At 70.2% G+C, this 54,860-nt stretch carries 61 protein-coding genes and 1 pseudogene (1 of these 62 running past the window's edge); 26 read left to right on the forward strand and 36 right to left on the reverse strand.

The features are described from left to right. Positions 1–647: 647 nt before the first annotated feature. Entirely contained in the window at positions 648–1,289 is a 642-nt protein-coding gene (locus tag BT364_RS00010) for a DNA-3-methyladenine glycosylase (RefSeq protein ID WP_072482948.1), read from the reverse strand. Positions 1,290–1,362: 73 nt separating this feature from the next. Here BT364_RS00010 and BT364_RS00015 point away from each other — a divergent pair, with 73 nt between their 5' ends. From BT364_RS00015 to BT364_RS00025, 3 genes are all read left to right on the forward strand, one after another. Then, the gene (locus BT364_RS00015; protein ID WP_072482949.1) at positions 1,363–2,145 is read left to right on the forward strand and encodes a sporulation protein; all 783 of its coding nucleotides are present in this window, start codon (positions 1,363–1,365) and stop codon (positions 2,143–2,145) included. Positions 2,146–2,197: 52 nt separating this feature from the next. Beyond that, positions 2,198–2,728: a YbhB/YbcL family Raf kinase inhibitor-like protein gene (locus BT364_RS00020; RefSeq protein WP_072482950.1), complete on the forward strand. Its 531-nt coding sequence runs from the start codon at positions 2,198–2,200 to the stop codon at positions 2,726–2,728. Between the two features lie 166 nt (positions 2,729–2,894). After that, positions 2,895–3,401 (forward strand): HNH endonuclease, encoded by a 507-nt coding sequence (locus tag BT364_RS00025; protein ID WP_072482951.1) that lies wholly within the window; start codon positions 2,895–2,897, stop codon positions 3,399–3,401. Positions 3,402–3,461: 60 nt separating this feature from the next. On the opposite strand, the gene BT364_RS00030 is transcribed toward BT364_RS00025, so the two are convergent. From BT364_RS00030 to BT364_RS00045, 4 genes are all read right to left on the reverse strand, one after another. After that, complete coding sequence (locus tag BT364_RS00030; protein ID WP_072483649.1) at positions 3,462–4,229, reverse strand: sulfite exporter TauE/SafE family protein; 768 nt, start codon at positions 4,227–4,229, stop codon at positions 3,462–3,464. Between the two features lie 61 nt (positions 4,230–4,290). Continuing rightward, entirely contained in the window at positions 4,291–5,220 is a 930-nt protein-coding gene (locus BT364_RS00035; RefSeq protein ID WP_072482952.1) for an SPFH domain-containing protein, read from the reverse strand. Positions 5,221–5,366: 146 nt separating this feature from the next. Then, on the reverse strand, positions 5,367–5,795 hold the full coding sequence (locus BT364_RS00040; protein ID WP_072482953.1) for an NfeD family protein: 429 nt from the start codon (positions 5,793–5,795) through the stop codon (positions 5,367–5,369). A gap of 98 nt (positions 5,796–5,893) precedes the next feature. Then, complete coding sequence (locus BT364_RS00045; protein ID WP_072482954.1) at positions 5,894–6,691, reverse strand: ABC transporter ATP-binding protein; 798 nt, start codon at positions 6,689–6,691, stop codon at positions 5,894–5,896. A gap of 142 nt (positions 6,692–6,833) precedes the next feature. On the opposite strand from BT364_RS00045, the gene BT364_RS00050 reads away from it, so the two are divergent. Continuing rightward, positions 6,834–7,619 (forward strand): hypothetical protein, encoded by a 786-nt coding sequence (locus tag BT364_RS00050; protein ID WP_072482955.1) that lies wholly within the window; start codon positions 6,834–6,836, stop codon positions 7,617–7,619. A gap of 76 nt (positions 7,620–7,695) precedes the next feature. On the opposite strand, the gene BT364_RS00055 is transcribed toward BT364_RS00050, so the two are convergent. Further along, complete coding sequence (locus BT364_RS00055) at positions 7,696–8,340, reverse strand: response regulator (RefSeq protein WP_072482956.1); 645 nt, start codon at positions 8,338–8,340, stop codon at positions 7,696–7,698. Then, entirely contained in the window at positions 8,333–9,478 is a 1,146-nt protein-coding gene (locus BT364_RS00060) for a GAF domain-containing sensor histidine kinase (RefSeq protein ID WP_072482957.1), read from the reverse strand. The genes BT364_RS00055 and BT364_RS00060 overlap by 8 nt, the downstream gene beginning before the upstream one ends. 442 nt (positions 9,479–9,920) lie before the next feature. Between BT364_RS00060 and BT364_RS00065 the strand changes: the two genes are divergently transcribed. Next, positions 9,921–10,697, forward strand: a complete 777-nt coding sequence (locus tag BT364_RS00065) for a transglycosylase SLT domain-containing protein (protein ID WP_072482958.1) — start codon at positions 9,921–9,923, stop codon at positions 10,695–10,697. Positions 10,698–10,794: 97 nt separating this feature from the next. Here the strand turns inward: BT364_RS00065 and BT364_RS00070 are convergent, their stop codons facing one another. Beyond that, on the reverse strand, positions 10,795–13,359 hold the full coding sequence (locus BT364_RS00070; protein ID WP_072482959.1) for an ABC transporter ATP-binding protein/permease: 2,565 nt from the start codon (positions 13,357–13,359) through the stop codon (positions 10,795–10,797). Between the two features lie 401 nt (positions 13,360–13,760). On the opposite strand from BT364_RS00070, the gene serB reads away from it, so the two are divergent. After that, positions 13,761–15,026, forward strand: coding sequence for a phosphoserine phosphatase SerB (gene serB / locus BT364_RS00075; RefSeq protein ID WP_072482960.1), 1,266 nt, complete (start codon positions 13,761–13,763; stop codon positions 15,024–15,026). Positions 15,027–15,096: 70 nt separating this feature from the next. On the opposite strand, the gene BT364_RS00080 is transcribed toward serB, so the two are convergent. The 4 genes from BT364_RS00080 to BT364_RS00090 form a co-directional block, all read right to left on the reverse strand. Continuing rightward, positions 15,097–15,615 (reverse strand): SixA phosphatase family protein, encoded by a 519-nt coding sequence (locus BT364_RS00080; RefSeq protein ID WP_072482961.1) that lies wholly within the window; start codon positions 15,613–15,615, stop codon positions 15,097–15,099. A gap of 74 nt (positions 15,616–15,689) precedes the next feature. Then, on the reverse strand, positions 15,690–15,896 hold the full coding sequence (locus tag BT364_RS00085) for a hypothetical protein (protein ID WP_072482962.1): 207 nt from the start codon (positions 15,894–15,896) through the stop codon (positions 15,690–15,692). Positions 15,897–16,041: 145 nt separating this feature from the next. After that, positions 16,042–16,152 carry an SGM_5486 family transporter-associated protein gene (locus tag BT364_RS42470; protein ID WP_256259565.1) on the reverse strand — a complete coding sequence of 37 codons (111 nt, stop codon included), beginning with the start codon at positions 16,150–16,152 and terminating at the stop codon, positions 16,042–16,044. Positions 16,153–16,178: 26 nt separating this feature from the next. After that, on the reverse strand, positions 16,179–17,492 hold the full coding sequence (locus tag BT364_RS00090) for a CynX/NimT family MFS transporter (protein ID WP_072483650.1): 1,314 nt from the start codon (positions 17,490–17,492) through the stop codon (positions 16,179–16,181). 136 nt (positions 17,493–17,628) lie between these two features. Here BT364_RS00090 and BT364_RS00095 point away from each other — a divergent pair, with 136 nt between their 5' ends. Continuing rightward, positions 17,629–18,303: a FadR/GntR family transcriptional regulator gene (locus BT364_RS00095; RefSeq protein ID WP_072482963.1), complete on the forward strand. Its 675-nt coding sequence runs from the start codon at positions 17,629–17,631 to the stop codon at positions 18,301–18,303. 25 nt (positions 18,304–18,328) lie between these two features. Here the strand turns inward: BT364_RS00095 and BT364_RS00100 are convergent, their stop codons facing one another. The 5 genes from BT364_RS00100 to BT364_RS00120 form a co-directional block, all read right to left on the reverse strand. Further along, positions 18,329–18,703 carry a hypothetical protein gene (locus tag BT364_RS00100; RefSeq protein WP_072482964.1) on the reverse strand — a complete coding sequence of 125 codons (375 nt, stop codon included), beginning with the start codon at positions 18,701–18,703 and terminating at the stop codon, positions 18,329–18,331. Positions 18,704–18,870: 167 nt separating this feature from the next. Continuing rightward, positions 18,871–19,638, reverse strand: coding sequence for an enoyl-ACP reductase FabI (gene fabI / locus BT364_RS00105; protein ID WP_072482965.1), 768 nt, complete (start codon positions 19,636–19,638; stop codon positions 18,871–18,873). A gap of 5 nt (positions 19,639–19,643) precedes the next feature. After that, positions 19,644–20,363 (reverse strand): 3-oxoacyl-[acyl-carrier-protein] reductase, encoded by a 720-nt coding sequence (gene fabG / locus BT364_RS00110; protein ID WP_072482966.1) that lies wholly within the window; start codon positions 20,361–20,363, stop codon positions 19,644–19,646. 154 nt (positions 20,364–20,517) lie between these two features. Continuing rightward, positions 20,518–20,901, reverse strand: coding sequence for a type II toxin-antitoxin system VapC family toxin (locus BT364_RS00115; RefSeq protein WP_256259566.1), 384 nt, complete (start codon positions 20,899–20,901; stop codon positions 20,518–20,520). A gap of 5 nt (positions 20,902–20,906) precedes the next feature. Beyond that, the gene (locus BT364_RS00120) at positions 20,907–21,191 is read right to left on the reverse strand and encodes a type II toxin-antitoxin system Phd/YefM family antitoxin (protein WP_072482968.1); all 285 of its coding nucleotides are present in this window, start codon (positions 21,189–21,191) and stop codon (positions 20,907–20,909) included. A 265-nt stretch (positions 21,192–21,456) separates the two neighbouring features. Between BT364_RS00120 and BT364_RS41260 the strand changes: the two genes are divergently transcribed. The 6 genes from BT364_RS41260 to tyrS all read left to right on the forward strand — a co-directional run bounded on the left by BT364_RS41260 (position 21,457) and on the right by tyrS (position 27,389). Next, a complete protein-coding gene (locus BT364_RS41260; RefSeq protein WP_177327986.1) occupies positions 21,457–21,831 on the forward strand; it encodes a hypothetical protein in 375 nt (124 codons plus the stop codon). 119 nt (positions 21,832–21,950) lie between these two features. After that, the gene (locus BT364_RS00130) at positions 21,951–22,820 is read left to right on the forward strand and encodes a helix-turn-helix domain-containing protein (protein WP_072482969.1); all 870 of its coding nucleotides are present in this window, start codon (positions 21,951–21,953) and stop codon (positions 22,818–22,820) included. Then, a complete protein-coding gene (locus BT364_RS00135; protein ID WP_072482970.1) occupies positions 22,817–23,041 on the forward strand; it encodes a DUF397 domain-containing protein in 225 nt (74 codons plus the stop codon). Before BT364_RS00130 ends, BT364_RS00135 begins: the two co-directional genes overlap by 4 nt. Before the next feature lie 108 nt (positions 23,042–23,149). After that, positions 23,150–24,673: a TldD/PmbA family protein gene (locus BT364_RS00140; RefSeq protein WP_072482971.1), complete on the forward strand. Its 1,524-nt coding sequence runs from the start codon at positions 23,150–23,152 to the stop codon at positions 24,671–24,673. Continuing rightward, on the forward strand, positions 24,670–26,064 hold the full coding sequence (locus tag BT364_RS00145; protein WP_072482972.1) for a metallopeptidase TldD-related protein: 1,395 nt from the start codon (positions 24,670–24,672) through the stop codon (positions 26,062–26,064). The genes BT364_RS00140 and BT364_RS00145 overlap by 4 nt, the downstream gene beginning before the upstream one ends. A gap of 59 nt (positions 26,065–26,123) precedes the next feature. After that, a complete protein-coding gene (gene tyrS / locus BT364_RS00150) occupies positions 26,124–27,389 on the forward strand; it encodes a tyrosine--tRNA ligase (protein WP_072482973.1) in 1,266 nt (421 codons plus the stop codon). A 73-nt stretch (positions 27,390–27,462) separates the two neighbouring features. Here the strand turns inward: tyrS and BT364_RS00155 are convergent, their stop codons facing one another. Beyond that, on the reverse strand, positions 27,463–27,738 hold the full coding sequence (locus tag BT364_RS00155) for a GlsB/YeaQ/YmgE family stress response membrane protein (protein ID WP_072482974.1): 276 nt from the start codon (positions 27,736–27,738) through the stop codon (positions 27,463–27,465). Positions 27,739–27,972: 234 nt separating this feature from the next. On the opposite strand from BT364_RS00155, the gene BT364_RS00160 reads away from it, so the two are divergent. Both BT364_RS00160 and BT364_RS00165 read left to right on the forward strand, forming a co-directional pair. Continuing rightward, positions 27,973–28,338, forward strand: coding sequence for a DUF3099 domain-containing protein (locus BT364_RS00160; RefSeq protein WP_072482975.1), 366 nt, complete (start codon positions 27,973–27,975; stop codon positions 28,336–28,338). Between the two features lie 239 nt (positions 28,339–28,577). Then, a complete protein-coding gene (locus BT364_RS00165) occupies positions 28,578–28,829 on the forward strand; it encodes a hypothetical protein (RefSeq protein WP_072482976.1) in 252 nt (83 codons plus the stop codon). Positions 28,830–28,833: 4 nt separating this feature from the next. On the opposite strand, the gene moaA is transcribed toward BT364_RS00165, so the two are convergent. From moaA to BT364_RS00180, 3 genes are all read right to left on the reverse strand, one after another. Beyond that, positions 28,834–29,823 (reverse strand): GTP 3',8-cyclase MoaA, encoded by a 990-nt coding sequence (gene moaA / locus BT364_RS00170; RefSeq protein ID WP_072482977.1) that lies wholly within the window; start codon positions 29,821–29,823, stop codon positions 28,834–28,836. Positions 29,824–30,011: 188 nt separating this feature from the next. After that, entirely contained in the window at positions 30,012–31,652 is a 1,641-nt protein-coding gene (locus tag BT364_RS00175) for a solute symporter family protein (protein ID WP_072482978.1), read from the reverse strand. After that, on the reverse strand, positions 31,649–32,017 hold the full coding sequence (locus tag BT364_RS00180) for a DUF485 domain-containing protein (RefSeq protein WP_072482979.1): 369 nt from the start codon (positions 32,015–32,017) through the stop codon (positions 31,649–31,651). The genes BT364_RS00175 and BT364_RS00180 overlap by 4 nt, the downstream gene beginning before the upstream one ends. A 290-nt stretch (positions 32,018–32,307) precedes the next feature. Here BT364_RS00180 and BT364_RS00185 point away from each other — a divergent pair, with 290 nt between their 5' ends. Both BT364_RS00185 and BT364_RS00190 read left to right on the forward strand, forming a co-directional pair. Then, on the forward strand, positions 32,308–33,843 hold the full coding sequence (locus BT364_RS00185; RefSeq protein ID WP_072482980.1) for a S8 family peptidase: 1,536 nt from the start codon (positions 32,308–32,310) through the stop codon (positions 33,841–33,843). Positions 33,844–33,925: 82 nt separating this feature from the next. Then, positions 33,926–35,368 carry a CoA transferase gene (locus BT364_RS00190; RefSeq protein ID WP_072482981.1) on the forward strand — a complete coding sequence of 481 codons (1,443 nt, stop codon included), beginning with the start codon at positions 33,926–33,928 and terminating at the stop codon, positions 35,366–35,368. Between the two features lie 9 nt (positions 35,369–35,377). On the opposite strand, the gene BT364_RS00195 is transcribed toward BT364_RS00190, so the two are convergent. The 7 genes from BT364_RS00195 to BT364_RS00225 all read right to left on the reverse strand — a co-directional run bounded on the left by BT364_RS00195 (position 35,378) and on the right by BT364_RS00225 (position 41,975). Continuing rightward, positions 35,378–36,058 (reverse strand): lysoplasmalogenase, encoded by a 681-nt coding sequence (locus BT364_RS00195; RefSeq protein WP_072482982.1) that lies wholly within the window; start codon positions 36,056–36,058, stop codon positions 35,378–35,380. Then, positions 36,055–36,927: a sterol desaturase family protein gene (locus BT364_RS00200; protein WP_072482983.1), complete on the reverse strand. Its 873-nt coding sequence runs from the start codon at positions 36,925–36,927 to the stop codon at positions 36,055–36,057. Before BT364_RS00200 ends, BT364_RS00195 begins: the two co-directional genes overlap by 4 nt. Positions 36,928–37,043: 116 nt before the next feature. After that, entirely contained in the window at positions 37,044–37,757 is a 714-nt protein-coding gene (locus BT364_RS00205) for a VIT1/CCC1 transporter family protein (RefSeq protein WP_072482984.1), read from the reverse strand. 25 nt (positions 37,758–37,782) lie between these two features. Then, on the reverse strand, positions 37,783–39,006 hold the full coding sequence (locus BT364_RS00210; RefSeq protein WP_072482985.1) for an amidohydrolase family protein: 1,224 nt from the start codon (positions 39,004–39,006) through the stop codon (positions 37,783–37,785). Then, positions 39,006–40,283, reverse strand: coding sequence for an amidohydrolase family protein (locus BT364_RS00215; protein WP_072482986.1), 1,278 nt, complete (start codon positions 40,281–40,283; stop codon positions 39,006–39,008). The genes BT364_RS00210 and BT364_RS00215 overlap by 1 nt, the downstream gene beginning before the upstream one ends. Before the next feature lie 10 nt (positions 40,284–40,293). After that, positions 40,294–41,178, reverse strand: coding sequence for an SDR family NAD(P)-dependent oxidoreductase (locus tag BT364_RS00220; RefSeq protein WP_072482987.1), 885 nt, complete (start codon positions 41,176–41,178; stop codon positions 40,294–40,296). Then, positions 41,175–41,975 carry an acetoacetate decarboxylase family protein gene (locus BT364_RS00225; protein WP_072482988.1) on the reverse strand — a complete coding sequence of 267 codons (801 nt, stop codon included), beginning with the start codon at positions 41,973–41,975 and terminating at the stop codon, positions 41,175–41,177. Before BT364_RS00225 ends, BT364_RS00220 begins: the two co-directional genes overlap by 4 nt. A gap of 127 nt (positions 41,976–42,102) precedes the next feature. Between BT364_RS00225 and BT364_RS00230 the strand changes: the two genes are divergently transcribed. The 6 genes from BT364_RS00230 (at position 42,103) to BT364_RS00255 (ending at position 47,653) form a co-directional block, all read left to right on the forward strand. Further along, positions 42,103–42,774 (forward strand): TetR/AcrR family transcriptional regulator, encoded by a 672-nt coding sequence (locus BT364_RS00230; RefSeq protein WP_072482989.1) that lies wholly within the window; start codon positions 42,103–42,105, stop codon positions 42,772–42,774. A gap of 29 nt (positions 42,775–42,803) precedes the next feature. After that, positions 42,804–43,802, forward strand: a complete 999-nt coding sequence (locus BT364_RS00235; protein ID WP_072482990.1) for a DEDDh family exonuclease — start codon at positions 42,804–42,806, stop codon at positions 43,800–43,802. A 63-nt stretch (positions 43,803–43,865) separates the two neighbouring features. Next, positions 43,866–44,099, forward strand: coding sequence for a hypothetical protein (locus BT364_RS00240; protein WP_072482991.1), 234 nt, complete (start codon positions 43,866–43,868; stop codon positions 44,097–44,099). Positions 44,100–44,169: 70 nt separating this feature from the next. Beyond that, positions 44,170–44,994: an SURF1 family cytochrome oxidase biogenesis protein gene (locus BT364_RS00245; RefSeq protein WP_072482992.1), complete on the forward strand. Its 825-nt coding sequence runs from the start codon at positions 44,170–44,172 to the stop codon at positions 44,992–44,994. 98 nt (positions 44,995–45,092) lie between these two features. Continuing rightward, complete coding sequence (locus BT364_RS00250; RefSeq protein ID WP_072482993.1) at positions 45,093–46,892, forward strand: glycoside hydrolase family 15 protein; 1,800 nt, start codon at positions 45,093–45,095, stop codon at positions 46,890–46,892. 5 nt (positions 46,893–46,897) lie between these two features. Then, positions 46,898–47,653, forward strand: a complete 756-nt coding sequence (locus tag BT364_RS00255; RefSeq protein WP_072482994.1) for an SDR family oxidoreductase — start codon at positions 46,898–46,900, stop codon at positions 47,651–47,653. A gap of 48 nt (positions 47,654–47,701) precedes the next feature. Here BT364_RS00255 and amaP read toward each other — a convergent pair whose 3' ends face one another. Genes amaP through BT364_RS00280 form a run of 5 tightly spaced genes read right to left on the reverse strand, consistent with a single transcriptional unit; the run spans position 47,702 to position 50,055 of the window. Continuing rightward, entirely contained in the window at positions 47,702–48,280 is a 579-nt protein-coding gene (gene amaP / locus BT364_RS00260) for an alkaline shock response membrane anchor protein AmaP (protein WP_371267852.1), read from the reverse strand. 5 nt (positions 48,281–48,285) lie between these two features. After that, the gene (locus tag BT364_RS00265) at positions 48,286–49,002 is read right to left on the reverse strand and encodes a DUF6286 domain-containing protein (RefSeq protein ID WP_072482996.1); all 717 of its coding nucleotides are present in this window, start codon (positions 49,000–49,002) and stop codon (positions 48,286–48,288) included. Next, positions 48,999–49,361, reverse strand: coding sequence for an Asp23/Gls24 family envelope stress response protein (locus tag BT364_RS00270; RefSeq protein WP_072482997.1), 363 nt, complete (start codon positions 49,359–49,361; stop codon positions 48,999–49,001). The genes BT364_RS00265 and BT364_RS00270 overlap by 4 nt, the downstream gene beginning before the upstream one ends. Beyond that, entirely contained in the window at positions 49,358–49,549 is a 192-nt protein-coding gene (locus BT364_RS00275; RefSeq protein ID WP_072482998.1) for a hypothetical protein, read from the reverse strand. Before BT364_RS00275 ends, BT364_RS00270 begins: the two co-directional genes overlap by 4 nt. A gap of 32 nt (positions 49,550–49,581) precedes the next feature. Further along, on the reverse strand, positions 49,582–50,055 hold the full coding sequence (locus BT364_RS00280) for an Asp23/Gls24 family envelope stress response protein (RefSeq protein WP_072483651.1): 474 nt from the start codon (positions 50,053–50,055) through the stop codon (positions 49,582–49,584). A gap of 92 nt (positions 50,056–50,147) precedes the next feature. Here BT364_RS00280 and BT364_RS00285 point away from each other — a divergent pair, with 92 nt between their 5' ends. Then, complete coding sequence (locus BT364_RS00285; protein WP_072482999.1) at positions 50,148–50,843, forward strand: hypothetical protein; 696 nt, start codon at positions 50,148–50,150, stop codon at positions 50,841–50,843. Positions 50,844–50,892: 49 nt separating this feature from the next. Here BT364_RS00285 and BT364_RS00290 read toward each other — a convergent pair whose 3' ends face one another. The 3 genes from BT364_RS00290 to BT364_RS00300 all read right to left on the reverse strand — a co-directional run bounded on the left by BT364_RS00290 (position 50,893) and on the right by BT364_RS00300 (position 53,996). Then, a complete protein-coding gene (locus BT364_RS00290) occupies positions 50,893–51,684 on the reverse strand; it encodes an enoyl-CoA hydratase/isomerase family protein (protein WP_072483000.1) in 792 nt (263 codons plus the stop codon). A 149-nt stretch (positions 51,685–51,833) separates the two neighbouring features. After that, a complete protein-coding gene (locus BT364_RS00295) occupies positions 51,834–52,055 on the reverse strand; it encodes a helix-turn-helix domain-containing protein (protein ID WP_018518904.1) in 222 nt (73 codons plus the stop codon). Positions 52,056–52,397: 342 nt separating this feature from the next. Beyond that, positions 52,398–53,996, reverse strand: a complete 1,599-nt coding sequence (locus BT364_RS00300) for an ABC-F family ATP-binding cassette domain-containing protein (RefSeq protein WP_072483001.1) — start codon at positions 53,994–53,996, stop codon at positions 52,398–52,400. A gap of 276 nt (positions 53,997–54,272) precedes the next feature. On the opposite strand from BT364_RS00300, the pseudogene BT364_RS00305 reads away from it, so the two are divergent. Beyond that, positions 54,273–54,673 (forward strand): annotated as a pseudogene (locus tag BT364_RS00305) (neutral zinc metallopeptidase). A gap of 102 nt (positions 54,674–54,775) precedes the next feature. Further along, positions 54,776–54,860 carry the start of a VOC family protein gene (locus BT364_RS00310; RefSeq protein ID WP_072483003.1) on the forward strand. 329 nt of this gene lie beyond the right edge of the window, so the window shows 85 of its 414 coding nt (coding positions 1–85); the start codon lies at positions 54,776–54,778; its stop codon lies beyond the right edge, outside the window.

Below are 54,860 nucleotides of genomic sequence, written 5' to 3' on the forward strand. Positions count from 1 at the left end.
TCGGGACAACACAACACGAGAGCGGAACGACCGGACGGAATAAGACCGGTCGTTCACAGCGTCCTCGCTGTGTAATTGCCCACCGGGTCAGTGACCCCGTGGGACTTTCAAAGGAACCTCCAACCTGCCGAAGCAGGCCGGGGTATCAACATATCTGGCGTTGACTTTTGGCACGCTGTTGAGTTCTCAAGGAACGGAGGCTTCCTTTGTACTCACCCTCTCGGGCTTTCCTCCGGGCTTTTTCCTTCGGTCTTGCGTTTCCGACTCTATCAGACTCTTTCGTGTCCGATTCCCGGTCGAAGCGGGTCCTGCTCCGCTTTCCAGTTCTTCGCTTTCGCGTTTCCCTTTCCGGCGGCTCCAACCTTACCAGACTCTTTTTCGTTCCGTTTCCGGTCCGAATTTGAATTCCGGTGACCTATGGATTGGCCTTGCCTTTCGGCGTGTCCACTACATTAGCCGATTTCCTTGGCGACTCATAATCGAGTCGAGGAGATTGAATTACGGCACGCCGAATTTGCACCCGCCAGGGTGATTCGTAGGTAGTGGTTGGTCGCTCCGGGATGCTCGGATGTGGTCCGATGGACCGTACCGACAGCAGTGCCCGTCTCAAGCGGCTCGGACTACATTAGGCGGCCCTCAAGGGCGAGTCAAGTTGCGCGACGGCGTGACACATGGGCCCTGTAGGGACTCACCGTGGGGTCGCCGTCGATCCAGAAGCGCCAGGGGTGCGTGGCTCCGTCACCGCCCACTCCGGTGCGTGGGCCGTTGCGTACCTGGTCACGCGGTGGTGGGGTGCCGTGCAGCACGGACAGCGGGGCGCCGGGGTGGGCGATGGCGTCGGTGCCGTTCAGCGCTCGGTCGACATCGAGGGCGGTGGCCAGACGGGCCGGGCCTTTGGCCAGTTCCTTGTCACTGCGGGCCGAGTTCCGACGTTCGCGCGTGAGTTCGGCACCGACCTGGATGTCGCCGGCTCGGAGCAGGACCCCGCTGGCCCTGCCCTCGGGGCCGCACACCAGGTTGAGGCAGTGCCACATCCCGTAGGTGAAGTACACGTACGCGTGACCGGGCGGTCCGAACATGACGCTGTTGCGCGCGGTGCGGCCTCTGAAAGCGTGCGATCCGGGATCGATCTCACCGGCGTACGCCTCCACCTCGGTGAGACGGAGCTCGATGGGCCCGTCCGGTGTGGCGCGTACCAGGGTCCGGCCCAGGAGGTCGGGTGCCACGTCCAGTACGGGGCGGTCGAAGAAGTCGCGTGTCAGCGGCGTACGGTCCAAGCCCTCGATCATGGCGGTCGAGGTTACCGGGAACCGACTACGGTCGTGGCGCGTATGTAGAGGTCAGGACCAAGGAGGAGTAAACATGGGCTTCAAGCGGCTGCTCGCGAGCCTGGGTGCCGGCGGCGCCTCGGTGGAGACCGAGCTCTCCGAGCTCAACGTCGTACCGGGCGGGGTCGTCCAGGGTGAGGTACGGATCCAGGGCGGATCCGTGGATCAGCAGATCGAGGGACTCTCCGTGGGGCTGCAGGCCCGGGTCGAGGTCGAGGGCCAGGACACGGAGACCAAGCAGGACATCGAGTTCACCAAGCTGCGGCTCGGCGGCGCGTTCGAGGTGCGGGCCGGTGCCGTGCACGTCGTTCCCTTCGGGCTCGAAATTCCGTGGGAGACGCCGATAACGATGTTCGCCGGTCAGCACCTGCACGGCATGAACATCGGTGTGACCACCGAGCTGGAGATCGCGCGGGCGCTGGACTCGGGCGACCTGGACCCGATCAATGTGCACCCGCTGCCGGCGCAGCAGGCCATCCTGGACGCCTTCGGGCAGCTCGGCTTCGGCTTCCGCAGCGCGGACATGGAGCGCGGTCACATCCGCGGTACGCGTCAGCGGCTGCCGTTCTACCAGGAGATCGAGTTCTTCCCGCCGCAGCAGTACCGCGGTCTCAACCAGGTGGAGCTGACGTTCGTCGCGGACGACCGTGAGATGGATGTCGTCCTGGAGATGGACAAGAAGCCGGGGCTCTTCAGCGAGGGCAGCGACTCGTACCGCGCCTTCAAGGTCGGGCTGAACGACTTCCAGGGGACCGACTGGGCGGCGTACCTCAATCAGTGGCTGGCCCAGGTCGGCGGTCAGCGCAACTGGCTCTAGGGTCGGTGGGAGATCTGCCGACTGCAGTACAGCGATCAGGAGAGGTGCTGACGTGACCGAGCCGAAGAGGGCGCCGCTGCCGCACGACTTCCATCCGGAGGTGCCGTCGTTCACGGTGGTGAGCGACGATCTCGCTCCCGGCGCCGTGCTGGCGGACGCTCAGGTGTTCGCGGCCGGGAACACCTCGCCGCAGCTGCGGTGGGAAGGGTTTCCGGCGCAGACCAAGAGTTTCGCCGTGACCTGCTTCGACCCCGATGCCCCCACCGGCAGCGGATTCTGGCACTGGGTGGTCTTCGACATCCCCGCGCCGGTCATGGAACTGCCGGCCGGCGCGGGCAGCGGGAAGTTCGAGGGGCTGCCCCCCGGTGCCGTACAGGTCCGTAACGACTACGGATCGAAGGAGTTCGGCGGTGCCGCGCCGCCGGCCGGTGAGAACCACCGCTATGTGTTCACCGTGTACGCGGTGGACACCGAGAAGCTGGGGGTCGACAGCGATGCGTCGCCCGCGGTCGTGGGGTTCAATCTGCGGTTCCACACGCTGGGCCGTGCTCAGCTGATCGGTGAGTACACGGGCCCCGCCTAGGCCTGTCCGGGGTCCCGCCTAGCCGAGAGTTCCCCCGCTGTTTGCCCTGCCCTGGTCTTGGAGAGATCAGGGCAGGGCATTTTTATTGCGTTGTCCATCACGGCCCGCCCGGCCAGAGTTGATCCGGGCCTGCCAGGGGGCGGGCGGCACACGGGAGGTGGGCGAGATGCGGGACACGCTGGTACTGAACGCGAGCTTCGAGCCGCTGTCGACGGTGACACTGAACCGTGCGGTGGTGCTGATTCTGCAGGACAAGGCCGTCGTCGAGCAGTCGCATCCCGATCTCCGTATGCGTGGTGCCGCCGTGGACATTCCGGTGCCCCGGGTGATCAGGCTCTGCCGGTACGTACGGGTGCCGTTCCGAAGACATGCCCCGTGGTCCCGCAGGGGTGTGCTGATACGGGACCAGCACCGGTGCGCGTACTGCGGACGGCGGGCGAGCACCGTCGACCATGTCGTGCCGCGCGCCCAGGGGGGTCAGGACACCTGGCTCAACACGGTGGCGTCCTGTGCCGAGGACAATCACCGAAAGGCGGCCCGGACGCCGGAGCAGGCGGGGATGCCGCTGCTGCGTCAGCCGTTCGTGCCGTCTCCCGCGCAGGCGATGCTGCTGGCGCTGGGGGCCGGTGAGCGTTCGGAGCTGCCGGAGTGGCTGGAGAGTGCCGCGGCGTAGCCGGCCTACGCATTTCGTCGTGGCGGAAGCCCGTCTCCGGGGGAGACGGGCTTCCGTGTGTCAGCGGAGCACCAGCTGGACGATGGCGACCGTGCCGACCGCGACGATGAGGACGCGCAGGACCACGGGGCTGAGGCGGCGGCCGATCCTGGCACCTATCTGGCCGCCCAGCGCGGAGCCGACCGCGATGAGCACGACGGCCGTCCAGTCGAAGTCCGCGACGAAGAGGAAGAAGAGCGCGGCGATGCTGTTGACGACGGCGGCCAGCACGTTCTTGACGGCGTTGAGTCGCTGCATGGTGTCGTCGAGCAGCATGCCCATCAGGGAGAGGTAGATGATCCCCTGGGCGGCGGTGAAGTAGCCGCCGTAGACGCTGGCGAGCATCAGTCCGACGAACAGGAGCGGTCCGCCGTCGGAGCGGGTGGGGGTGCCGCTGTGCTCGCGTCGACGCTGGACTGCTTTGCTGATGCGTGGTTGCAGGATGACCAGGACGAGGGCCAGGGCCACCAGGACCGGCACGATGGTCTCGAAGGCCGTGGAGGGCAGGGCCAGCAGGAGGGTGGCGCCGGTGAGGCCGCCGATGAGGGCGCCGACGGAGAGCTTGAGGACACGGCGGCCCTGTCCTTCGAGTTCCTTGCGGTAGCCGATGGCGCCGCTGACCGAGCCGGGGATCAGGCCGAGGCCGTTGGAGACCGTGGCCGTGACCGGGGGCAGACCGGTGGCGAGGAGCACGGGGAAGGTGATCAGCGTCCCCGAGCCGACGATCGTGTTGATCGTGCCGGCGCTGATGCCCGCTGCGAAGACGGCGAGCATCTCCCAGATATTCATGGCGAATCCCCCGTGCATGATCGGTGCTTGGTGCACCGATCATGCACGGGGCGTGTACGCGTCATTCGACCGGGGGCTGCTCCCGGCGTTCCTTGCCCGTGTCGAAGCCCGGGGCGCCGTTGCCGAGGTTGCCGAAGGCGCCGCTGAGGCCCTTGAGGGCGTCACCGATCTCGCTGGGCACGATCCAGAGCTTGTTGGCGTCGCCCTCGGCGATCTTCGGGAGCATCTGGAGGTACTGGTACGAGAGGAGCTTCTGGTCCGGGTCTCCGGCGTGAATGGATTCGAAGACCGTACGGATCGCCTGGGCCTCGCCCTCGGCTCGCAGGGCCGATGCCTTGGCCTCGCCTTCGGCGCGCAGGATCGCGGACTGCTTCTCGCCCTCCGCGGTGAGGATCGCGGACTGGCGCGTTCCTTCGGCCTGGAGGATCGCGGCGCGCTTGTCACGGTCGGCGCGCATCTGCTTCTCCATCGAGTCCTGGATGGAGGTGGGCGGCTCGATCGCCTTGAGCTCGACGCGGTTGACGCGGATGCCCCACTTGCCGGTGGCCTCGTCGAGGACTCCGCGCAGGGCCGCGTTGATCTCCTCGCGGGAGGTCAGGGTCCGCTCCAGGTCCATGCCACCGATGATGTTGCGGAGAGTGGTGACGGTGAGCTGCTCGATCGCCTGGATGTAGCTGGCGACTTCGTAGGTGGCGGCCCTGGCGTCGGTCACCTGGTAGTAGATGACGGTGTCGATGTTGACGACCAGGTTGTCCTGGGTGATCACCGGCTGGGGCGGGAACGGCACGACCTGTTCACGGAGGTCGATGCGGTTGCGGATGGAGTCGATGAATGGAACGACGATGTTCAGGCCTGCGTTGAGCGTGCGGGTGTAGCGGCCGAAGCGCTCCACGATGGCGGCGCTGGCCTGCGGGATGACCTGGATCGTCTTGATCAGGGCGATGAAGACGAGCACCACCAGAATGATCAGGACGATGATGATCGGTTGCATCGTGTTCCTCGTTGCCCTTCGGTTGCCGACAGATCGCGATGTTCGAGGTCGAGTTCGCGGGAGGAGCCGGATGCTGTACCGGCCCCGATCTCATGATGATCGACATCGAGTGTGACAGAACGCGCTCTGCCTTGTGGGTGGTTCGGTCACATGACGACTGCCGTAGCTCCGTCGATGTCGACGACATCGACCTGTTGGCCCGGATCGAAGCTCTGGCCCTCGTCGAGTGCGCGGGCGGACCAGATCTCCCCGGCCAGCTTGATCCGGCCGCCGCTGCCGTCCACCCGCTCCAGGACGACGGCCTGACGGCCTTTCAGCGCATCGATGCCGGTGGCGAGTTGGGGACGATCGGTGCGGTGTCTGGCGGCGATGGGGCGGACCACGGCGACGAGCGCCACGGAGACCACGACGAATACCAGCACCTGGGCCACGATGCCGCCGCCGAGTGCCGCGACCACTGCCGCGGCGACCGCTCCGACGGCGAACATGCCGAACTCGGGCATCGCGGTCATGACGAGGGGGATGCCCAGTCCCACCGCGCCGATCAGCCACCACACCCACGCGTCGATGTCCACGTGGTCATGGTAGAACCGCGAACGCCCTCGCGGACAGGGCGCAAGCGCGCCACTGCGCCCGTTGGGCCCTCCGGGCCCGGAACTGTCGTCGGCCCTGCCTACGAGAGGGGCAGTCCATGGGCCGTGTAGCGGTCGCCGGCGTGCTCGACGACGAGCGGCAGACCGAAGCAGAGGGAGAGGTTGCGGGAGGTGAGTTCGGTCTCCATGGGGCCCGCGGCGAGCACCTTGCCCTGGCGGATCATCAGGACGTGGGTGAACCCGGGGGCGATCTCCTCGACATGGTGGGTGACCATGATCATGGAGGGGGCGTACGGGTCGCGGGCCAGCCGGCCGAGGCGGCGGACCAGGTCCTCGCGTCCGCCGAGGTCGAGTCCCGCCGCCGGCTCGTCGAGGAGCAGCAGTTCGGGGTCGGTCATCATGGCGCGGGCGATCAGGGTGCGCTTGCGTTCGCCCTCGGACAGGGTGCCGAACTTGCGGTCGAGGTACTCGGTCATGCCGAGCCGGTCGAGGAAGGCGCGGGCCCGCTCCTCGTCGACGGCCTCGTAGTTCTCGTGCCAGGTGGCGGTCATGCCGTACGCGGCGGTGAGCACCGTCTGCAGCACGGTCTGGCGCCTGGGCAGCTTCTCGGCCATGGCGATGCCCGCGATGCCGATGCGGGGGCGGAGCTCGAAGACGTCGGTGCCGACGCCGCCGAGCTGCTCGCCGAGGACCTTGGCGGTGCCGGTGCTCGGGAAGAGGTAGCTGGACGCGATGTTGAGGAGGGTGGTCTTGCCGGCGCCGTTCGGTCCGAGGATGACCCAGCGCTCCCCTTCCTTGACCGACCAGGAGACGTCGTCCACCAGAGCGCGTCCGTCGCGGACCACGGATACGTCCACCAGCTCCAGTACATCGCTCATGGCGCGTTGTCTCCCCATGCAGTGTCGAGATCGTCGGTGCCTGTGGGCACAGCTCCCAGGGAAATCTACGCCACCGTACGAGTGCTCCCGGCGCTGGGCCCGCGTGACGACAGGCCCCGGGCCCGTTCCCTAGGCTGTTCCCATGCTTTCGGAACCACGCTCAGGGCTGTTGGCCGCTTGGGGAAACGCGCTTCTGGCGGGACTGGTGTCGCCGGACGAGGCGGTGCTCGCCATTGTCGGGGAGGACGCGGTGCACCGTGTCGAGGGACTGCCGGGCGAGGCGGGGCCGGTCGGGCTCACGCTGGCGCTCGGACGGTTGCGGAATCTGGGGGTGACGGGTTTCCGGGTGGCGCTGCCGGCTCCCGGGCATCCGCTGGGGCTGAGCGGTCCGCCGGAGTTCAACGCGCGGGCGCTGGAGGCCGAGGAGGCGGTGGTGGCCTTCGGCGCGCCGTACGGGCTGGTTCCCGAGGTGCGTGAGGCGGGGCCGGAGGGGGATCTGCACGTCGAGGTGGTGTGGCGTTGTCTGCCGGTACGGGAGGCGCCGCCGGCCGATGTGCCGTCGCTGAGCGAGGCGGAGCGGGAGCTCGCCGAGGGCTTGCGGGACGCGACGGCGGTGCTGTCGCGGTTGGACGTGGCCGGTTCGGGGCCGGTGGCCGAGGCCGCGGTGGACGCGTACCGGGCACGGGCGGAGCGGGGGCGCGAGGTGCTGGCTCCGGGATATCCGCCGCGGGCGGTGCGGGTGCTGGAGCTGGCGCAGCGGGTGGGGCTGCTGATCTCGGTGGCGTACGAGAACGGGCACGGCGGCGCGGTGAGCGCTGCGGAGATCGCGGCCCGGGGCGAGGCGCTGCGGCCGGTGGAGCGGGTGGCCCGGCGGGCGCAGGTCGCCGCATACAACGCGTATGTGGAGGAGCGCGAGCGGGAGCGGTAGGCCCTGGCGGGCGGGCCCGGAGGTCGCCGGACGGGCGGGGTGCACCTCGTCCGGCGACGTATGACCGTGGGTCCGGTCAGCTCGCCGCCCCGTGCCGGACGGCCCAGAGGGCCGCCTGGGTCCGGTCCGAGAGATCCAGCTTCATCAGGATGTTCGAGACGTGTGTCTTGACGGTCTTCTCGGAGAGGACCAGCGCCCGCGCGATCTCGCGGTTGGAACGGCCGTCGGCGATCAGGCCCAGCACCTCCCGCTCCCGTTCGGTGAGCGTGCTCCCCCGGCCCGTACCGCTGCCCGGGTCCTCCTGGGCCAGCAGGGCTCCCGCGACCTCCGGCTGGAGCAGGACATGGCCGGCGTGCACCGAACGGATGGCACCGGCCAGGGCATCCGGGTCGACGTCCTTGTACACGTAACCGGAGGCTCCGGCGCGCAGGGCGGGGACCACGGTGCGCTGCTCGGTGAAGCTGGTGACGATGAGGACCTTGGCGGGGTTCTCCAGCTCGCGGAGCCTGCGCAGGGCCTCGATGCCGTCGGTGCCGGGCATCTTGATGTCCATCAGGACGACATCGGGGCGGAGCTCCTCCGTCCTGGCCACCCCTTCGGCACCGTCGGCCGCTTCGCCGACCACCTCTATGTCGTCCTGGACCTCCAGGAACGTACGCAGACCGCGGCGGACCACCTGGTGGTCGTCGACCAGCAGCACCCTGATGATCCTGTCAGCCACCGGGTACCTCCATCTCGATCGTGGTGCCCTTGCCGGGCGCCGATTCAACGGTGAGCCTTCCGCCGACGCCGTTCGCGCGGTCCCGCATCGAGACCAGGCCCAGATGCCGGCCCGCCTGCCGGGTCGCCGCGGGTTCGAAGCCCGCGCCGTCGTCGGTGATCCGCAGCAGTGTGCCGCCGCCGTGCCGGGCCAGCGTGACACCGACGTGCTCCGCCCCGGAGTGGCGCAGTGCGTTGTGCAGGGCTTCCTGGGAGACCCGGAGCAGTGCCTCCTCCTGGGCGGCGGGCAGGGCCCGGATGCCGAGGCTCTCGAAGGTGACCCGGGCCGTGTGGGCCCGGTCCAGGACCTGGATCTGGGTGCGGAGGGTGGCGATGAGGCCGTCCTCGTCGAGCGCCGCGGGGCGCAGCTCGACGACGGCGGCGCGCAGTTCGTCCACGGCTTCCGCGGCGAGCGCGGCGACCTGCTGGAGCTCGCCCTTGGCGCGGGCCGGATCGCGGTCCACCAGGGCGGTGGCGGCCTGGGCCGTCAGCCGCAGCGAGAAGAGCTTCTGGCTGACCGCGTCGTGCAGCTCGTGGGCGAGCCGGGAGCGCTCCTCGGCGATGGTGAGCTCCCGGCTCCGTTCGTAGAGGCGGGCGTTGGTGAGGGCGATCGCCGCGTGCTGGGCGAGGATGGCCAGCAGCTCCTCGTCCTCGGCGGTGAAGCCGCAGCTGCCCTCGGGTTTGGGGCAGCGCTTGTTGGCGAGGAAGAGCGCGCCGATGATCTCCTCGCCGTCCCTGATGGGCAGGCCCAGGAAGTCGGACATGTCGGGGTGGGCGGCGGGCCAGCCCTCGAAGCGGGGGTCCTTGCGGACATCGGCGAGCCGCTCGGGCTTGGCCTCGTGGAGCATCGCGGCGAGGATGCCGTGCTGTCTGGGCAGCGGGCCGATGGCCTTCCACTGCTCGTCGCTGACTCCGTCGACGACGAACTGGGCGAAGCCTCCGTGGTCGTCGGGGACGCCCAGGGCGGCGTACTCGGCGTCCAGCAGTTCGCGGGCCGAGGCGACGATCGTCTTCAGGACGTCGCGCACTTCGAGATGCCGGCTCATGGCGAGCAGCGCGGCGCTCACGGCTGCGAGACCCGACGGTGGGCGATGGCTCATGGCCTCACCGTACCGGCGGCGTTCGAACGCCGTATCGGCCTGTGGAAGGCTGCGGATTAGGGCGCAGGGACTAGGTCCGACTGCCGTGCACAACAGGAGCGGAGACGCGTCATGGGTCCGCACCCGGGCGGAATCTAACACTCCGAATTGCTGGAGCAACGGTTGGTGAGGTTGTTACCCGCCCGATGTGAGGCCGCGCATAGGACCCACGTCACTTACGAAGCCCACTAGTGGACGCATAAGCGCGACATCAGTGGTCATGAGCACGGTCCGACCCGTTCGAGCGGGGTCGCGATCCACTACCGGGGTTCGTACGTCACACCTTTGCCACCGGATTTTGCTGGCGCTAAGAATTGCACTCGTCCCCGACGGAGATGCGAGAACGCCGCTTCCCGTCTTCGTCCTCCGTGAGGACTCCCGCGATTCGAAGAGGTATGTCTGTATGTCCGTGTCCAGCATCCCCGGCCGTCGTCGTCGCCTGAACAAGACCCAGAAGCTCTCCGTCGCGGGTATCTCCGCCATGGCCGTCGCCGCTCTCTCGTTCTCGCTCGTCCCCGCCAACGCCGACCCCAAGCCCGAGGCCGCGACCCCCGTGTCCGCCGAGCCCGTGGTCTTCGCGTCGGTCGCCGGAACTCCGCAGGCCAAGGCCGTGCAGGCCAGCATCATCGAGCAGCACTCCACCGCCGAGAAGCTGGTGAAGGCCGCAGACCTCGCCAAGGCCAAGAAGGCCGCCGCCGCGAAGGCCAAGGCCGCCGAGGCCGCCAGGATCAAGGCCAAGGCCGAGGCGAAGGCCAAGGCGAAGGCCGAGGCCGCCGCCCGGGTGAAGGCCGAGGCCGTCGCCGCGAAGCGCACCGAGACGCAGGCCGCCAGCCGCTCCGAGGTCCGTACCCCGGTCTACGCCAACAACCTGGACGGCTGGATCAACCAGGCCCTGGACATCATGCGGGCCCACGGCATCCCCGGCTCGTACGACGGTCTGCACCGCAACATCATGCGCGAGTCGACCGGCAACCCGAACGCGGTCAACGGCTGGGACATCAACGCCCAGAACGGCACCCCGTCCTGCGGTCTGCTCCAGGTCATCCGGCCGACGTTCGACGCGTACCACGTCCCCGGCACCTCGTCGAACATCTACGACCCGGTCGCCAACATCACGGCCGCGGCCAACTACGCGGCCGACAAGTACGGCTCGATCGACAACGTCAACAGCGCGTACTGACCGGCGCCGCGGTTCGCCGGACGGCATCCGCATACGCCGAAGGGCGGCACCCGCGCGGGGTGCCGCCCTTCGGCGTCCGGTGCCGGTGTGTCCGCGCCTACTTGCGCATGACCTCCGGCTCGTGGCGGCGCAGCAGTCGCGAGACCACGACGCCGCAGACGATGCCGAGCAGCAGCAGTACCGAGATGTTGATCCCCCACTGGCCGGCCGAGTGCTCCCACAGCGGGTCCAGATCGGTCGGGTTCTTCGGGTCCCAGGGCGCCATGAGGTGCGAGAGGTCCAGCGTCGTGCCCGCGCCGGCGATGGCCCAGCGGGACGGCATCAGCCAGGCGAACTGCTCCAGGCCGGGCGAGCCGAACACCTGGAAGAGGATGCCGGTGAAGACGACCTGGACGATCGCGAACATGACCAGCAGCGGCATGGTCTTCTCGGCGGTCTTCACCAGCGAGGAGATCACCAGGCCGAACATCATCGAGGTGAAGCCGAGCGCGATGATCGTCAGGCAGATCTCGACGGCCGGCGGCATGATCAGGCCCTCGGCCGGGAGCTCGCGGGTGGCGAAGCCGATGCCGCAGATGATGACGCCCTGGATGGCGGTGATCACGCCGAGGACGATCACCTTGGACATCAGATAGGCGGAGCGGGACAGGCCGGTGGCCCGTTCCCGTTCGTAGATGACGCGTTCCTTGATCAGTTCTCGTACGGAGTTGGCCGCGCCGGAGAAGCACATGCCGACCGCGAGGATCAGCATGATCGTTCCAGCGGCGCTGTTGAACCGGGACGGCGGGTCCGGCGGGGCCAGGCCGAACTTGGCCGGGATGACCACGCTGACGATGCCGAGCACGGCGGGCAGGATCACCATCAGGCCCATGAAGCCCTTGTCGGACGCGATCACCGAGACGTATCGGCGCATCAGCGTCCACAGCTGGGCCGACCAGCTCTGCGGCTTCGGCGGGCGCATCTGCTGCGGGGGCGGCATGTGTACGGACTGCGCGGCGACGGCGTCGATGTCCGCGGCGTACATCTGGTAGTGCTGCGAACCGCGCCAGCGGCCCGCCCAGTCGTAGTCGCGGTAGTTCTCGAACGCGGAGAAGACGTCGGCCCAGGTGGTGTAGCCGAAGAAGTTGAGCGCTTCCTCCGGCGGGCCGAAGTAGGCGACGGAACCGCCCGGCGCCATGACGAGCAGCTTGTCGCAGATCGCCAGCTCTGCGACGGAGTGCGTGACGACCAGGACGGTGCGGCCGTCGTCGGCCAGTCCGCGCAGCAGCTGCATGACATCGCGGTCCATGCCCGGGTCGAGGCCGGAGGTCGGCTCGTCCAGGAAGATCAGCGACGGCTTGGTGAGCAGCTCCAGGGCGACGGAGACGCGCTTGCGCTGTCCGCCGGAGAGCGAGGTGACCTTCTTGTCCTTGTGGATGTCGAGCTTGAGCTCGGCGAGGACTTCGAGGATCCGGGCCTGGCGCTCGGCCTCGGTGGTGTCCGCGGGGAAGCGGAGCTTGGCCGCGTACTTGAGTGCCTTGGTGACGGTGAGTTCCTTGTGCAGGATGTCGTCCTGCGGGACCAGACCGATGCGCTGGCGCAGCTCGGCGAACTGCTTGTACAGGTTCCGGTTGTCGTAGAGGACGTCGCCCTGGTTGGCGGGCCGGTAGCCGGTGAGTGCCTTGAGCAGGGTGGACTTGCCGGATCCCGACGGGCCGATGACCGCGACGAGCGACTTCTCCGGGACGCCGAAGGAGACGTCCTTGAGGATCTGCTTCCCGCCGTCGACCGTCACCGTGAGGTGACGGGCGGAGAAGGAGACCTCACCGGTGTCGACGAACTCTTCCAGCCGGTCGCCGACCAGGCGGAAGGTCGAGTGACCGACGCCGACGATGTCGTTGGGGCCGATGAGCGCGGAGCCGGACTTGGCGAGCGGCTGACCGTTGACGTACGTGCCGTTGTGGGATCCGAGGTCACGGATCTCGAAGCGGCCGTCGGGGGTCGCGTGGAATTCGGCGTGGTGGCGCGAGACCTGGAGGTCGGAGACGACCAGTTCGTTCTCCAGCGCACGACCGATGCGCATGACGCGGCCGAGGGCCAGCTGGTGGAACGTGGTCGGGCTGCGGTCGCCGTGCACCGGCGGGGCCCCCGCGGCCCCGCCGGGACCGCCCGCGCCGGGCGTCCTCGCCATGCCCTGCTGCTGCGGGACCTGCGGCTGTACGGGCTGCTGCTGCGGCGGGCCCTGGGGTGCCTGCTGCTGCCATCCCTGCTGCGGTTGCTGCGGAGCAGGGTCCTGCCGGCCGGGCCAGCCCTGCTGGGGCTGTGGGGCGGGGGCCTGCTGGGCACCCGCGCCCTGCCCGCTGTACACACCGGCACCCGCCGCGGCGGTGAGACTCAGCCGCGGGCCGTCAGTGGCGTTGCCCAGGTGCACGACGGAGCCGGGGCCGATCTCCAGCCGCTGGATCCGGCTGCCCTGCGCATACGTGCCGTTGGTGCTGCCGTGGTCCTCGATGGACCAACTCCGGCCATCCCAGCTGATCGTGGCATGCCGCCACGACACCCTGGCTTCGTCGATCGTCAGGTCGCCCTGCGGATCGCGCCCGAGGGTGTACGACCTGGACGGATCGAGCGTCCAGGTCCTTCCATTCAATTCCAGTACGAGTTCCGGCACTCCGCGCCCCACTAGTTGTCCCCCGAGTCGCCCCCGTCACAGGGGGCCTAGGGATGCTGAACATCGTGAGGAACTATTCCAGGACCAGTCCCGGATACGAAAGTCGGGCGGGGCGAAGACCCTGCCGAGACCTGCATCGTTACGGTGCTGACACGAATAAAGGGAGCAGTGCGCGGTAAGCACCCCGAGTACGCACGAACCGCCAGCAAAAGGAATATCCGGGGCGTCCCCGGCCCGCCTGATATTCCGTCCCCGGCCCGCCTGCTTTCCGTCCGCGGCCACCCGACGGATCCGGACGCACGCGGTCCGTCACCGGCCATGTGCTCCGGGCGGGGGTACGGAGCCGACGCGCTGTCCGGTCCTCGGGACGGGCCTCCGGCGCCTCGCGGCGGACCGATACGGTGGGAGGCACCATGAGCGCATCTCAGCCACCTCGGTCCTCCTCGTCTTCTGAGTCCCCTGAGCCCCCCGAGTCCCGTCGGGGCACCGACACTCCCACCCTTCTCGTGAAGATCTTCGGGAAGGACCGCCCCGGCATCACCGCCGGGCTCTTCGACACCCTCGCCGCCTACTCGGTCGATGTCGTCGACATCGAGCAGGTCGTCACCCGTGGCCGCATCGTCCTGTGCGCGCTGGTCACCACCCCCACCGCGGGCGGTACCACCGAGGGCGATCTGCGGGCGACCGTGCACAGCTGGGCCGAGTCGCTGAAACTCCAGGCCGAGATCATCTCCGGCACGGGTGACAACCGGCCGCGTGGCGACGGGCGTTCCCATGTGACGGTGCTCGGGCACCCGCTGACTGCGGAGTCGACCGCCGCCATAGCGGCCACGATCACCTCCACCGGCGGCAATATCGACCGCATCTTCCGGCTCGCGAAGTACCCGGTCACGGCAGTCGAGTTCGCGGTGTCCGGCACCGGGACCGAGGAGCTGCGGACCGCACTGGCGACGGAGGCCGCCGGCATCGGTGTCGATGTGGCAGTGGTGTCGGCCGGGCTGAGCCGCCGGGCGCAGCGGCTGGTCGTCATGGACGTCGACTCGACGCTCATCCAGGACGAGGTCATCGAACTGTTCGCCGCTCACGCGGGCTGCGAGGACAAGGTCGCCGAGGTGACCGAGCAGGCGATGCGCGGCGAGCTCGACTTCGAGCAGTCGCTGCACGCACGGGTGGCGCTGCTGGCCGGGCTCGACGTGTCGGTGGTGGACAAGGTGCGTGCCGAGGTGCGGCTGACGCCGGGCGCGCGCACCCTGATCCGTACGCTGAAGCGGCTCGGCTACCAAGTGGGTGTGGTCTCGGGCGGGTTCACCCAGGTCACCGACGATCTGAAGGAGCGGCTCGGGCTCGACTTCGCCTCTGCCAACACCCTGGAAGTGGTCGACGGAAAGCTGACGGGCCGGGTCGTCGGCGACATCGTCGACCGGGCCGGCAAGGCGCGGCTGCTGCGCAGTTTCGCCGCGCAGGCCGGGGTGCCGCTGGCGCAGACCGTCGCGATCGGTGACGGTGCGAACGACCTGGACATGCTGAACACCGCCGGGCTCGGGGTGGCCTTCAACGCCAAGCCGGTGGTCCGCGAGGCCGCGCACACCGCGGTGAACGTGCCGTTCCTGGACACCGTGCTGTATCTGCTCGGCATCACCCGCGAGGAGGTCGAGGCCGCCGACGGTCTCGTCGACTGACGCGTTCGCGCATACGGAGCAGGGCCCCGGCGCGGGAAACGCCGGGGCCCTGCTCCGTACGACAGCGGGATCAGTCGTTGGGCGTCCAGTACTCGACCAGCCTGCCCACTCCGTGCTCCACGCCCTTCCAGGAGCCGGTGAACTCGACGACGGCGAACGCCGCGGTGGGGAAGCCGCCGCGGGTCATCCGGGTCAGGGCATCGCCCTCGGCCGACTCCGAGAGTGCGTCGGCGACCGCATGCATGCCGGGGTTGTGGCCGATGACCAGGAGGTCGTGCACATCGTCGGGGATCTCGTTGATCAGGGCGATGAGCTCACCGAGGGACGCCTCGTAGAGCCGCTCCTCGTACACGGTCCTGGGACGGTGCGGCATCTCGTGGACGGCCAGCTTCCACGTCTCGCGCGTCCTGGCGGCGGTGGAGCAGAGGGCCAGATCGAGGTCGATGCCGGAGTCGACGAGTTTGCGGCCTGCGACCGGGGCATCCTTGCGGCCGCGCTCCGCGAGCGGCCGCTCGTGGTCGGAGTCCTGCGACCATTCCGCCTTTGCATGCCTGAGAAGGACGATCCTGCGAGGTGTATCGACGCTCATACACCTCAGCTTCGCATGAAATGTGCCGTCCGGCGCAGGGTGTTGACGGGCCTGTGCGGGGTGCTCGGGCACGGTCAGCCGGTCACCAGGGCCGCGATTCGCGCGAGCAATCGGCCGACCGCCGGGTCGGTGGTCGCGGCGTGCGCCTCACCGGTTCCCACGATCAGCAGCAGCAGTGCGGCGAACGCGAGCGCGGGCAGCGCGATGGCCCACCACGGCAGCCGCACCTCGACACTGCCCGTGGCCGGATGGGTGGTCCGGGTGTGCGTTGGGGCCGGCATGTCCGCCTCCGTGGGTCATCGGTACTGATACCGAAAATCTACGGATCCGGGCCCGGGGTTCCCATCCGGCGACCCACCCACTTCACCCTGACCTTGGCCCCCTAGGGGACGCGGGGGTCAACCCCACCATCGGCGGCCGAGTGGCTCAGGGGGACGCGATCGAGGCGATCACTGCGACGATCACGGTGATCAGCAGCATCGCTCCGAGTACGAGGAGGAGCTTCTTCTGACCGTTCTGGGGGTTCGGGTCGAGCACAGGAGACATGGGCTCAGTCTCGCATCTCAGCACTCGTCCTCGATCGTCCGGTCCCGCCCGGCCAGGATTCCGACCGCCATCTGCGGCAGCATGAGGCCCGCCATCAGTGCGATCGGCAGCTCCCAGCCGCCACTGTGCTGGTAGAGCACACCGATCAGCAGCGGTCCCGGGATCGAGATCAGATAGCCGACGGACTGGGCGAACGCGGACAGCCGGACCACTCCCGCGCCGGTGCGCGTACGCATGCCGATCATGGTCAGGGCGAGCGGGAAGGAGCAGTTCGAGATGCCGAGGAGCACCGCCCAGGCCCAGGCCCCGCCGGCCGGGGCGAGGTAGAGGCCCGCGTAGCCGATGAGACCGCAGCTGCCGAGGAAGACGACGATCGGGCCCTGGTTCTTCATCCGGGTCGCGACCCTGGGGATGACGAAGGCGAGCGGTACGCCCATCGCCATGGTCACGGCCAGCAGCACACCCGCCGTACCGGCCGAGACCCCGGCGTCGCGGAAGATCTGCGGCATCCATCCCATGGCGATGTACGCGGCGGTGGCCTGGAGGCCGAAGAAGCAGGCGAGGGCCCAGGCGGTACGGCTGCGGGTGATCTTGAGGGCCGGGGTGCCTGTGTGCTGGGCGGCGGGCTGCCCCGGGGCGCCGGTCCGGTCCCGTACCACCGGGATCCAGGGCAGGATCGCGACGGCGGCGAGCGCGGCCCAGACGCCGAGCCCCAGCCGCCAGCTGCCGCCCATCGCGCTGGTCATCGGCACGGTCACCGCGGCGGCGAGCGAGGTGCCGAGGGCCATGGCCATCGAGTAGAGCCCGGTCATGGAGCCGACCCGGTCCGGGAACCAGCGCTTGACGATCACCGGCATCAGGACGTTGCTGACGGCGATGCCCATGAGGGCGAGGGCGCTCGCGGCGAGGAAGCCGGCCGTCCCGCCGACGAGCGGCCGGATCACCAGACCGGCGGTGATGGCCGTCATGCCGGCGCAGACGACCGCCCCCGGGCCGAAGCGGCGGGCGAGGCGCGGCGCCATGATGCCGAAGGCCGCGAAGCAGAGCGGCGGTACGGAGGTGAGGACACCGGCCACGCTGCCGCTCATGTGCAGCCCGTCCCGTACCTCTTCGAGGAGGGCGCCGAGGCTGGTGATGGCGGGGCGGAGGTTGAGCGCGGTGAGGACCAGGCCGACGACGACCAGCCGGAGCACCCAGACAGAGGGTCCGTCGGCGGCCTGTGCCGTCTGCGGGTCCTGTCGGGTCGGCGAGGCCGTGGGTTTCGTGGGCGCGTCCATCGTGGTGGCGGGGCTCGGGTTCCGGGTCTGGGGCCGGGTCTCGTCTTCGGGCATGAGGCCCATCATAGAATCATGGGATGATTGATTGTCCAATCAGCCCGGAGCCTCTCTGAGACCATTCGCCCCGGGCACGCAACCACAGCAACTCCCGTCCTTCCCCATCACCCCAGCAACCCGACCAAGGAGCACCATGGCGCTGACGTCTCCGCGGCGTTCGGCACTCGCCGACCAGGTGATTGCCCAGCTCAGGAATCAGATCACCTCGGGCGAGTGGCCCGTGGGTTCACGCATTCCCACCGAGCCCGAACTGGTGGAGCAGCTGGGGGTGGCCCGCAACACCGTCCGGGAGGCCGTGCGCGCCCTCGCGCACAACGGGCTGCTGGACATCCGGCAGGGTTCGGGCACCTATGTCGTCGCCACCAGCGAGCTGGCCGGGGTGATGCACCGCCGCTTCGCCTCCGCCGATCCGCGCCACATCGCCGAGCTGCGCTCCACCCTGGAGTCGTCGGCGGCGAGGCTGGCCGCCGCCCGGCGCACCGAGCGGGATCTGAAGCAGTTGGACGCGCTCATGGCGCGCCGGGAGGAGACCTGGGCCGCGGGTGACGCCGAGGCGTTCGTCGCGGCGGACGCGACGCTGCATCTGGCCGTGGTCGCCGCCTCGCACAACGACGTGCTGACCGGCCTCTACGCCGACCTGGGCGATCTGCTGCGCGACTATCTCAGGGGCGACATCGGTCATGAACTGCGGCCGGAGAACCACATGGACCACGGCAGGCTGGTCGAGGCGATCCGGGCGGGCGACGGGGAGACGGCGGCGTCCGAGGCCGCGAGCCATGCGCTGAGCTGTCCGGTGGATCAGGCCTGAGGTCCGTCCGGCGGCCCCAGGGCCGTCAGGTGTCCTGCACCCGGTGCGTGACCCAGACGGAGCCGACTTCCTTCCAGCAGCGGTCGTCGAGCCGCACGGTCCGCCCGGGGCCCACGTCGACCGGCGTGGCATCGGCGTCTATGTCCCACCAGCGGCGGCACTCGGTGTGCAGTTGTACGCGGTCGGTGGAGGGGTACGGGTTGTGGCAGTAGGCGACGACCCGGGAGCCCCGGACCGACGTACGGCATTCGGCTCCGGCGGGATCCGGGGTGGGGGCGTCAGGGGCGGATGCCCCGGCTCCCGCCCGTCCCGCCACGGATATCCCCACCGGGGCGGCGAGTGCGGCGACGGCTATGGAGGCCGCCAGCAGTATCCCGGTCCGGCGACGTGTGGAGCGCATGGCGACCTCCTCCCCGTAGCCCGACCCGAAGTCCGGTTCACCACATTCTGCGGTGGATCGACCATCTTTTCGACTTGAGCGGGCCGGAGCCGGGCGCGGACACGGAACAGCCGCGTTCCGCCTGCTCGGAGGCGGTACGCGGCTGTGTCAGGGCCCGTCGTAAGGGATCAGGCACCCATCATGTGCACGCCACCGTCGACGTGGATGATCTCGCCCGTGGTCTTCGGGAAGAAGTCCGAGAGCAGCGCGACGACGGCACGGCCGGCCGGCTCCGGGTCGGACATGTCCCACGCCAGCGGGGAGCGGGTGTTCCACACGTCGGCGAGCTCGCCGAAGCCCGGGATGGACTTGGCGGCCATCGAGCCGATCGGTCCGGCGGAGACCAGGTTGCAGCGCAGCCCGTCCTTGCCCAGGTCACGGGCGAGGTAGCGGGAGGTGGCCTCCAGCGCGGCCTTGGCCGGGCCCATCCAGTCGTACTGCGGCCAGGCGAACTGCGCGTCGAAGGTGAGGCCGACGATCGAGCCGCCCTCGCTCATCAGCGGCTTGCAGGCCATGGCGAGCGACTTCAGCGAGAACGCCGAGACGTGCATCGCCGTGGCGACGGACTCGAACGGGGTGTTGAGGAAGTTGCCGCCGAGCGCGTCCTGCGGCGCGAAGCCGATGGAGTGGACGACGCCGTCGAGCGAACCGAGCTCCTCCTTGACCAGGCCGGCGAGCCGGTCGAGGTGCTCGGCGTTGGTCACGTCCAGCTCGATGACCTTGGCCGGCTTGGGCAGCTTCTTGGCGATGCGCTCCGTCAGCGTGGGCCGGGGGAAGGCGGTCAGGATGATCTCGGCACCCTGCTCCTGGGCCACCTTGGCGGTGTGGAAAGCGATGGACGACTCCATCAGCACACCGGTGATGAGGATGCGCTTGCCGTCGAGAATTCCGCTCATGGTGATCAGTGACCCATGCCCAATCCGCCGTCAACGGGGATGACGGCTCCAGTGATGTACGACGCGTCGTCGGAGGCGAGGAAGCGCACCGCGGCGGCGATCTCCTCGGGCTGCGCGTAGCGGCCGAGCGGCACCTGGGACACGATGCCCTTGCGCTGCTCCTCGGTGAGCACCTGCGTCATGTCGGTGTCGACAAAACCGGGCGCGACGACGTTGAAAGTGATGTTCCGGGAACCGAGCTCACGGGCCAGCGACCGGGCGAAGCCGACCAGACCCGCCTTGGACGCGGCGTAGTTCGCCTGCCCGGCCGAGCCGAGGAGCCCGACGACGGAGGAGATGAGGACGACACGGCCCTTCTTGGCTCGCAGCATGCCGCGGTTGGCGCGCTTGACGACCCGGAAGGTGCCGGTGAGGTTGGTGTCGAGGACGGACGTGAAGTCGTCCTCGGACATCCGCATCAGCAACTGGTCCTTGGTGATACCGGCGTTGGCGACCAGCACCTCCACGGGACCGTGCTTCTCCTCGATCTCCTTGTAGGCCTGCTCCACCTGCTCGGCGTCGGTGATGTCGCAACGGACCGCGAGAACACCGGCCTCGGTGAGCACCGCGGGCGGCTCGCCGGAGCGACAGGTGATCGCGACCTTGTCGCCGTTGTCGGCGAATGCGCGGGCGATGGCGAGGCCGATGCCCCGGTTTCCTCCGGTGACGAGAACCGAGCGGCTCAACGGATCACCCTTTCCCTAGCGGTCTGGTACATCGAAAACCTATCGGTACCAGGCGCTCCACGAGCAATCGGCCCCTGACAGCGCCTTCCTCCGGGCACTGTGGGGTTCCTACAGCACCCGGTCCGGATGAACGCTTCCCGCACCGGCAAGTGCCTCAGCGAAAGCCCGGCGCTTCGACGGGGAGGCCGACGCCCTCGGCAACCTCCAGCATCCGTTTGTCGTAACTGATGAGTACGTCGAGCGACGCTCCCAGCACCTGGGCACTGGCCACGTGGATCGCGTCGAGCGTCCGGACTCTTCCCGACAGGGCGGCAGCCGCGTCCCGTACCTCATCGGTCAGGAGGATCTCGGTGAAGTCCCGGGTCAGGTCCCCCATGAGCCGAGGGAAGCTACCGACCCGGTCCAGTGTCCGAACGGTCTCCACAAAGCCGAGACTGCTGGTCGCCAGGGGTGCCACCGGCCGCCCCGCGAGATGTGCTCGCAGCTCACGAGCATGCTCGCGCCCGCTCAGCAGAGTGACGATCGCCGAGCTGTCCATGTAGATCAACGCGGATCGTCCTCACGCTCGGCGAGCAGAATGTCCAGGGGAGAGACATCTTCCGGCGGCTCACAGGCCGGCAGCCGGTCGAGATCGGCCGTCGTGGCCGGCTTCAGCCTGATCTGCCCCTGCGCGACAAGCGAGGCATAGCGCTCCGAGGCCCCGGTACCGGGAAGCAGTATCGCGATGACGTTGCCGTGTCTCGTCACCTGAATCGCCTCGCCCTTTTCCACCCGGGCGAAGACGGCACTCGGGTTGTACGAGAACTCTCGGACGGAGATGGTGCTCATCGGGGCTCCCTTCGACAACCATCAGGGAAAGTACCTACATTTTTTGAATCGTACCTACAACGAGGATGCATCGACACGGCCCGGCAGGGCAGGGCTCACCCGGCGGGGCAGGGGACCCGGCACCGGATCTGCTTGCCGATCGACGACCGGACCACGTGCCAGCCCGGCGCGAGCAGATCCAGCAGCGCGAGGCCACGGCCGGCCTCGGCCTCCGCGTCGTCCAGCGCGATGCCGCGACGGCGCGGAACGGTGCGGGGTCCGGGTCATGGACATTGACCGCGACCCCGAAAGCCGCGGCGTACACCTCCACCACGACGGGCACGTGATCCCCGCAGGCTCGGACGGCGTTCCCGACGAGCTCCGACACGACGAGCTGCGCGGCGTCGGCCACGTCCCCCTGCACGCTCAGTTCGGCCAAGGCCTTGGCGGTGAGCTCACGTACGGAGCGGAGGTTCGGTCCGGAGGCGTTGATGTGTGCCGCGAAGCCGCGGCTCCGGTAGCGCACATAGTGCCCGACGGCAGGTGGCGGGGACTGCGGGTCGTGGTCTTCCTCGTCGGCCATGCCGAACATGACGCCTCCAGCCTGCGGCGCTGGGCCGCGCTCGACTTCTCACCCTGGGCTTCAACTCATGCCCTGTAGAGCCAACTTGACCGCAGACATTGCAAACCTCGCAAGTGACTCGCAAGTTTGTCACCTAAATTGATTGCCCAGTGGCCTGCTGCGTCGACTTGCACGTGGGGCGCTGCCAGACTCCTGGCATGCCAAACGCGCGACCAGTTCCCACAGTCCGCCGACGCCGACTCGGCGAAGCTCTCCGCCGGTATCGGAACGCTGCCGGCCTCACCCTCGACTCGGCAGCCGAAGCACTTGGGTGGCTCGGTCCCAAGTTGTCCCGGATCGAGACCGCCAACGGTCATGTCCGGCCGACGGAAGTGGCCGAACTGCTCAGGGTGTACGGGGTTGATGACCAAGAGGTGGTCGCGGCCCTGGAAGGACTCGCCAAGGACGCCCGCAAGCAGGGCTGGTGGCAGACATACAGCGGCATCGTGTCGCCCACGTACGCGGACTACATCTCGCTCGAATCCGATGCCGCGAGCGTGCGCGAGTTCGCACCGCTGCTCATTCCCGGCCTTCTTCAGACCGCCGCCTACGCACGGGAGACCATCGCCGCCAACGCGATCACGCGCACGCCGGAGGAAGTCGCCGCGCTCGCAGAGGTCCGCCAGGCCCGACAGGCCGTACTCACCCGTCCGTCCGGGCCGCTGAAGCTCTGGGCGATCATCCACGAAGCCGTGCTGCACCAGAGGTTCGCCACACGGCCGACGACCATGCGCGAGCAGCTGCGCAGACTGCTGGACGTCTCGGAGATGCCGCATGTGACACTCCAGGTGATGCCACTCGACGGCACACCCCACCCGGGTAGTGTCGGCGGCTTCAGCCTCGTCGGCTTTCCCGGACCGATGCCAGACGTGGTTCTGCTGGAGAATCTCATCGGGTCGTCCTACGTTGAGGGCGTCGGTGAAGTGGGGACTTTCGCCGACGCGTTCGAGCGAATCGTTGCGGCAGCGCTGCCGACGGACGACTCACTGAAGCTGATCTCCCAGATGGAAGAGAGACACCGTAAGTGAACGAAGATCGCACAGCGGAACTGCACGCATACGACATCTCCGCGCTCGCCTGGCACAAAGCCACCGCCAGCGGCGGGGAGGGCAACTGCGTGGAAGTCGCCAGCCTCCCCGGAGGGGCAACGGCCGTACGCGACTCGAAGGACCTCGCACGCACCCCCCTGCGGTTCAGTGCCCCGGGGTGGGCCGCGTTCAGGGCGGGCGTGATCGACGGCGCCCTCTGACCGGCCGGGTGACGAGCCCGGCGTGCTCGTCCGGGAAACCTGTGGCCGGTCGCCCTCGACGCACGACATGGTTCACTGCGAACACATGCCGAAAAGACGGAGTACTACATGCCTCATGAGGTAGATCAGTCATTCCTGGCCCTGCCGCTGCGGGCCCTCGCCGACGCGGCGCTCGCCCGCGCGCGGGCGCTGGGCGCCGTGCATGCGGACTTCCGGCTGGAGCGGGTGCGCAGCGCGTCCTGGCGGCTGCGGGACGCCCGGCCCGCCGGGTCCTCGGACACCACCGATCTCGGCTACGCGGTGCGGGTGGTGCACGGCGGGGCGTGGGGCTTCGCGTCCGGGGTGGACCTGACGATGGACGCCGCGGCGAAGGTGGCCTCGCAGGCCGTCGCCATGGCGAAGCTGTCGGCGAAGGTGATCGCGGCCGCCGGCTCGGACGAGCGGGTGGAGCTGGCGGACGAGCCGGTGCACGGCGAGCGGACCTGGGTCTCGGCGTACGACATCGACCCCTTCGACGTACCGGCCGAGGAGAAGGCGGGGCTGCTCGCCGAGTGGAGCGGCCGGCTCCTGGGTGCCGAGGGCGTCGCGCATGTGGACGCCTCGCTGATGACCGTCCACGAGAACAAGTTCTACGCGGACACGGCCGGCACCGTGACCACCCAGCAACGGGTGCGGCTGCATCCGCAGCTCACCGCGGTCGCCGTGGACGGGACCACCGGTGAGTTCGACTCGATGCGGACGATCGCCCCGCCGGTGGGCCGCGGCTGGGAGTACCTGACCGGGACCGGCTGGGACTGGGACGACGAGCTGGAGCGGATTCCCGGGCTGCTGGCCGAGAAGATGCGGGCGCCGAGCGTCGAGGCGGGGACGTACGACCTGGTCGTCGACCCGTCCAACCTCTGGCTGACCATCCACGAGTCGATCGGCCACGCCACCGAGCTGGACCGGGCGTTGGGCTACGAGGCGGCGTACGCCGGGACCTCGTTCGCCACCTTCGACCAGCTGGGGAAGCTGGTGTACGGCTCCCCCGTGATGAATGTGACCGGTGACCGCACCGCCGAGCACGGGCTCGCGACCATCGGGTACGACGACGAGGGTGTCCAGGCTCAGTCCTGGGACCTGGTCAAGGACGGGACGCTGGTCGGGTACCAACTGGACCGGCGGATCGCGAAGCTGACGGGGCTGGGCCGTTCCAACGGCTGCGCGTACGCGGACTCGCCGGGCCATGTCCCTGTACAGCGGATGGCCAACGTGTCGCTGCGGCCGGATCCGGGCGGGCTGTCCACGGAGGACCTGATCGGCGGGGTGGAGCGCGGGATCTACGTGGTCGGCGACCGGTCCTGGTCCATCGACATGCAGCGCTACAACTTCCAGTTCACCGGGCAGCGGTTCTTCCGGATCGAGAACGGCAGGCTGGCCGGGCAGCTGCGCGATGTCGCGTACCAGGCGACGACGACGGACTTCTGGGGCTCGATGGAGAAGGTCGGCGGCCCGCAGACGTACGTCCTGGGCGGCGCCTTCAACTGCGGCAAGGCCCAGCCGGGCCAGATCGCGGCTGTCTCGCACGGCTGCCCCTCCGCCCTCTTCCGGGGCGTGAACATCCTCAATACGACGCAGGAGGCCGGACGATGAGCCGCGTCAGCAAGCCGCACGAGATCGTCGAGCGGGCGCTCGAACTGTCCACCGCCGACGGCTGTGTGGTCATCGCCGACGAGCAGTCGTCCGCGAATCTGCGCTGGGCCGGCAACGCGCTCACGACGAACGGGGTGACCCGGGGGCGGACCCTGACCGTCATCGCGACCGTCGACGGTGCGCAGGGCACCGCGTCCGGCGTGGTGTCGCGGTCCGCGGTGACCACCGACGACCTGGAGCCGCTGGTGCGGGCCGCCGAGGCCGCGGCGCGCGGGGCCGGTCCGGCGGAGGACGCGCAGCCGCTGGTGGCCGGGGTGCCCGTGTCGCCCGACTTCACGGACGCGCCGGCCGAGACGGACTCGGACGTCTTCGCGGAGTTCGCCCCGGCGCTCGGCGACGCCTTCGCCCGCGCCCGCTCCGGCGGCCGTGAGCTGTACGGCTTCGCCAACCACGAGCTGACCACGACCTACCTCGGTACGTCGACGGGGCTGCGGCTGCGCCACGACCAGCCGACCGGGACGCTGGAGCTCAACGCCAAGTCCCCGGACCGCACCCGTTCGTCCTGGGCGGGCCGCTCGACGCGTGACTTCAAGGACGTCGACCCGGCCGAGCTGGACGCGGAGCTGGCGCAGCGGCTGCGCTGGGCTGAGCACCGTATCGAGCTGCCCGCCGGGCGGTACGAGACGCTGCTGCCGCCGACCGCCGTCGCCGATCTGCTGATCTACCAGCTGTGGTCGTCGGCCGCGCGGGACGCCGCGGAGGGCCGGACGGTGTTCTCCAAGCCGGGCGGCGGGACCAGGATCGGTGAGCAGCTCTCCGGGCTGCCGCTGACGCTCCGCAGCGACCCGAACGCACCGGGCCTGGAGTCGGCGCCGTTCGTGATCGCCCACGCCTCCGGGGACGGCGCCTCCGTCTTCGACAACGGTCTGCCGCTGACGCCGACCGACTGGGTGCGGGACGGCCGGCTGGAGCACCTGACGACCACCCGGCACACGGCGGGGCTGACCGGGCTGCCGGTCGCGCCGGCGATCGACAACCTGGTGCTGGAGGGCGGCGGTGAGCGGTCCCTGGAGGAGATGGTGGCCGCGACGACCGGGCGCGGGCTGCTGCTGACCTGCATGTGGTACATCCGCGAGGTCGATCCGGCCACGCTGCTGCTGACCGGGCTGACCCGCGACGGGGTGTATCTCGTCGAGGACGGCGAGGTCGTCGGCGAGGTGAACAACTTCCGGTTCAACGAGTCGCCGGTGGACCTGCTGTCGCGGGCCACGGAGGCGGGCCGTACGGAGAAGACGCTGCCGCGCGAGTGGGGCGACTGGTTCACCCGGTCCGCGATGCCCGCGCTGCGGATCCCGGACTTCAACATGAGCTCGGTGAGTCCGGGCGTCTGACCCGCCTAGACTGAGCAGGAAACCCATTACCCGTACGCACCACGAGGAGCACCGGAACCGTGACGGACATCGTCGACGAGCTGAAGTGGCGTGGGCTGTTCGCCCAGTCCACTGACGAGGACGCACTGCGCAAGGCTCTCGCGGACGGTCCCGTCACCTTCTATTGCGGCTACGACCCCAGCGCGGCGAGTCTGCACGTCGGCCATCTGGTGCAGGTACTCACCATGCGCCGGCTCCAGCAGGCCGGGCTGCGGCCGCTCGCCCTGGTGGGCGGGGCCACCGGTCAGATCGGTGACCCGCGGCCGACCGCGGAGCGCACGCTGAACGATCCGGAGACGATCGCCCACTGGGTGACGCGGCTGCGGTCCCAGATCGAGCCGTTCCTGTCCTTCGAGGGCGAGAACGCGGCGGTCATGGTGAACAACCTGGACTGGACCTCGGGCATGTCCGCGATCGAGTTCCTCCGGGACATCGGCAAGCACTTCCGCGTCAACAAGATGCTGACCAAGGAATCCATCGCCCGACGGCTGGAGTCCGACGAGGGCATCAGCTACACCGAGTTCAGCTACCAGCTGCTCCAGAGCATGGACTACCTGGAGTTGTACCGGCGCTACGGCTGCACCCTCCAGCAGGGCGGCAGCGACCAGTGGGGCAATCTCACCGCCGGTCTCGACCTGATCCACCGCCTGGAGCCGGGCGCCGAGGTGCACGCGCTGGCGACGCCGCTGATGACGAAGGCGGACGGGACCAAGTTCGGCAAGTCCGAGAGCGGGGCCGTCTGGCTCGACCCGACGATGACGACGCCGTACGCGTTCTACCAGTTCTGGCTGAACGTGGACGACCGGGACATCTCCCGGTACATGCGCATCCTCAGCTTCCTCAGCCCCGCGGAGCTGGAGGAGCTGGAGAAGGTCACCGAGGAGCGCCCGCAGGCCCGGACGGCGCAGCGCGCGCTGGCCGAGGAGCTGACGACGCTGGTGCACGGCGCCGAGCAGTGCGCCGCGGTCATCGCGGCGTCGAAGGCGCTCTTCGGCCAGGGTGAGCTCGGCGAGCTGGACGAGGCGACGCTGAGCGCCGCGCTGTCCGAGGTGCCGCACGCGCAGGTCACCGAGCTGGGTCCGCTGGTGGATCTCCTGGTGGAGGTCGGCCTGGCGCCGAGCAAATCGGGCGCCCGCCGCACGGTGAAGGAGGGCGGTGCGTACGTGAACAACGTCAAGGTCACGGACGGCGAGAGCGCACCGGCCCGCGAGGAGCTGCTGCACGGGCGCTGGCTGGTGCTGCGCCGGGGCAAGAAGAACCTCGCCGCCATCGAGGTCACCGGCTGATCCCGGACCGACTGCGCACCGCGGCCGGACACGCGTGACGCGTGTCCGGCCGCGGTGCGTCGTGCCGGGTGGTTCAGGTCTTCTGTCTGGTGCCGCGGAACGAGGCCCACAGCATGTCGCCGACGCCGACGACCACCACCGCACCGATCAGCTGGAGCAGATGGCGGATCCAGTCGATGCCCTTGGTTTCGTTGACACCGATCCAGGTGGCGACGGCGTTGCCGAGGACACTGCCGATGATGCCGAAAATGATCGTCAGCCAGAGTGGGATGTTCTGTTTGCCGGGCAGGATCGCCTTCGCGATCAGACCGAGCACCAGACCCACGATGATTGCCCACAACCAGCCCATGTCGCCTCCTCGTGCGACGCGATGTCGCGCATGTGCCGCCCAGTCTCGGCCCGCGGGCCGTGCACCGCATGCCGAAGGGGCCGTACGTGCGGCCCGGACACCGATATGTACGAACAGGGCGTGCCCCGGTCTCGAAGCCGTCGGGTGCCGGGCGTACCGTGGTTTGCGGTCCGGCGGCGGGGGTGGGGTGTTCCCCGGCCCACCAGGCGCCGGAGGAAAGGTGATGGAGACGTGATGCGGAAGCAGAGCGGCGGCGGGGTCTTCCGGATCACGGGGGCCCGGCAGGGACTCGCGGACGATGTGCGCGGCAGGCAGCGGCGTTATGTGATCTCGATGTCCGTGCGGACGGTGTCGGTGATCCTGGCCGCGGTGCTGTGGAACGTCGAGCGGTATGTCGCGATCGTGGCGCTCGCGCTCGGGGTGCTGCTGCCGTACGTGGCGGTGGTCATCGCCAACGCGGGCCGGGAGAACACCCCTTCGCTTCCTTCCACCTTCGTACCGGCGCCGATGCGGCCGGTACTCGACGCCGCGCCCCTGGCGGGTGCCGCGGAATCCGGTCCGGAGGGTGACGGTGTCCGCCGCGGCGGAGAATCGGTCTGAGCCCGGTCAGGTGTGCATGGCATCCGATCCTCAAGAAAACCTCAGATCAATCATGAAGTTACGGTGCACCGCACCCCGGTCTGCGTGACATACTTCGTAAGCGCTCCGCATCCCCCGTCGGAGCGACGGACCGACGCCGGGCAGCTCCCCCCGTGGCTGCCCGGCGTCGCTTTTTCTACGGCCGGGGATGCGGTCGGGCAATGGTCTGATCCCCAAGGGGAGGATCTAGGGTTGAGTCCGTGAACTCCCCTGAATCCGCGGCCGAGAGCGCTGCCGCCGCCCCCATCTGTTCCGCCAAGGGCTGCCGGACCGAGGCCGTTTGGGTGCTCGCCTGGAACAACCCGAAGCTGCACACCCCGGAGCGCCGCAAGACCTGGCTGGCCTGCGAGGAACACCGGGAGCACCTCTCCTCGTTCCTCGATGTCCGGGGTTTCCTCAAGGATGTCGTGACGCTGGCGGAGTGGGAGTCCGGCACCGACGGCCGCCCCTAGGGTCCTAGCCGCCGATCGCCGACATCGGCCGGTCGGGCTGGAGGAAGGACGGGTCGTCCAGGCCCGATCCGGCCTTCTTGCCCCACATCGCGAGCGTCCAGATCCGGGCGATCTCCTCGTCCGGCGCGTCCGAGCGCAGGGCTCCGCGCAGATCGGTCTCCTCGCGGGCGAAGAGGCAGGTGCGCACCTGACCGTCGGCGGTGAGCCTGGTCCGGTCGCAGGCCCGGCAGAAGGGGCGGGTGACGGAGGCGATGACGCCGACCCGGTGGGGGCCGCCGTCGACGATCCAGCGCTCGGCCGGGGCGGAGCCGCGCTCCCCGGCGCCCTCCTCGGTGAGGGTGAAGCGGGTGCGCAGCGACCGGAGTATGTCGCCTGCCGTGATCATGCCGTCGCGCTTCCAGCCGTGCTGGGCATCGAGCGGCATCTGCTCGATGAATCGGAGCTCGTATCCTTGCTCGACGGCCCAGGCGAGCAGCTCGGGGGCCTCGTCCTCGTTGAGCCCCGGCATCAGGACGGTGTTGACCTTGACCGGGGTGAGCCCGGCGTCGCGGGCGGCTTCGAGGCCGGCCAGCACGTCGTGGTGGCGGTCGCGGCGGGTGAGGGTCTTGAAGACGTCGGGGCGCAGGGTGTCCAGCGAGACATTGACCCGGTCGAGACCGGCGGCCTCGAGTGCGACGGCGGTGCGCTTCAGACCGATGCCGTTGGTGGTCAGCGACATCCGGGGGCGGGGGTCGAGGGCCGCGCAGCGCTCGACGACGGAGACGAGCCCGGGGCGCAGCAGCGGCTCGCCGCCGGTGAAGCGGACCTCGGTGATGCCGAGCCGGGTGACGGCGATGCGGATCAGCCGGACGATCTCGTCGTCACTGAGCAGGTCGGGCTTGGCCAGCCATTGCAGGCCTTCTTCCGGCATGCAGTAGGTGCACCGCAGATTGCACCGGTCGGTCAGCGAGACGCGCAGGTCGGTGGCGACCCGGTCGTATGTGTCGATGAGCATGTGGGCCCCCTCCCCGATTGCTTCCCGGGTGCCGAGTCCGGGCTTCCGGCCGGTCCTTCCGGCTGACTCTTTTGAGAGTACGCGAGAGCGGTGCCATCGGCGGGGCCCGTTCGGCACGAGGAGCGGCGTGGCCGTGTCGTAGGACCCTACGACACGGCCACGGAACGGGAGCCCGGGGCGCTGCCCGGTCAGTGTGCTCCGACGCCGGTGAGGGACTTGACCTCCAGCTCGGCGTACTTGCCCTTGTCCGGCGTCTCCTTCGAGAGGAGGGAGCCGACCCAGCCGAGCAGGAAGCCCAGTGGGATGGAGATCAGGCCGGGGTTCTCCAGCGGGAACCAGGCGAAGTCGACGCCCTTGAACATCGATGTCTTCGGGTTGCCGGAGACGACCGGCGAGAACAGCACCAGGATCACCGAGCTCGCCAGACCGCCGTAGATCGACCACAGCGCGCCCTGGGTGGTGAACCGCTTCCAGAACAGGCTGTAGAGGATGGTCGGCAGGTTGGCGGAGGCGGCGACGGCGAACGCGAGCGCCACCAGTCCGGCGACGTTCATGTCACGGGCGAAGGCGCCCAGGACGATCGCGACCGCGCCGATGAGGACGGTGGCCCAGCGGGCGGCCCCCATCTCCTCCTTCTCGGTGGCCTTCCCCCTGCGGATGACATTGGCGTAGATGTCGTGCGCGAAGGAGGACGAGGAGGCGAGGGTGAGCCCCGCGACGACGGCGAGGATGGTGGCGAAGGCGACCGCCGAGATCACCGCGAGCAGTACGGCGCCGCCGGTGGAGCCGACCCCGCCGAGGTATTCGGCGAGCTGCGGGGCAGCCGCGTTGCCGGCCGGGTTCTTCGCCTTGATCTCGTCGGGGCCGATGAGGGCGGCGGCGCCGAAGCCGAGGGCGATCGTCATCAGGTAGAAGGCGCCGATGATGCCGATGGCCCAGTTGACGGACTTGCGGGCGGCCTTGGCGGTCGGCACCGTGTAGAAGCGGATCAGGATGTGCGGCAGGCCGGCGGTGCCGAGGACCAGGGCGATGCCGAGGGAGAGGAAGTCCAGCTTCGAGGTGCCGGTGGCGCCGTACTTGAGGCCGGGCTCCAGGAACGCCGCTCCGTGGCCGCTCTTCTCGGCGGCCGTGCCCAGCAGGTCGGAGATGTTGAAGTCGAACTTCAGCAGCACCAGGAAGGTCATCAGCAGGGCGCCGGCGATGAGCAGTACGGCCTTGACCATCTGCACCCAGGTGGTGCCCTTCATGCCGCCGATGGTGACGTACACGATCATGAGTACGCCGACCAGCGCGACGATGAGGATCTTGCCCGCGTCGCTGGTGATGCCGAGGAGCAGCGAGACCAGGACGCCCGCGCCCGCCATCTGGGCCAGCAGGTAGAAGATCGAGACGACGATGGTGGAGACGCCGGAGGCGGTGCGGACGGGGCGCTGGCGCATCCGGTAGGCGAGGACGTCGCCCATGGTGTAGCGGCCGGAGTTGCGCAGTGGTTCGGCGACCAGCAGCAGGGCGACGAGCCAGGCGACGAGGAAGCCGATGGAGTACAGGAAGCCGTCGTAGCCGAAGAGGGCGATGGCCCCGGCGATGCCGAGGAACGACGCGGCGGACATGTAGTCGCCGGAGACCGCGAGCCCGTTCTGGAAGGCGGTGAACTGACGGCCGCCCGCGTAGAAGTCGGAGGCGCTCCGGGTCTGCCGTCCGGCCCAGACGGTGATGCCCAGGGTCGCGGCGACGAACACGGCGAAGAGCGTGATGATCAGCGGCCGGTGCTCGGTGGTCGAGGAGGCGGCCAGTTGGAGGGCGGGGTGCGAGTGGTACGCGGCGCTCATGCGTCGGCCTCCATACGGGACTTGATGGCCTCGGCCTTCGGGTCGAGCTTCGCGGCCGCGTGCCGCGAATAGAACCAGGCGATGAGGAAGGTGGTGACGAACTGGCCGAGGCCGAACACGAAGGCCACGTTGATGTTGCTGTACACCTTGGTGCCCATGAAGCCGCCCGCGTAGTTGGACAGCAGCACGTAGAGCAGGTACCAGAGGACGAACGCGATGGTCAGCGGGAAGGCGAACGAGCGGTACGAGCGGCGCAGTTCGCCGAACTCCGCGCTCTCCTGCACCGCGGTGAACGCCTCGGTCGTGGGCTGGGCAGGGCGGGTGTCCGTACTGGCCTCGGGCGGCGGCGGTGCATCGGTAGCCACGGAATCTCCTCGCGACGCGGGTGCGGTGGTGTCGGTGACGGTGGATCTCACTGGGCAGGCTCGGTACCGGGGGTGTCGGTGCACCTCCCCCGACAACGGCACGGAGAGCGCGGCAGAGCGGTTCACCACCGCCGCGTACTTCTCCCGCGCGCCGTTTCGCGCCCGTCCGGCTCAATCCGGAGCTGCGAAATCATTGATCAGTGGGGATGATCAGCGATAACTTCACTGGTCATGTACGCGACCGGGCACGCCCGTGTCCGGTCGACCGGTACGGATGATGTGGAGACCCCATGGCTCATCTGGGATCCAGACGGACGCGCGCACTCACGTTGCCCGTCGGATTGGCCCTCACGGCCTCGCTCGGCTTCCTGCCGACGGGTGCCGCCTCTGCCGCACCCGTGGACGCGCAGCCCACGGCCGCGGTGTCGACGGACGGACCGAAGCTCTCCTACGTGGTCAACACGCGGGGCGGCCATGGGACCGTCGAGCAGGTGAAGAAGGCGATAGCCGAGGCCGGCGGCACGGTGGTGGTCGCCTACGAGCAGATCGGCGTCATCGTCGTCCACTCGCAGAACCCGGACTTCGCGAAGACGGTCCGCCGGGTCAAGGGCGTCGATTCGGCAGGGGCCACCCGCACCAACCCCATCGTTCCGCAGGCCACCACGGACACCGGGGCCGAGCAGCCGCTCACCGCCGCGCAGGCCGAGGCCGCGGCGGCCGAGGCGACGGCGGGCCAGGACCCGATGGAGCCCCTGCAGTGGGATCTGCCCGCCATCAAGGCGGACCAGGCGCACAAGAAGACGCTGGGCAGTCGCAAGGTCACGGTCGCGGTCATCGACACGGGTGTCGACGACACCCACCCCGACCTGGCGCCGAACTTCGACCGCGCGGCGTCGGCGAGCTGCGCCTCCGGAGCGCCGGACACCACGGACGGCGCCTGGCGTTCGGCGCCCACCGAGAGCAACCACGGCACGCATGTCGCGGGCACCGTCGCCGCCGCGAAGAACGGCGTCGGGGTGACGGGCGTCGCGCCGGGCGTCAAGGTCGCCGGCATCAAGGTGGCGAACCCGGACGGCTTCTTCTACACCGAGTCGATCGTCTGCGGCTTCGTCTGGGCCGCCGAGCACGGTGTCGATGTCACCAACAACAGCTATTACACCGACCCGTGGATGTTCAACTGCAAGAACGACCCGGACCAGGGCGCCCTGGTCGAGGCCGTCGCGCGCGCCACGCGGTACGCGGAGCGCAAGGGCACGGTCAACATCGCCTCGGCCGGCAACAGCAGGTTCGACCTGGCCTCCGACGCGATCGAGGACACCACCAGCCCGAACGACAGCACCGCCGCCACCCGGACGGTCAACCCGCGCGAGTGCCTCGACATCCCGGCGCAGCTGCCGGGCGTCGTGACGGTCTCCGCGACCGGCGCCAAGGGCCTGAAGGCCTCGTACTCGAACTACGGGAACGGCGTCATCGACGTGGCGGCCCCGGGCGGCGACTCCACGGCCTACCAGACGCCCGCCCCGCCGGCCACCAGCGGCCTGATCCTGTCCACGCTGCCGGACGGCAAGTACGGCTACAAGGCCGGTACGTCGATGGCCTCCCCGCATGTCGCGGGTGTCGCGGCCCTGATCAAGTCGACGCACCCGCACGCCTCGGCGGCCGCGGTGAAGGCGCTGCTGCTCGCCGAGGCCGACGCCACGGCGTGCGGTGCCCCGTACGACATCGACAATGACGGCAAGATCGACGCCGTCTGCGAGGGCGGCAAGAACCGCAACGGCTTCTACGGTGCCGGTGTGGTGAACGCGCTGAACGCGGTCCGCTGGTAGCGGGAACGCGGCTCGCGGCGGGAGGGGCCGGGGTCTTCGGGCGGCCCCTCCCACTGGTGGCACTCAGTGCCATAGTGGGCGGATGACTCATGCACCGAAGTCCGGTACCGAGCAGGCCTGGGCGGCGCTCGGCGGTGATCCCGCGCTTCTCGCGCACATCGCGACGGACGGTCCCGGCGGGCGGCTGCTCCCCGCCCGGCTGCCCGTCATGGAGCTGGCCCGTTCCGCCGTCGCGGTCTGCTCGCTGGCCGCCGCCGAGCTGGCCGCGCGCCGCACCGCGGGCCCGGTGCCCCGGGTCCGGATCGACGAGGGCGCGGTGGCCACGGCGTTCACCAGCGAGCGCCATCTGCGGATCGACGGGCGCGCGCCGACCAGCTTCGCCCCGCTGTCCCGGTTCTGGCGCACCGCGGACGGCTGGGTCCGGACGCACGCCAACTACCCGCACCACCGGGCCCGGTTGCTCGCCACGCTGGGCCTTTCCCCGGAGACCCCGGACGACATCGCCGTGGACACCGTCGCCGCCTCGTTCGCCGGGCGCCGTAGCGACGAGATCGAGCGGACGGTGTACGAGGCGGGCGGCCTGGCCGTGGCCGCCCGTACACCCGGTCAGTGGGCGGCCGACCCGCGGGGCGCCGCGGTCGCGGGCACGCCGCTGGTGGCCCGGGAACGCACCGACGACGCGCCGGGGCGCCGCACGGCACCGCTCACCGGTGAACCGCTGCTGCCCGCCGCCGGGTTGCGGGTGCTCGACCTCACCCGGGTGATCGCGGGGCCGGTCGCCACCCGTACGCTCGCGCTGCTCGGCGCGGACGTGCTGAGGATCGACGCCCCGCAGCTCCCGGAGAGCCCGGACGCGCACAGCGACACCGGTTTCGGGAAGCGGTCGGTGGACCTGGACCTCTCCGGCCGTTCGGGGGCGGCCGCGTTCGACCGGCTGCTGGCCGACGCGGACGTGGTCGTCATCGGCTACCGGCCCGGTGCGTTCGAGCGGTTCGGGCTGACCCCCGAGTCCCTGGCCGCGCGCAGGCCGGGGCTGGTGATCGCGCGGCTCTCGGCCTGGGGGCACGGCCCGTGGGCCGGGCGGCGCGGCTTCGACAGCCTGGTACAGGTGGCCACCGGCATCGCGTCGGTCGAGGCCGGCGCCGGGCCCGGGAGCGTGCCCGGTGCGCTGCCCGCCCAGGCGCTCGACCACGGCACCGGCTATCTGCTGGCCGCCGCCGTGCTGCGGGCGCTGACCGAGCAGCACGACGAGGGTGGCTCCCGGCTGGCGACACTCTCGCTGGCCCGTACCGCCTCCTGGCTGCTCGACGAGCTGCCCGCCCCTGCCCTTCCGGGGGCCGCGACCGGGGACGGGGACGGGACCGGGCGCTCGTACGACCCCGAGAAGTGGCTCACGGAGACGGACAGCCCGCTGGGCCGGCTGCGGCACGCGGTGCCACCGGTCGCCTTCGAGGGTTCGCCCGCCGGCTGGTCGCGCCCGCCCGGCCCGCTGGGGGCGGACGCGGCCGCCTGGCTCACGGCTTGATGAGCACCTTCAGCGCCGTGCGCTCGTCCATCGCCTTGCGACACCGGCCCATTTCGATCCCGGTGCGAGGACTCCGACAGTCAGCAGGAACTGCGCCGCGATGTAGGTGAGCATGACCCAGAAGTCGGGCTCGGGCAGCTGCGGCCAGTCCGCGATGCCGGTGGCGATCAGCGCGTCGGAGAGCAGGAAGAGCGCCCCGCCGGTGGCCGCGTACGGGCCGAGCGTGCCGGCGCGGTACGCCATCGCCGTGAGCAGCAGGCTGTAGCCGGCGATCGGGATCCGCATCTCGGCAGGCAGACCGGGCCAGATCAGGATGATGAAGGTGGTCAGGACGGCGGCGTAGACGAGCCCGGCGGGCACTGAGCCGCGGGCCCGCCCGAAGAACCACAGGTAGCAGACGTGACCCGCGGCGAAGGAGCCCATCCCGATGAGGAAGGCGGCATCGGCGTCGGCCAGCAGGAACGTGTCACCGCCCCAGCCGAACAGTAGCGCGGCGATGAGCAGCCGGGGCCCGCGCCGGGCGGCGGCGTACCCGGCCAGCAGCGGCATCAGCAGGGGCTTGGCGACGAGGTGGGCGACCTGGACATCGGCGAGCAGGCCGAGGAGGTCGACGGCCGAGGCCACGAGGAAGGCGATGAAGAGCGGGCGTACGAGACGCTCCCGCCGGTCCGGGGCGGTGCCGGCGCTCATCCGGTGCGCTCCGGGGCGGCCGTGCGGACGGCCCGGCCGGCCGGCTGCCAGCCGGGCCCGCGGAAGATCCGCCCGGCCCGCTCGCTCCAGCTGTCCGCCGACCGCACGTCGCGGGCGATGGCGGCGTACTCGTGGGTGGCGACACGCAGCGGGTTGAAGGTGTCGATGTTCTTGGTGAGGCCGAACACGGGCCGCTCGGTCTCGGCGGTGAAGGACCCGAAGATCCGGTCCCACAGGATCAGGATGCCGCCGAAGTTCCGGTCCAGGTAGCCGCCCTGCGAGGCGTGGTGCACCCGGTGGTGGGAGGGCGTGTTCAGTACGTACTCCAAGGGCCTGGGGAGCTTGTCGATGCGCTCCGTGTGCACCCAGAACTGGTAGACGAGGTTCGCCGACGAGCAGAAGGCGAGCGCGGCCGGATGGACCCCGCACGCGATCATCGGCAGGTAGAATGGCCAGACGGTCAGTGAGGTCCAGGGCTGGCGCAGCGCGGTGGAGAGGTTGAACTTCCGGCTGGAGTGATGGACCACGTGGCAGGCCCAGAGGATCCGGATGACGTGGTGGCCGCGGTGTGACCAGTAGTAGAAGAAGTCCTGGGCGAGCAGCATCAGCGGGACGGTCCACCACAGCACGGGGACACGGAGCGGGGTCAGTTCGTAGACCGCGGTGTAGATCGCGACGATGGGCACCTTCCACAGCAGGTCGAAGACCAGGCTGCCCAGCCCCATGCTGATGCTGGTGACGGTGTCCTTCGTCTCGTATCCGGCCGCGTCCTCGTCGGGGTGGAAGTGGTGGAGGGCCATTTCCAGGACGGTGAGCAGGGCGAAGGCCGGTATGGACCAGAGCACTACATCGGGCAGGTTCGTCGGCATGCCTGCACCGTAGAGCCGCAGGTCGGCCGGGGACTAGACGTTGTTACCAACAAGTATACGAGACGCGGTGTCAGCAGTCTTTGGTGACTTCTGCCAAACACGGCTGCGCACTGCCCCTACACCCCCACCGCCCCCAGCAACTCCCCCGCCCCATAAGTGACCGCCATCGCCAACGCTCCCCCGCCCACGTTCCGCAGCACCGCCGGCCCCACCCTCGCCTCGCCCAGCCGGGCGCTCCACCAGCCGGTGAGGGCCAGTGCCGCAAGTACCGACAGGACGGTCACCAGGAGCCGCACCGACGAGGGCGGCAGCACGATCGCCAGCAGCGGCAGCAGCGCGCCCACCGTGAAGGCCAGGAAACTCGCGCCCGCGGCGTGCCACGGGTTCGTCAGCTCGTCCGGGTCGATGCCCAGCTCGACCTCCGCGTGGGCGCGCAGCGCATCGCGTTCGGTGAGCTGGAGGGCGGCCTCCCGGGCGACGTCCCGGCTCAGCCCCTTGCCCTCCAGCAGGCCGGTCAGCTCTTCGAGCTCCGCCTCCGGGGCCTCCTTGAGCTCCCGTTTCTCCGTCGCGAGGGCGGCCCGCTCCGAATCGCGCTGGGTGGAGACCGAGACGTATTCGCCCGCGGCCATCGACATGGAGCCGGCCAGCAGCCCGGCCAGGCCCGCCGTGAGCAGGGCACCGCGGTCGCCGGTGGCGCCGGCCACGCCGACGACCAGGCCCGCGGTGGAGACCACACCGTCATTGGCGCCGAGGACCGCGGCGCGCAGCCAGTTCAGCCGTGCGCCGAGGCCGTTGCCGTGCGGTTCGTCGTGCGTCCGGATTTCCGTCACCCGGGGATGGTCTCACCCCGTCCGGTCACCAAACGCGTACCGACCCGCCCGGTGCGAAGGCAGGGCTGGTCGCGTCGGGCGGAACCTCCTTCAGCGGTTCGGCGATCTCCTCGACCGTCGGGCCGACCTCGGCCGCGATGCGGTCGAGCGCCGCCAGGTCGAACCCGTAGACACGGGCCGCGTTGCCGCCGGTCATCGCCGCGATCTCCTCGGGCGGCAGGCCCGCGTACGCGATCCGCAGGCCCTCCCGTGAGTACGGGGCGGTGCCCTCGTCGTGCGGGTAGTCGCTGCCCCACATGATCTTGTCGAGGCCGATCCGGTCGCGCAGCGGCACCTCGTGGGGCCGCATGAAGCTGGCGCCCACGTAGCAGTTGTCGCGCCAGACCTCACTGGGGCTCGCGCCCATCGAAGCGGCGAGGCCCGCACCGAACTTGGATTCGGCGGTGGTTGCCCGGGTCGCCGCCGCGACCAGGCGGCCGTGGTAGTAGTCCAGCATCTCCACTACGCCGGGGATCCAGCCGGAGCCCTGTTCGGTGAGGACCAGTTTCAGTCCGGGATGGCGGCGGAACGCTCCGCCGAAGACCAGGTGCCACAGCGCCCGGTGCGAGAACCAGGTCGTCTCCACCATGAAGACGGCGCGCGCCGCCGGTTCGTCGCCGAGCGGCGGGGATGCGGAGCCACCATGGTGGTTCACGGGTACGTCCAGCTCCTCGCAGACCGCCCACAGCGGGTCGTACACCTGCGAGTACAGCTCGGGAATGCCGGAGCCGGGCGGTGCGCCGGGCAGCAGGATGCCGCCGGTGAGGCCCGCGGCCCTGGTGCGGCGGACCTCGCGGACCGCTTCCGCCGGGTCGTTGAGGAGGATCTGTGCCACGCCCGCGCGCCGGGCCGGTGCCTGCGCGCAGAAGTCGGCGAGCCAGCGGTTGTGGGCGCGCAGGCCGGCCCAGCGCTGTTCGTACTCCGTCCGCGACGGCGCGGGCGCCATCAGGGAGGCGGAGGGGAAGAACGGCGGGATGGTGTTGGGGAAGACGACCTCCGCGACGACGCCGTCCGCCTCCAGCTCCGCGACGCGGCGTGCGGAGTTCCAGTTGCGGTCGGCGGTGTCGGCGAGGAGGTCCTCGTACGGATTGACGTAGGTCGCCGCCCACGCGTCGAAGTCGTCGTGGTACTTCGCTTCCAGGTAGGGCCGGTAGTCGAGGAGATCGGCTCCGGCATGGCAGTCCGCGGAAATGACCGTGTAGCGGTCCATCACCGAACCCCCAGGACCGGGAAGTCGTGGTCGGTCAGCCAGTGCCGGCCCACTTCGCGCGACCTGGCCCAGGACGCCTCGACCGCCGCCTGGTCGGCCACCTGGCCGAGGTCCTCGGGTGTGGGGCCGATGCGCTCGGCGACCGGGGCGAGCTTCGCCGTGTCGAAGCCGAAGACCTCGGCTGCGGCGAGGCCCAGCATGCGGCGGGTCTCGGCGACGGGGATGTCGTGGAAGGTGTCGCGCAGCCACTGGGCGGTGTTCGGCCAGGTGCCTTCGGGGTGCGGGAAGTCGCTGCCCCACAGGATGTTGTCGACGCCGATCTCGTACCGCTGGGCGAGTTCGCGGCGTTTGGTGTTGGTGGCGCAGATGAAGACCTGGCGGTCGAGGTACTCGTGCGGGGGCCGCTTCAGTTCGGCGAACGGGGAGAGCTTCTTGCCGCCGTGGGCGCCGAGGTAGAGACGGTCCATGAACCACAGGAGGTTCGGCAGCCACCAGCAGCCGGACTCGGCGACGCCGAACCTCAGCCCGGGATGGCGTTCGAAGGCGCCCGACCAGAGCAGGAACCAGAGCGGGCGGGAGGGCCACCAGGTGACCTCGGAGACGTAGATCCCGAGATGGTCGCCGTACTCGTGGCGCGGGGCCGCCCCGGAGTGCGTGACCACCGGCATCGCCGTCTCGGCGGCGGCCGCCCACACGGGGTCGTAACGACGGTCGTGGTACGGGGCCTTGTCCACCCACATGGAGGGGATCATGAGCGCACCGAGTCCGGACTCCTTGGCCCGGTGGATCTCCGCGACGACCCGGTCGACCTCGCCGGTGACGGGCAACAGGGCGACCCCGCAGTGGCGTTCGGGGTTCTGCGAGACGAAGTCGGCGAGCCAGCGGTTGTGGGCCTGCGCGCCGGCCATGCCCAGCTCCGGGTCCTGGTCGCCGGAGAGTCCGAGGCCCACGCCGAACGGGGCGGCGGTCCGGCTGTCGACGGCGTCCGCGTCCGGGAAGACGACCTCGGCCGCCACCCCGTCGCCGTCCAGTTCCTTCAGGCGCCGGGCGGCGTCCCAACCGCCCTTCAGGCCTTCCTCGTTGTCATGGAACCACTTGTCGGCGAAGGCCTCGTTGCGTACGCCGAGGCGGGTCATCTCCTCGCGGCGGCGGTCGCGCCCGGCGAGGAAGTCGTCGAAGTCCCGGTGGAAGCGGGAGTCGAGATAGGGCCGGTACTCCTCCGTGGGCAGCCCGGCGTGGCAGTCGGAGGAGATGATCAGGTACGGGTCGTCGGTCATCGCTCGCTCCTCAGTCGAGTATGAAACTCTCCAGGTACGACGGGTTGGCCCGCTCCAGCATCGACTGCGACCTGGCGCGGATCTGCCGGTCGCTGTGCTCGCTGTCGGGCAGCATCCAGAAACGGTCGGCGCGTATCCCGTCCACGACGGTCGCCGCGACGTCCTCCACCGGGGTGAACTCCACCTCGTGGCCCGCCGCCCGCATGGCGGATTCCCACTGTTCGAGGCTGTGGTACGGAGTCCTGCGCGGGCGCTCCTTGGCGTACCGTTCCGGCCGGTTGCGGTGCGACTCCCACAGTCCGGTGCGGAGCATGTGCGGGCCGGGGAAGAGCACCGAGGCACCGACCGGCGCGCCCTCCGCCCTCAGATGTGCGTACAGCGACTCGGTCATCGTGACGACCGCGGACTTGGTGACCGCGTACACGGAGGCGGTCGGCAGCGGGGCGATCCCGCCGTCCCCGGACGAGGTGTTGACGACATGGCCGGGGCCGCCGCCCGCGATCATGCGCGGCACGAACGCCTGGATGCCGTGGAAGACGCCCCAGACGTTGACCGCGAACGCCCACTTCCAGTCGTTCGGCTCGTGCTCCCACATCCGGCCCTCGGCCCCGGAGCCGACACCTGCGTTGTTGCACAGCACATGCACGGCACCGAAGGTGTCGTAAGCGGCTTCGGCCAGGGCCTGTACGGATTCCCGCTCGCCGACGTCGACGACCCGGGCCAGCACCCGCGCACCGCCCTGGCGCAATTCGCGTGCCGCCCCGTCGAGCGCGTCCTCCTCCACATCGGCGAGGACGACGCTCAGTCCCTCGGCGGCGAACCTGCGTGCCATCGCGAGACCGATGCCGCTCGCGGCGCCGGTGACGACGGCGACCTGGCCCTCCTCCAGTCTCATCGGACGCTCCCTTCCGGCGGGCCGTCGTGGATCTGCTGCGGGTCGTCGTAACGCTGGTGGATGTACGGCAGCAGGGCCTTCGCGCTCACCCGCTCCACGGCCCGGCCCTGCTGGTCGCTGGTCTTCTCGCCGATGGTGAGTTCGACCAGCCGTCGTACGGGGAGATCGGCGACCGGGTCGTACACCGACTCGCGCAGCACCACATCGCCCGAGATGCGTTCCAGTCTGCGGACCTTCTCGTGGCGGGTGCAGTGGATCAGGACGGGCTCGGAGTCGAAGCCCTCGCCGTCCACCGCGGGCAGGAACTTGAAGTAGAAGTCGAGCTTGGCCGTCGGCCGGGGCAGCGGCAGTGCGCCACCGACCGTGCCGCGCACCTCGACGAATGCGATGCCGTGCCGGACGAGCGCGGCCCGGACGACGGGGCCGTCGCGTTCGACGGTCACCTCGCCGAGCTTCTTCGGTTCGCCGAACACCTCACGGCCGCCGGTCAGCGCCCGTTCATGAGTCATCGGCATGACGAGCGGATACCAGCCCTCGTGGCCGTCGTGGACGGCGGCGACGGCGACGGAGCCCGCGCCGAGTGGGTAGCCGGGGAGTTCGACCGTACTGATGCTTGCCCGGACGAGCGGGCGCCGTGCGGGTTCGAGGGGTGGCGGGAGGACCGCCGCCACCGCGTCGGGGTCGCTCTCCCAGAGGGCCACCACACCGGTGGACCAGATGTCGGGGAGTGTGGAGCGGGCCTCGCGGGCCGCCGCGATCTCGGCCTCGGTGCGCGCGCCGTACCGTACGCGTGCCATGCCGTACCACCCTTCTCGGTCGTCCGTGAATCGGTTCTCCGTGCCGGGTTCTGTAACACAGTTACACCGGCTTCGATGAAGGGTAAATAGGCATGCACGTAACGGAGTTCGAGAATCAAGGAGCGCTGTGGCGCGATCGTCGCTGACTCGCGAAGAGGTCCTGGACACGGCCGCCGCCCTGGTGAAGCGGCACGGTCCGCAGGCCCTCACCATGCGTGCCCTGGCCGCGGAGCTGGGCACCGCGGTGACGTCGATCTACTGGCACGTCGGCAACCGTGAATCGCTGCTGGACGCCCTCGTCGAGCGCACCGTGCAGGAGATGGGCACCCTCCGCCCGGCGGGCCGGACCCCGGCGGCCCGCATCGTCTCCGTCGCCCGCGGCCTGCGCCGCCAACTGCGGGCCAGGCCGCATCTGATCGCGATGGTCCACGAACGAGGGCTCACCGAGCGGATGTTCCTGCCCGCGCAACAGGCCCTCGTCCACGAGGTGCACGCCGCGGGGCTGCGCGGGGCACGGGCGGCGGCAGCGGTGCGGGCGGTGCAGTTCCAGACCGTCGGCTTCCTGCTCGTCGAACGCAACCGGGAACGGTCCCCCGTCCAGTCACCCGGCGAGGGCGATCTGTGGACCGCGTCCGCCGCGGACGACGACCCGGCGCTGGCCCGCGCACTGGCCCGGCCCGCCGACCCGGACCGGCTGTTCGAGGATTCCGTACGGGCCCTGGTGGAAGGACTGCTGGCAGGCCTCCCGCAGCCGGGGGCGCGCAGCAGAACCGGTACGCAGCGGGAGGCGGCCGAATAGGAGACTGTCAGTCGCGGCCCGTATTCTCTGTGACCATGCTCGACGACCGCCAGACCGCAGCACCGTGGCCGACCGCCTACCCGCAGGGGTACGCGGTCGTCGACGTGGAGACCACCGGACTCGCACGGGACGACCGGATAGTGTCCGCCGCCGTCTACCGCCTGGACGCCCAGGGCAATGTCGAGGACCACTGGTACACCCTCGTCAACCCCGAGCGCGATCCCGGCCCGGTCTGGATCCACGGGCTGACCAGCGATGTCCTCGAAGGCGCCCCGCTCTTCCCGGAGGTCGCCGCCCAGCTCTCCGAGCGGCTCGCGGACCGCGTCCTCGTCGCGCACAACGCGGCCTTCGACTGGTCGATGCTGGCCCGGGAGTACGCACGGGCCTCGGTCGTCGCCCCCGTGGAACAGCGGCTGTGCACCATCGCGCTCTCCAAGGAGCTGCGGCTGCCGCTGCCCAACCACAAGCTGGAGTCGCTGGCCGCGCACTTCGGCGTCGTGCAGCAGCGCGCCCACCACGCCCTGGACGACGCCCGGGTGCTGGCCGAGGCGTTCCGGCCGAGCCTGCACGCGGCGGCGCGGGGCGGGATGCGGCTGCCGCTGCTGGAGTGCCGGCCGCTGACCGAGTGGTCGGACTCCCCCGTCACACCGCGGATCGGCTACCAGCCCTCGTACGGCCAGAACAGCTGGCGCCCCTCGCGCAAACGCCCGGCGTGCCCGTATCCGAACCCCGGGCGGTACGAGAAGGACAAACCTCTCATGCAGGGCATGCGGGTGGCGTTCTCCGGGGACACCTCCGTCGATCGCGAGCTGCTGGAGGACCGGGCCGTGGAGGCCGGGCTGCACGTGGCGACCAGCGTGTCCCGGCTGACCAGTCTGCTGGTCACCAATGACCCGGACGCGGCGACGTCGAAGACGGTCAAGGCCAAGTCGTTCGGCACCCCGATCCTGGACGAGAGCGCCTTCACCCATCTGCTGCGCGATGTGGCCCCCGCGTCGGCCCGGGTTCCCACGCCGTCATCGGAGTGAACCGGCGGCGACTCGCCCGTCCGCCGCTCGCCCGCCGCCGCCTCGCGTCCCACCCTGTGGCGCATGGCACGTTGCGAGGTTTGCGGAAACGACTACGGGATGTCCTTCGAGGTGCACGCGCAGGGCGCGGTACACGTCTTCGACTGCTTCTCCTGCGCCATTCACCGCATGGCGCCCATCTGTGAGCACTGCCGGGTCCAGATCATCGGCCAGGGCGTCGAGGTCGACGGGCACTGGTTCTGCGGCGGTCACTGCGCCCGCGCCGAGGGGAAGGTGGGCATCATCGACAAAGTCTGAGCAGCGGCCGCCGCACCCCTTCCCCCACCCCTGCGCGATGCACCCCACGACACAGTTGTACCGTCGTGGGGTGTACCGCTTCCTGTTGACCCGGCAGTGGCTGATCCTCGCCCTCCTCGCCCTCGTCCTGATTCCCACGATGGTCGAGCTGGGCTTCTGGCAGCTGCACCGGCATGAGCACAAGGTCGCGCAGAACTCCCTGATCTCCCGCAATCTCAAGGCGAAGCCGGTTCCGGTCGCCTCGCTCACCGCTCCGGGGCATACGGTCCCGCGCTCCGACTACTGGCGGACGGTGACGGCCACGGGCACGTACGACACCGCGCACCAGGTCGTCGTACGCCGCAGGACCTCCACCGACGACCGGGTCGGGGTCCATGTGCTGATCCCGCTCGACCTCAAGGGCGGCGGCACGGTCCTGGTCAACCGCGGCTGGGTGCCCTCCGCCGACAGCCAGCGCGCCTTCCCCGAGGTGCCGGCCGTACCCCGTGGCGAAGTGACCGTCACCGGACGGCTCAAGGCCGACGAGACGACGAGCACCAGCGGCATCAAGGACATCTCGGACCTGCCGGACCGCCAGGTGATGCTGATCAACAGCGCCCAGGAGGCCGAGCGGCTCTCCCGGCCGGTGCTCGGCGGCTACATCGAGCAGACCGCGCCCGAGCCCGTCGGCGGCTCCCCGGAACTGATCGAGGCCCCGGACGACAGCTCGATCGGCCCGCACATGGCGTACGCCGTGCAGTGGTGGCTCTTCGCCGCCGGTGTCCCGGTCGGGTACGTGGTGCTGGCGCGCAGGGAGAAGCGCGACCGGGTGGAGGCCGCGGCCAAGGAGGCCGCCGGGGAGCAGCAGCCCGCCGAGCCGGAGAAGCCCGAGACGCCGGAACCCGCCACGGCCTGACGCCGTGTCCGCCGGATGCGGGGCAGGTCGTCCCGGCCGGGTGACCCCCGCCGTCCGGGATTGCTTAACGGGGCCCAGGTTCGGGAACACGGCAGAACGTGAACCCACGCATCGAGGACTACGCCCTCATCGGCGATCTCCAGACGGCCGCCCTGATCGGCAGAAACGGTTCTGTCGACTGGCTCTGTCTGCCCCGCTTCGACTCGGGCGCCTGCTTCGCCGCCCTGCTCGGCGACGAGGACAACGGCCACTGGCGGATCGCCCCGAAGGGCGCGGAGACCTGCACCCGGCGCGGCTACGCGGGTGAGTCCCTCGTCCTGGAGACGTTCTGGGAGACCCGCACCGGCACGGTCAAGGTCATCGACTTCATGCCGCAGCGCGACCGGGAACCCGACGTCATGCGGATCGTCGAGGGCATCAGCGGAACCGTCGAGATGAGCTCCGTGATCCGGCTGCGCTTCGACTTCGGCTCGGTCGTGCCGTGGGTGCGCCGCTCGCAGGGGCACCGGGTGGCGGTCGCGGGACCGGACTCGGCCTGGCTGCGCAGCGAGCCGCCGGTCAAGACCTGGGGCCAGCAGTTCTCCACCTGCTCGTCGTTCACCGTCTCCGCGGGCGAGAAGGTGGCGTTCGTACTGACCTGGCACCCCTCGCACTCGCCCCGTCCCGATCTGGTCGACCCGCACGAGGCGCTGGAGAACACCCTGTCCGACTGGGCCGAATGGTCCTCGCGGTGCAGGTACCGGGGTCCCTACCGGGAAGCGGTGATCCGCTCGCTGATCACGCTGAAGGCGCTGACCTTCGCCCCGACCGGCGGCATCGTGGCGGCGCCCACCACCTCGCTGCCGGAGGAGATCGGGGGCGTACGGAACTGGGACTACCGCTTCTGCTGGCTGCGGGACTCCACGCTGGCCCTCGGCGCCCTCATCTCGGCCGGCTACCTGGAGGAGGCCGCCGCCTGGCGGGACTGGCTGCTGCGGGCGGTCGCCGGGGACCCGGCCGACCTCCAGATCATGTACGGCCTCGCGGGCGAACGCAGACTGCCCGAGGCGGAGCTGCCGTGGCTGAGCGGATACGAGAACTCCGCCCCGGTCCGGATCGGCAACGCCGCGGTCCGCCAGCGGCAGCTCGATGTGTACGGGGAGGTCATCGACTCGTTGCGCCTCGCGCGCGAGGCAGGTCTGGACGACAAGCCACACGCGTGGAGTCTGCAGCTCAGCCTGCTCGGCTTCCTGGAGTCCACCTGGCGCGAGCCGGACGAGGGGCTGTGGGAGATCCGCGGCCAGCGCCGCCACTTCGTGCACTCCAAGGTGATGGCCTGGGTCGCCGCCGACCGTGCCGTACGCACCCTGGAGAGCAACCCCTTGCTGGCCGGCGACGCCGACCGGTGGCGGACGATGCGGGACGCGGTGCACCGGGAGGTGTGCGAGAAGGGGTACGACCCCGAGCGGAACACCTTCACACAGTCCTACGGCTCGCGGAACCTGGACGCCGCGACGCTGCTGATCGCCCGGACCGGCTTCCTGCCCCCGGACGATCCCCGGCTGATCGGAACGATCGACGCGGTCCGGGCCGAGCTGGGCCGCGACTGCCTGGTCCGCCGCTACAGCACTGACGGCGCCTCGATCGACGGACTGCCCGGCAGCGAGGGGGCCTTCGTGGCCTGCTCGTTCTGGCTGGCCGACGCCCTGGTCCTGACCGGGCGCGCCGACGAGGCCAGGGATCTCTTCGAACGGCTTCTGGCGCTCCGTAACGACGTGGGGCTGCTGGCCGAGGAGTACGACACCGCCGGCGGCCGCCAGGTGGGCAACTTCCCGCAGGCGTTCAGCCACATCGGCCTCGTGAGCACCGCCATGGCACTGGCCGGGGAGGACACCATGGAACCCGACGCGGCAGGATAGGGGCCATGGATCTTGGACTGAAGGACCGGGTGTACATCGTCACCGGAGCGACCCGGGGGCTGGGCAACGCCACGGCGCGGGTGCTCGCCGACGACGGCGCGAGGGTGATCATCACGGGCCGGGACGAGAAGCGCGCCGAGGCGGCCGCCGCCGAACTGGGGGCGGCCGCCGCCGGCCTCGCCGCCGACAACGCCGACCCCGCGTCCGCACAGCGTCTGGTGGACGCGGCGCACGAGCGGTTCGGGCGGCTCGACGGCATTCTCATCAGCGTCGGCGGGCCGGCCCCCGGTTTCCTGGCCGACAACACCGACGAGCAGTGGCAGTCGGCCTTCGAATCGGTGTTCCTGGGCGCGGTACGTCTCGCCAGGGCCGCGGCGAACGTGCTCGGCGAGGGCGGTGTGATCGGCTTCGTGCTCTCCGGCTCCGTGTACGAGCCGATCCCCGGGCTGACCATCTCCAACGGGCTCCGCCCCGGCCTGGCCGGTTTCGCCAAGTCGCTGGCCGACGAGCTCGGTCCGCGCGGGATCCGGGTGGTGGGCGTGCTGCCGGCCCGGATCGACACGGACCGGGTGCGTGAGCTGGACGCCCTCTCGGGCGACGCGGAGGCCGCCCGGGCGGCGAGCGAGGCACGGATCCCACTGCGGCGCTACGGCACCCCGGAGGAGTTCGGCCGGACCGCGGCGTTCCTGCTCTCACCCGCGGCCTCGTATCTGACGGGCATCATGGTGCCGGTCGACGGCGGCTCCCGGCAGGGCTTCTGAACCGGAGCCCGTGCCCGGTCGCCGGCCGGCCCGTCCGGCGACCGGCTGTCAGCTCACCCGCTCGGCACGGTGCTTGACGGCCCTCAGCCGTACCTCGGCCGGCAGCTCGGTCAGCCCCGCCGAATCCCGCGCATGGGCCAGTGCCTCGTCGGTGAGGCGGCCGAGCGCCTCGTCCGGCGCCGCGTGCGGCTCCATCAGCAGGCGGATCCTGGCCTGCGGCGAGCTGCGCCGGCCGGTCAGCGCGACCTGGGCGCGGGCCACTCCGTACAGCGCCCCCGCCTCGTCGGCGAGCACCCCCTCCAGGGCCCGGCCCCGCAGCAGCGCCCCCTCGCCGTCGCCGCTGTCCACCAGCACCTCGGCGAGCCGGGCGCGGCGCAGCTGGGCCAGCAGCCACCACAGGGCGAGGACGACCACGACGGCGAGGACGGCGAGGACCGTCGGCCACCACCAGCCCTGGTCGCGCCAGCGGTCCCGGTCGGCCTCGCTGATGAGCACATCGCGCTTGCCGTACCAGGGCCACCACGACGGCACGGACAGGCCGAGACCGGCGGCGAGCACCGCGCCGCCGCCGCAGATCAGCACCAGCCCGGCCAGGCCGAGCAGTACCCGGTTGACGGTCCTGAGCAACGGGCTCACCTCTTCTTCGCGGGCCGGCGGACATGTACGGACAGGCTCGGCGGCCTGGCCAGCCCCAGTTCCCTGATGCCGGTCCCGAGCACGGTGTCCAGATCGGCGCGTACGTCGTCGAGCTCCCGGAAGTGCGAGACCGCGCGCACCACCGCCCTGCCCCGGCCCATCCGGACCCGCACCGACTGCACTCCGGACACCTCGACGGCCCGGTCGCGCAGGACCAGCGCGGCCGCGGACCGGTCGAGGGCGGCCCGTACGCCGGGACGGTCGCGGCGCATCGGCAGCAGGGCGCGGAGGCCGGGGGTGGCGGCGAGCACGAGCAGCCACAGGCCGATCGCCACGGCGAGCGCGGCGGCGGCGAGCAGCCAGGCGTTCTCCAGCGGGCGCCGGGCGAGCTCGTCGGCCAGCGTCCGGCGCCACTGCATCGCGGGGCGGCCGGCCCGCACCGCCGCCACGTCGTAGAGCAGCAGTCCGCTGCCGCCGAGGACCACGAGGGCGAGGAGCGTCGCGGGGACACGGCGCGCGGACCAGAAGCGGCCCGCCCGGCCGCCGCCCTCCCGGTGCGCGGGCACCGGGTCGTAGGCGGCGGACGAGGCGGACCGGTCGAGTTCGAGCACATCGCCCTTCGCCGCGGACGCCTCCCCCTCTCCGGCCGCTTCGACGGGGCCGGTGGCGGGCAGTCTTCGCGTACGGTGCTCCGGTTCGTGGGGCTCGGTCATCGGATCCTCCCCTGTGCCGCGATGCTCGCTCCCGTCGGATGCAGGCGCTCGACCTGTACGGCCACCTCGGGCACTTCCATACCCGCCAACGCCCTTACCCGCTCGGCGACATGCCGACGCACCCCGCCGCACTGGCGGCCGATGTCGGAGGGGTATCCGAGCTCCAGGCTCACCCGGACCCGGGCGGTGCCCCGGTGCACCGTGACCGTGGCGCGCGGTGTGGCGCCCTCCTGCGGCGGCTCGTCGATCGCCTCCTTCGCCGCCTGTGCGGCGATCTTCGCGACCACCCGGTCGGCGATCCGGGTCTCCCCGCGCTCACCTGCGGCGATCCGGCTGCTCGCCCCCGACAACGCCGTCACCGCCGTCGGTCGCCGCGCTCGCGACTCCGGAAGAAGTCGCCGAGTTCCAGGTCGCCCTCCAGGAGGCGGCCGGCGACGAAGCCGACCGCTCCCAGTGCGGCCACCAGCAGGAAGGCCCCGAACCCGCCGAAGTACCCGGCGAATGCGAGCGCCATGCCGGCCGCCATGCCTACCACAGCCATGCTCATCGTGCGCTCCTCAACTGCCTTGCGTCGGAGGTCTAGTGGAGACGTGGCTCGGTCTGGTCGTCGTCATCGGCCTCGTCGGGCAGCTTCACGTCGCTCACCGCGATATTGACCTCGACGACCTCCAGTTCGGTCATCCGCTCGACCGCAGCGATCACGTTCTCCCGTACGTCACGGGCGACATCGGCGATCGAGACGCCGTAGTCGACGACGATCTCCAGGTCGAGAGCGGTCTGGGACTCACCGACCTCCGCCTTCACCCCACGGGTGACGGACTTGCCACCACCGGGTACCCGGTCGCGCACCGCCCCGAAGGTGCGCGAGAAGCCGCTGCCCATCGCATGGACGCCGACCACGTCGCGCGCCGCCATCCCCGCGATCTTCTCGACCACTCCGTCGGCGATGGTCGTACGGCCACGGGTGGCGGGGGCTCCCCCGCCGCGCTTGGTGAGCGTGCTCGATTCCTTGTCGGGGCTCTCGGGCCGGTTCCGCTGCGTGGTGTCGGTCATCGCCATTCTTCCCTTCAGGGCAGGTTGGACCTCTTTGCCCACATTAGGCGTGCTTGCCCCGTCTCGCGCCGTGGATGCGGCAGGCTGGGGACATGACGACGGCTGACGGCCCACGCGGTGCGGACGGATGGACAGCGGCGGTACGGCAACGGCTCGGCCTCGGCCGGCTGCTTCCGCTGGGCGGTCCGGCGGACGGGGCCTGGATCTCGGAGCGCGCCGCGGTCGCGGTGCTGCGGGGCGCGGTGGCAGGGTCCGGCCCCGTGCTCGGGGGGCTCAGGATCTCGGTGGCCGATCCGGACGGGGCACCGGACGCGGAGGTGGAGCCGCCGCCGAGCGCGTTGCCGCCGGGGCCGCTGCGGATCGAGGCGACGATGTCGGCCGTGTCCGGCCGGCCGCTGCCCGTCGCGGCCGACGCGCTGCGCTCGGCGCTGCTGACGGCGGCCGGAGAGCGGCTCGGCCTGGTGGTCGCCGCGGTGGACGTCCGGGTGACGGAGCTGCTGGACGCGCCGCCCGAACGACCGGCTCCCGCCCCGATGGAGGTGCGCGCGGCCGCGGCGGAGGGGGCGGTGGGGACCGCGGCGGCGGGTGTTCCGGGGGTGGTGACGCTGACCCGGGTGCTGGGTCGTGCGGTGCATGCGGGCCCGGACCATGTGCGGGTCGAGCTGGCGACGGACCCGGGCCACCGGGCGCTCGACGTGGCCCGTGCGGTGCGGGGCGCCGTGGCGGACGCGGTGGAGGGGCACCCCTCGGTCACGGTGCTGGTCACCGCGGTGGTGGAGCGGGGCTGAGCGTGGGGCGGGCCCGGGCCGGGCCCGCCCGCTGTCGGGGAACGGGCGCTCAGTCGGTGATCCCCGCCAGATCGCGCAGCCGGCGGCCCTGCGCGGCGCGTTCGGCGACGCGCTGCTCCTCGTAACCACGGGAGACGGCACCGCTCAGCAGCGCCTTGGTCTCCACGACGGCGTCGCGCGGGGCAGCCAGCAGCGCGCCGGCCAGATCGCGCGCCGCGGCGTCCAGCTCACCGGCGGGCACGACTAGATTGGCCAGACCGGTGCGCTCGGCCTCCTCGGCATGCACGAAGCGGCCCGTGGCGCAGATTTCGAGGGCGCGGGCGTACCCCACCAGGTTCACCAGGGGGTGCGTGCCGGTGAGGTCGGGCACCAGACCGAGGCTGGTCTCGCGCATGGCGAACTGCACGTCCTCGGCGACGATCCGCAGATCGCAGGCGAGGGCGAGCTGGAAGCCGGCACCGATCGCATGCCCCTGGACGGCCGCGATCGACATGATGTCGTTGCGGCGCCACCAGGTGAACGCCTCCTGGTACTCGGCGATGGTCGCGTCGAGCTCGGCCTCCGAGCCACGCGCCATGTCGAGGAAGGACGGCTCGCCGTCGAACCCCTCGGGGGTGAACGCCTGCCGGTCGAGACCCGCGGAGAAGGACTTGCCCTCGCCGTGGAGCACGACGACCCGCACGCTTCCGGGCAGTGCCCGTCCGGCCTCCGTCAACGCCCGCCAGAGAGCGGGGGACTGGGCGTTGCGCTTGGCCGGATTGGTGAGGGTCACCGTGGCGACCGCGTCGTCGACGGTGAGTCGTACGCCGTCCTTGTCGAGCACAGAGTCGAGCGAGGTCATGGGGCGCCTCCGGATCGGTTCAGTCAGCAAGCAGAGCTAAGTGACTGAACAGTAACCACCCGGTCGACATCACTGCCGACCGGGTGGCCACCGCCGAAACCGGTGAGCCCCGGGACGGGCCGGACGGCCTGCCCCGACCGCCTGGGGCGTCAGGCCGTGGCGGCCTTCTTGCCCCGTGTCGCTCCGCCGCGTCCCCGCAGCGTGACTCCGGACTCACTGAGCATCCGGTGGACGAATCCGTAGGAGCGGCCGGTCTCTTCGGCCAACGCCCGGATGCTCGCACCGGAGTCGTACTTCTTCTTCAGGTCTGCCGCGAGCTTGTCGCGCGCGGCGCCGGTAACCCGGCTGCCCTTCTTCAGAGTCTCGGCCACCCGTGCCTCCTCATGGGAAGTGCGCTCTGGACTCTCATGATCACCCCTCGAAGGCTTCCTGGCCACCCATTCGGCAAGGTCCGTGCAACCCGATTCCCGGCCGGAGAAGGGGGTCACACGACCGGAATTCCGCATTCCGCAGGGCCTTGACGGCAGGTGGGACAGGGCCCGGGAAGAACCGGCAGGTCAGGGCCGCACGGGGATCGCGACCCCCAAATGGGTGCGCCCGGCAGGTATCTGCCGGGCGCCGCGCCGGGGTACGAGACGTACTCACGCAGATGATGGATCACGCGTAGGCCGAATGATCCAGACGGAGTGGATCAGCCGGACAGCGGGGCGGGATCAGGCCAGCGCGACCAGATCCTGGTAGTCCGCGCCCCACAGGTCCTCGACACCGTCCGGCAGCAGGATGATGCGCTCCGGCTGGAGTGCCTCGACCGCTCCCTCGTCGTGGGTGACGAGGACGACGGCGCCCTTGTACGTGCGCAGCGCGCCGAGGATCTCCTCGCGGCTGGCCGGGTCGAGGTTGTTCGTCGGCTCGTCCAGGAGCAGCACGTTGGCGGAGGAGACGACCAGGGTCGCCAGCGCGAGACGGGTCTTCTCACCGCCGGAGAGGACGCCGGCGGGCTTGTCGACGTCGTCGCCGGAGAAGAGGAAGGAGCCCAGCGTCTTGCGGACCTCGACGAGATCGAGGTCGGGCGCCGCGGAGCGCATGTTCTCCAGGACGGAGCGGTCCGGGTCGAGGGTCTCGTGCTCCTGGGCGTAGTAGCCGAGCTTGAGGCCGTGGCCCTCGATCACCTGGCCGGTGTCGGGCTTCTCGGCACCGCCGAGGAGCCGCAGCAGCGTGGTCTTGCCCGCGCCGTTGAGGCCGAGGATGACGACCCGGGAGCCCTTGTCGATGGCGAGGTCCACATCGGTGAAGATTTCGAGCGAGCCGTAGGACTTGGACAGGCCCTCCGCCATCAGGGGGGTCTTGCCGCACGGCGAGGGCTCGGGGAAGCGGAGCTTGGCGACCTTGTCGGAGACCCGGACGGCCTCCAGGCCGGAGAGCAGCCGCTCGGCGCGCTTGGCCATGTTCTGGGCGGCAACGGTCTTGGTGGCCTTCGCGCGCATCTTGTCGGCCTGCGAGTTGAGGGCCGCGGCCTTCTTCTCGGCGTTCTGCCGCTCGCGCTTGCGGCGCTTCTCGTCGGCCTCGCGCTGCTGCTGGTAGAGCTTCCAGCCCATGTTGTAGATGTCGATCTGCGCGCGGTTGGCGTCGAGGTAGAAGACCTTGTTGACGACCGTCTTGACGAGCTCTTCATCGTGGGAGATCACGATGAAGCCGCCGCGGTAGGTCTTGAGGTAGTCGCGCAGCCAGACGATCGAGTCGGCGTCGAGGTGGTTGGTCGGCTCGTCGAGCAGCAGGATGTCGGCGTCCGAGAAGAGGATCCGGGCCAGCTCGACGCGGCGGCGCTGGCCGCCGGAGAGCGTATGGAGCGGCTGGCCGAGCACCCGGTCGGGCAGGCTGAGCGCGGCGGCGATGGTGGCGGCCTCGGCCTCGGCGGCGTATCCGCCCTTGGTGAGGAACTCCGTCTCCAGGCGCTCGTACTTCTTCATCGCCTTCTCGCGGGTGGCGCCCTTGCCGGTCGCCATCCGCTCCTCGTTCTCCCGCATCTTGCGCAGGATCTCGTCGAGACCGCGAGCGGAGAGGATGCGGTCACGGGCCAGCACGTCGAGGTCGCCGGTGCGCGGGTCCTGCGGGAGGTAGCCCACCTCGCCGGAGCGGGTGATGGCGCCGCCGACGGGGCTCCCCTCGCCCGCCAGGCACTTGGTGAGCGTGGTCTTGCCCGCTCCGTTGCGGCCGACGAGGCCGATGCGGTCGCCCTTGGCGATACGGAAGGAGGCGGACTCGATGAGGATGCGGGCGCCGGCACGCAGCTCGATGCCGGAAGCGGTGATCACGGGAAAAACTCCAGGGCGGTTGGACGGCTGACGGGACGAGGGCGGAGGTGTCTCGACGCCGCTAATGCACAAGGAGAATTGCCATGCGGGCCATTCTACTGGCGGTGTGCAACTGCTTTTCCGCGTGCGTCCAAGGCACTCGCCGGACGGTCGCCACGCGTCGCCGCCCCACTCCACCGCGCAACCAAAAAGGCCATAGCGGTTTGAACCGGCTGATACTCGGCGGAGATGCGGAGGTGGTGAGACCACCGCGGCCGGAGTGGAGGGTGGTGACCCATGCAGTTCGACGACGACGCCGACCTGGACACGTCCGAGGTCCAGGATGTGCGCGGCAGCCGGATCCGGGCGGCAGGGCCACCGTGGGCGGCGGCATCGTCGCGCTGATCCTGGGACTGCTCTTCGGCGTCGGCCCCGATCAGCTCGGCCTCTCGTCCGGCGGCCCGGACACGACGGCGACCGCGTCGTCGGCGGCACAGGTGGAGCAGTCCTGCCGGACCGCGGACATCCGGGACGGGCTCGACGCTGCGGCCGCGGTCGGCGACGACCGGATCCCGGAGAAGTTCCAGGGCCGGGTCACGCCGGAGTCCTGGACGCACGGCTCGGCCGCGCAGCGCCGGCAGTGGTTCACCACCGGCTTCCGCAGCGGCGACATGGCCGACTGCGACACCTTCCGCTGACCCCGGGCCCGGAGCCGTGCCGGGCCGTTGTCAGTGACCGATGGAAGACTGAGACGCAGATCACAGCAGCGGGTCACGGGAGTACGAAAAGGGGTGAGCGCCATGGCAGGCGCACCGGCCGGCGTTCCGACGATCTATCCGACGATTCTGTACGACGACGCGAAGGCCGCGATCAGGACGCTGACGG

It is taken from the genome of Streptomyces atratus (assembly GCF_900119365.1).
In the GTDB taxonomy this organism is placed as follows: Bacteria; Actinomycetota; Actinomycetes; order Streptomycetales; family Streptomycetaceae; genus Streptomyces; species Streptomyces atratus_B.

Bases quoted from the DNA above. Each gene is read 5' to 3' on its own strand.
- BT364_RS00275 (WP_072482998.1), bottom strand. From the start codon at position 49,549: ATGAGCATGGCTGTGGTAGGCATGGCGGCCGGCATGGCGCTCGCATTC.
- BT364_RS00185 (WP_072482980.1), top strand. From the start codon at position 32,308: ATGGCTCATCTGGGATCCAGACGGACGCGCGCACTCACGTTGCCCGTC.
- BT364_RS00115 (WP_256259566.1), bottom strand. From the start codon at position 20,901: ATGGACAGCTCGGCGATCGTCACTCTGCTGAGCGGGCGCGAGCATGCT.
- BT364_RS00015 (WP_072482949.1), top strand. From the start codon at position 1,363: ATGGGCTTCAAGCGGCTGCTCGCGAGCCTGGGTGCCGGCGGCGCCTCG.
- BT364_RS00190 (WP_072482981.1), top strand. From the start codon at position 33,926: ATGACTCATGCACCGAAGTCCGGTACCGAGCAGGCCTGGGCGGCGCTC.
- BT364_RS00060 (WP_072482957.1), bottom strand. From the start codon at position 9,478: ATGAGCCATCGCCCACCGTCGGGTCTCGCAGCCGTGAGCGCCGCGCTG.
- fabI (WP_072482965.1), bottom strand. From the start codon at position 19,638: ATGAGCGGAATTCTCGACGGCAAGCGCATCCTCATCACCGGTGTGCTG.
- BT364_RS00140 (WP_072482971.1), top strand. From the start codon at position 23,150: ATGCCTCATGAGGTAGATCAGTCATTCCTGGCCCTGCCGCTGCGGGCC.
- BT364_RS00265 (WP_072482996.1), bottom strand. From the start codon at position 49,002: ATGACCGAGCCCCACGAACCGGAGCACCGTACGCGAAGACTGCCCGCC.
- BT364_RS00215 (WP_072482986.1), bottom strand. From the start codon at position 40,283: ATGACCGACGACCCGTACCTGATCATCTCCTCCGACTGCCACGCCGGG.
- BT364_RS00025 (WP_072482951.1), top strand. From the start codon at position 2,895: ATGCGGGACACGCTGGTACTGAACGCGAGCTTCGAGCCGCTGTCGACG.
- BT364_RS00200 (WP_072482983.1), bottom strand. From the start codon at position 36,927: ATGCCGACGAACCTGCCCGATGTAGTGCTCTGGTCCATACCGGCCTTC.
- BT364_RS00045 (WP_072482954.1), bottom strand. From the start codon at position 6,691: ATGAGCGATGTACTGGAGCTGGTGGACGTATCCGTGGTCCGCGACGGA.
- BT364_RS00100 (WP_072482964.1), bottom strand. From the start codon at position 18,703: ATGCGCTCCACACGTCGCCGGACCGGGATACTGCTGGCGGCCTCCATA.
- BT364_RS00085 (WP_072482962.1), bottom strand. From the start codon at position 15,896: ATGCCGGCCCCAACGCACACCCGGACCACCCATCCGGCCACGGGCAGT.
- BT364_RS00090 (WP_072483650.1), bottom strand. From the start codon at position 17,492: ATGCCCGAAGACGAGACCCGGCCCCAGACCCGGAACCCGAGCCCCGCC.
- BT364_RS00285 (WP_072482999.1), top strand. From the start codon at position 50,148: ATGACGACGGCTGACGGCCCACGCGGTGCGGACGGATGGACAGCGGCG.
- BT364_RS00145 (WP_072482972.1), top strand. From the start codon at position 24,670: ATGAGCCGCGTCAGCAAGCCGCACGAGATCGTCGAGCGGGCGCTCGAA.
- serB (WP_072482960.1), top strand. From the start codon at position 13,761: ATGAGCGCATCTCAGCCACCTCGGTCCTCCTCGTCTTCTGAGTCCCCT.
- BT364_RS00065 (WP_072482958.1), top strand. From the start codon at position 9,921: ATGTCCGTGTCCAGCATCCCCGGCCGTCGTCGTCGCCTGAACAAGACC.
- BT364_RS00175 (WP_072482978.1), bottom strand. From the start codon at position 31,652: ATGAGCGCCGCGTACCACTCGCACCCCGCCCTCCAACTGGCCGCCTCC.
- BT364_RS00210 (WP_072482985.1), bottom strand. From the start codon at position 39,006: ATGGACCGCTACACGGTCATTTCCGCGGACTGCCATGCCGGAGCCGAT.
- BT364_RS00010 (WP_072482948.1), bottom strand. From the start codon at position 1,289: ATGATCGAGGGCTTGGACCGTACGCCGCTGACACGCGACTTCTTCGAC.
- BT364_RS00080 (WP_072482961.1), bottom strand. From the start codon at position 15,615: ATGAGCGTCGATACACCTCGCAGGATCGTCCTTCTCAGGCATGCAAAG.
- BT364_RS00280 (WP_072483651.1), bottom strand. From the start codon at position 50,055: ATGACCGACACCACGCAGCGGAACCGGCCCGAGAGCCCCGACAAGGAA.
- moaA (WP_072482977.1), bottom strand. From the start codon at position 29,823: ATGCTCATCGACACATACGACCGGGTCGCCACCGACCTGCGCGTCTCG.
- BT364_RS00120 (WP_072482968.1), bottom strand. From the start codon at position 21,191: ATGAGCACCATCTCCGTCCGAGAGTTCTCGTACAACCCGAGTGCCGTC.
- BT364_RS41260 (WP_177327986.1), top strand. From the start codon at position 21,457: ATGGACATTGACCGCGACCCCGAAAGCCGCGGCGTACACCTCCACCAC.
- BT364_RS00220 (WP_072482987.1), bottom strand. From the start codon at position 41,178: ATGAGACTGGAGGAGGGCCAGGTCGCCGTCGTCACCGGCGCCGCGAGC.
- BT364_RS00035 (WP_072482952.1), bottom strand. From the start codon at position 5,220: ATGCAACCGATCATCATCGTCCTGATCATTCTGGTGGTGCTCGTCTTC.
- BT364_RS00160 (WP_072482975.1), top strand. From the start codon at position 27,973: ATGCGGAAGCAGAGCGGCGGCGGGGTCTTCCGGATCACGGGGGCCCGG.
- BT364_RS00155 (WP_072482974.1), bottom strand. From the start codon at position 27,738: ATGGGCTGGTTGTGGGCAATCATCGTGGGTCTGGTGCTCGGTCTGATC.
- BT364_RS00130 (WP_072482969.1), top strand. From the start codon at position 21,951: ATGCCAAACGCGCGACCAGTTCCCACAGTCCGCCGACGCCGACTCGGC.
- BT364_RS00225 (WP_072482988.1), bottom strand. From the start codon at position 41,975: ATGGCACGCGTACGGTACGGCGCGCGCACCGAGGCCGAGATCGCGGCG.
- BT364_RS00290 (WP_072483000.1), bottom strand. From the start codon at position 51,684: ATGACCTCGCTCGACTCTGTGCTCGACAAGGACGGCGTACGACTCACC.
- BT364_RS00095 (WP_072482963.1), top strand. From the start codon at position 17,629: ATGGCGCTGACGTCTCCGCGGCGTTCGGCACTCGCCGACCAGGTGATT.
- BT364_RS00195 (WP_072482982.1), bottom strand. From the start codon at position 36,058: ATGAGCGCCGGCACCGCCCCGGACCGGCGGGAGCGTCTCGTACGCCCG.
- BT364_RS00050 (WP_072482955.1), top strand. From the start codon at position 6,834: ATGCTTTCGGAACCACGCTCAGGGCTGTTGGCCGCTTGGGGAAACGCG.
- BT364_RS00240 (WP_072482991.1), top strand. From the start codon at position 43,866: ATGGCACGTTGCGAGGTTTGCGGAAACGACTACGGGATGTCCTTCGAG.
- BT364_RS00030 (WP_072483649.1), bottom strand. From the start codon at position 4,229: ATGAATATCTGGGAGATGCTCGCCGTCTTCGCAGCGGGCATCAGCGCC.
- BT364_RS00255 (WP_072482994.1), top strand. From the start codon at position 46,898: ATGGATCTTGGACTGAAGGACCGGGTGTACATCGTCACCGGAGCGACC.